We start from the raw sequence: 57671 nt of genomic DNA, 5'->3' as shown, positions 1-57671 counted from the left end.
TGGACGAGGTGCGTCCGGCCGGGATCGTCGTCGACCTGCCGGCCGGCACCACCGGCGTCGAGCGGGCCATGGACCTGGTGCTGCCGATACTGCGCGCGGCCTGCGGCTCGACCGGTTGCGGTCCGCTGCATGTGGCGTTCCTGGCGACCGGGCATGCCCGGCCCGAACTGGCCGCGGCGCTGGGCGCGCTGGCGCAGATCGCCGCCGTGGAGGACGGCCGGCTGCGCGCGGTGTCGGTACGGGTGACGGCGCCGCCCGCGTGGGCGCAGGATCCGTTCCAGGTGGCGCGCGCCGAACTCGCCCTGCCCCGGCCGGGGCTGGCGGAGGTCCGCTACACCCCGGCGGGCCGGGAGGTGCGGGTGCTGCGCGCCGACCATCGGCCCGGGGACGCCCGGACCCTGCTGCGCCGGGGCGGCCGCTATCTGGTCACGACGGACGCCGACGGACCGGGCGAGCAGCTCGCGCAGCGCCTGGTGCGCGAACTCGGCGCCCGCGTCACCCTGTTGAAGGCGGGCGAGGGCGAGACACGCGGCGTACTGCGGGTGTCCGGCCGCCCGAGCCGCTACGACGACGTCCGCACCGCGGTGCAGGCCGCGCTGCGGGCCCACGGCGGCCTGGACGGCGTACTGCACTGGGCGAGCGGCGGGGAGGTGCGCCCGCTGGCCCGGCTGTCCGCGGCGGTGGCGCGGGAGGCGGTGGCCGACGCGGTCGGCGGGGCCGTCCACCTGGACCGGGCGACCGCCGGGCTCCCGCTGGACTTCTTCGCGCTGGCCACCGCCGCCGACCCCTACCGGGCCGTGGTGGGCGCCGCCGTACCCGCCGCGATCGCCCGCGCCCTCACCTCCCTGACGGCCACCCGCACCCGCCTCGCGGCCGCCGGTGCGCGTGCCGGTGTCTCCCTCTCGGTGTGCCGGCCGGACCTGCACGCCTGTCTCGACACCCTGGGCGGCGGCCACGGACCGGCAGGGCACTCAGGAGCTTCACGGGCGGCGTGAGGGAAGGCGGGGCAGCTGTTCTGCCGGTGGACGTCACGCCGCGCCCCAGGACCCCTCCCGTAGCCACCACCACGCGCCGCATGACCCCCTCGCGGGCCACCTGAGCCCTCCTCGAACAGTCCCGGACACCTGGCACGGCCCGGCCGCCACCCCCTTTGGCGTGCACCTTCGCGGTGATCTTCCCAGGGGTATGACAAGGCTGCGCCGCGGACCGCACCCGCCATGACAGACAGGCGTCGCACACCGCCCCGCATGGCAGGGGTCAGCCATGAAAGTTCCGGCCGGGCGCACGGTTTTCCGCCGCGGCACTGCGGAACGTTGACGTCCGTCACGCCCGCTCACCAACCTCGCAGGCATTCCGGTCATGCGTACGGATTCCCCCGGATTCCCCGAGAGGAGCGTGAGCGCAATGAACGTACTGGTCGTCGAGGACGATGACGCCATGGCCGAGGCCCTCCAACAGATGCTCGGCCAGCACGGCTACGACACCCTTCGCACCGGCACCGGCACCGAGGCCCTGGCGAACCTGACCGGTACGACGCTCGTGCTGCTCGACCTGAGCCTGCCCGACCTGGCCGGGCACGAGGTGTGCCGGCGGATCCGGGAGAGCTCCTGTGTGCCGATCGTGGTGCTCAGCGGCAGCGACCACGAACTGGACCGGGTGACGGCCCTGTACGCGGGCGCCGACGATTTCGTGCCCAAGCCCTTCAGCCGGCACGAACTGCTCGCCCGGATCGAGGCGATCCTGCGGCGCAGCGCCTGCTGCCGCCCCCACCCGGGCCCGCCCGCCGACACCGCGCCCGCCGCCGCGCCGCGCCCGCGCCGTGCGGCGCCCGCCGAGGAACCGGCCGCCGGCCGGGACCGCAAGCTGCGCGCGGGACCACTGCGGCTGGACACGCGCACCCGCAAGGTCTTCCTCGACGACGAGGAGATCCGCGTCACCCGCAAGGAGTTCGACCTGCTCGCGATGCTTCTCGAGGAGCCGGGCACGGTCATGCAGCGTGAGGAGATCATGGCCCGGGTGTGGGACGAGAACTGGTTCGGCTCCACCCGCACCCTCGACGTCCACGTCGGTTCGCTGCGCGGCAAGCTCGGCAGCACCCTGTGGATCGAGACGGTCCGCGGCGTGGGCTACCGGCTGACGGTGCCCGAGGTCCTCGGCGTCGGGGCCGAGCGATGAGCACCCGCCCGTCCCCTCACGCGGTGACCGCCCACCCCGCCGGCAGCCCCTACGATCTCGCCGCGAGCGCCGCCCATCAACTGCGCGGCCCGCTGTCCTCGATCCGGCTGCGGCTTCAGCTGCTCGGCGAGGACCGGCCCGATGTGCCCCAACTCCCCTCCCTGCTCAAGGAGGTGGACCGGCTGTCGGCGCTGCTGAACCACGTCCTGGACTGGGGCGCGGGCCGGCACCGGCCGCCCGAGGCCGTCGAGGTCCTCGACGTCGCCGCGGCGCGCGTGGACGCGTGGAGCGTGCTCGCCGACCGGCGCGGCGTGCGCATGGACCTGGCAGGGACGGCCGTGACGGCCCGGCAGGTGCACGGAGCGCTGGATCACGCCCTGGACGTGCTGCTCGACAACGCGGTCCAGGCGGGTCCGCCCGGCAGCACGGTCACCTGTGCCGTGCGGGTGGCGGGGCCGGACGTGCGGGTCTCGGTCACGGACGAGGGGCCCGGCATGAGCGATGCGGAACTCGCCTGTGCGGGACGCCCGTCGTGGCGCGGTGCGGCAGGCGCCGGACGGGAGGGCAGCGGCCTGGGCCTGTCGATCGCCTCCGCCCTGCTGGACGCCTCGGGCGGCCGGCTCGACCTGGCCCGTGCGGCCTCGGGCGGCCTGGTCGCCACGGCCGTACTGCCTCTCCTGACGGACTGATCCGATGTCTTGGAGCCACCGCATGCCCATCGAGGTCCTCCTGGCCCACTCCGACCCGTCCACGCGGGCCCGGATCAGCGCGCTGCTCGCAGCGGAACCGGACATCGAGGTCGTGGGCGCCCATGGCGACGGCGTGCGGGCCCTTGCCGAGGCCGGGCGGCTGCTGCCCGGTGTCGTACTGACGGGCCTGCGTCTGTCCGGGCTGGACGGGGTCGAGCTGACCCGCCGGCTCGCCGGGCGGAACGCACCGCACGGTGTGCGGGTCGTCGTCCTCGCCGGGAGCGGACCCGTGCCCCGCGCGTTCGCGGCGCTCGCGGCCGGCGCGCGGGGGCTGCTCCACGACACCGACCGCGCCGAACTGCCGCGCGCGGTACGGCTCGTCGCCGGTGGCGGGGCACTGGTGTCGCCGCGGCTGACCGGACCGCTGATCGAGGCGTGCGTGCGCGGCGCCGCCGTACCCGCCGCGTCGGCCGTGCCCACGCTGGACGGGCTGACGCGGCGTGAACGCGAAGTGCTGTCCCTGGTCGGCACCGGTCTGTCCACCCAGGAGATCGCCGACCGGCTCGTCGTGGCCGAGACCACCGCCAAGACCCTCGTGCGACGCACCATGGTCAAACTGGGCGCCCGCAGCCGCACCCGGCTGGTCGCCATCGCCTACGAGAGCGGGATGATCCGCCCCCGCGCCCGGCGATAGACCCGTTCGCTGTCCGTTCGCTGCCCGTTCGCTGCCCGTCCTCAGCACGCCTTCAAGCCGGGTTCGAGGGTGCCGGGCGACCCTCAGACCATGGCCCGGCGAAAGCTGGGCGGCCGTGAAGGGGGAGGGATGTCGACGGACCCGTGGACATACCGCCCCGCGACCGAACTCATGGGCCGGGAGCTCGACCTGATCGCCGTGCGGGGCAGGCTCCAGGATCCGTCCGTGCCACTGGTCACCCTGGTCGGTGCGGGAGGGGTCGGCAAGAGCCGGCTGGCGGCCGAGGCGGCCGCCGGGCTCGCGGAACGGTTCCCCGGCGGGATCCACCCCGTCGACCTGCCCGCCTGCGTCGACCTGGAGTCCACCCTCAAGGGCATCGACAAGACGGTGCGCGACATCACCGAACCCACGCTGCTTCTCCTGGACGGCGTCGAGCATGTCGCGGCCGAGCTGGCGCCGGCGCTCGCCGCGCAGCTGGCCGCCACTCCCCTGCTCACCGTCCTCGCCACCGGCCAGGAGATCCTCGGGATCTACGGCGAGTGCGTCATCCCCGTCACCCCGCTGGCACCGCCCGGCCCGCTGCTGGAACCCGATGTCGCCGAGGTGCAGGACAACCCGGCCGTACGGCTGTTCACGCGCTGCGCCCGCGCCGCGAACCCGGCGTTCGCGCTGACCGGCGAGAACGTGGACCCGGTCGTGGAGATATGCGATCTGCTGGAGGGGGTGCCGCTGCTGCTGGAACTGGCCGCGCGCAGGGTGCGCCTGTATCCGCCGCACGAACTCGCCGCATGGCTGCGGCGAGGCGGCGACAGCCATCTGCCAGGACCGGTGGACGTGCCGCCACGCCAGCGCTCCGCCCTCGCGATCGCCGACTGGAGCTGCCGCGGCCTGAGTGCCGGGCAGCGCCGGCTGCTGGCCCAACTCGCCCTGTTCCAGGGCGGAACCACGCTCGCGACGGCCGAGAAGGTCTCCCCGCTGGGCGCCGCCGAAACGGCGGTCGCCCTGGAGACGATGCTCGACCGCGGTCTGCTCCAGCTGCGCGAACACCCGCAGGCCGACACCCGGCTGACGATGCCGCGCACCATCCGCGCCTACGGGCTCGCCCTGCTGGAGGAGGGGGGCGCCGAGCACGCGGCGGCAGCCCGGCGCACCCACGCACACCACCACCGCAAACTGCTGCCCGCCCTGGAGGGCCGCTTCCAGGGATCGGAACAGCGCCGCTGGCTCCACGTCGCGATCGCCGAGCACGACAACGTGCTGGCCGCCCTGCACCATCTGGAAGCCGACCCCTCGGCGCTTGCGGACCGGGCCGCCCTGGTCGGCGCCTGTCTGCAGCCCTGGCTCGTGCACGGTGAACTCAAAGAAGGGCTGCGCTGGTTCGACACCACCGGCCAGGCCATGCAGAACGGCGGTGCGCAGGCCCAGGACGACCAGTGGCTGTATCTGCGGGCCCGCCTGTACTCCGGGGCGGGCGTGCTCGCCGCGGCGCTCGGCGACCACGACGGGGCGGTGCACCGGCAGCGGCGGGCCCTCGCCCTGCACAAGCGGCTGCGCGACGCCCGGGCGAGCGCTCTCGCCTCGGCCCGGATGGGCCACGCGCTGTTCCGCTGCGGCGACCGCTCCGGGGGCCGGTCCCTGCTGACGGCGTCCCTCACCGTGCTCGACGCGCAGGGCGACACAGCCGGTTCCGCCGAGACGGCGACCTCCCTCGCCGAGGTACTGCTCGCGGGCGGCGAGACCAAACAGGCACGGCCCCTGCTGGAGCGGGCCGGCCGGATCCAGCGGCAACAGGGCGCCCTGCGCGACCTCGCCCGCACCGTCCACGCGGACGCGCGGCTCAGACTGCTCCAGGGCGACGACGCCGGGGCGCGGGCGGCCATCAGGGAGAGCATCAAGCTCTACGAGTCGATCGACGAACGCACCGAACTGCCCGCCGTCCTCGACACGTTCGCGCTGCTCGTCCTCGAACGGGCGGGCCGGCCCCACCGGGCCGTGCGGCTGCTGGCCGCGGCCGGCGCGCTGCGCTCACACACCGGCGTGAACGTCGACACCGAGTGCGCGGACCGGCTGCGCGACGCCGTCGACGCACTGCGCGGCCGGCTGGGCGAGGCGGCGTTCGCGACCGCCTGGGCCGAGGGCCGGCGGCTGCGCCCGGAGGCGATGGCCGCCGAGGCACTCGCCGCGGCCGAGACCGGCCGCGGCGAGGAACGCGCCGAACCCGGCGACGCCGCCGCGCTGACCCCGCGCCAGCTCCAGGTGGCGCTGCTGGTCGCCGACGGCCTGACCAACCGGCAGATCGCCCAGCAGCTCGACATCGCCGAGTGGACGGTGGTCAATCACGTCCGGCATGTGATGCGCAAGCTCGGCTGCGGCTCGCGGGTACAGGTCGCCTGGGCCGTCGGCCGGAGACAGTGATGGGCTCCTCCGGCTCGGCGCCCGCGCCGCCGCTGACGGGCCTGCTGGGGCCGTTGCGCCCGCCCGCCGATGTCGTCCGTACGTTCACGGACCGGGGCTGGTGGCGGGAGGAGACCCTGCTGCACGACCTGTACCGGGGAGCGGCCTCGCATCCGCACCGCACCGCGATCGTCTCCCACCGCACCCGGCTGTCGGCCGGGCGCCGGGTGACACGGCTGTCGTACGCCCAACTCGCCGCCGTCACCGACCGGTTCGCGTACGCGCTGGACGCGCTCGGGACCCGTCCGGCCGACCCGGTCGCCTTCCAGCTGCCCAACCGGTGGGAGACCTGCGCGCTGCTGCTCGCTTGCTGGCGCGTGGGCGCGGTGGCCGTACCGGTGATGCCCGGCTACGGAGCGCGTGATCTGCACGCCGTGCTGAGCGCGGCCGAGGCCCGGTTCGTCGTCGTGCCGGACGTGTGGGAGGGCACCGAGCCCGCCCGCGCGCTCGCCTCGCTCGCGCCGCGGCTGCCGTGGCTGCGCCACCGGGTGGTGCTGGGCAACGCGGTGTACGACGGCGCGGTGGATCTCGTACGGCACTTCGTGGACACTCCGCACGAGCGGTACGGCCCTCCGGGGCGGCTGCGGATGCCGCCGGCGGCGGCCGACCGGGTGGGGCTGGCGGTCACGTCGCTGGGGCTGCGCGCGGCGCACAGTATGGCGCTGCACTCGGCGAACACGCTGTACGCGAACCTGGCGCCGTCAGATGAACGGGATGCGGCGCCGGTGGCCTTCTCGGCGGTGCCGCTGGCCTCGCTGCCCTCGCTGCTGCACACGGTGATCAGGCCGCTCAGCCTGGGCGGGACGGTCGTGCTCCAGGACGTGTGGGATCCCGAGGCCGCTCTCGGGGTGATGGACGCGGCGCAGGTGTCCCAGACGTACGCGACGCCCGCGCAATGGGCGGAGCTCGTCGCGGCGCGCGAGCGCGGGCGGGGTGAAGCGGTCGCTCTCGACGGCGCCTTCACCTCCGACCCCGCGGGTACGCCGGCGGCGCTCGCCCGGCAGGTCAGCTCGGCGTTCGGGGCGTGGCCGGGCGCACTGCCCGCCGGGCGGGCGGGCGGGCGCGCCGCCTCGCCGCTCGCGGTATGGCGCCGCGAGAGCGCGGGCCTGACGCCGGCCTGGGAGCCCGCGGACGCGGACGCCGCGCACGTCGAGGAGATCGGCGGGGTGTTCCTCGTGCCGGTCACCGAGATCGAGGCGCTGCTTCGGGTCCATCCCCGGGTCGCCGAGGCAGCCGTCGTCGCCCGCTCCGACCCGCTGCACGGCGAACTGGCCTGCGCCGTCGTCGTCCCGGACGGCGATCCACCCGGCCTTCTCGACCTGCGTGAGCATCTCCGCGCCCGGGGGGTGCGGCCCGCGCATCTGCCGGCCGAACTCACCCTCCTGGGAGGCCTGCCGCGCACCGCGAGCGGCGAACCGGACCGCGGGCGCCTGCGGGACCTCCTGGCCCGCGAGGCGACGCGGGCGGCCTAGCGGGGGTCCGGAACGGGGCGACCGGCTGCTGAGCTGCGGCTCTTGATCACTGCTCTAGTGGGCGCTGCGATGGTGAGCGCCATGGATGAGTTGGTCGAGCGCGTCGACGAGCAGGACAAGGTGCTGGACGTCGTGGGCCGGTCCGCCGCGGTGCGGCACGGCTGGCTGCACCGGGTGGCGAGCATCGTGTGCCGGGATCCTGAGGGGCGGCTGCTGGTGCATCGCAGGCCGGACGGGGTGCCGCGTTATCCCGGGCAGTTCAACTGGATGCTGGGGGGCGCCGCGGGGGTGGGTGAGTCGTACGAGGCTGCCGCGGCGCGGGAGTTGTCGGAGGAGCTGGGGGTGCGGGCTGATCCGCGGCTGGTCTTCAAGTTCCGGTGTGCGGGGCCGTATCTCCTCGGGGTGCACGAGGTCGTGGTGACACCTCCGACGCGGCCCGATCCCGGCGAGATCGCCTGGCACGCCTGGCTGACGGAGGGGGAACTGGCCGAGTTCGTCAACCACGAGGCGTTCATACCGGACGCCCGTGCGGTGTTCCGGCGGTATCAGGAACGGCAGGGGCCGTCCCGGTGAGCTGACGCTCCATGGCCCCCGGTGTCCGGGGGCCATGGAGGATCACGGTCACGACTGTTCGGAGGCCAGGGCCGGAGCGGGGCGGGCCGGTGCGGTGTACGCGGCGCTCTGCTGCGGGCGCCTGTCGCGGGCGCTCAGCCCGAGTGCGGCCGCCACGCACACGCCGACCGGCAGGACGAGGGTGAGCAGGACCCTGCCCAGGGACCAGCCCGCGTCGACCATCAGGCCGCCGAGCAGACCGCTGGCCACGGGGCCCAGCTTGCCCGCGGTGTTGGCCCAGCTGACACCCGTGGCGCGGGCGGGCGCCGGGTAGGCCACCGCGGCGATCGCCTGGAGCACGGAGTTGGCCGCCGGAAGGCACAGCCCGAGGAGGAACATCAGGGCGATGAGCGCGGCGAAGTGGGTGGCCACCAGGGAGGCCACCGCGAAACCGGCCGCGGTCGCCGCCCACAGGGTCCACAGGACGCGGAAGCGGTCGTAGTGCTTGAGGACGAAGGACACCGAGAGCTGCCCGGTCAGGCCGCCCCAGCCGAACGCGGCGACGGCCACGGCCGCCTGTGCCGCCGTCAGGCCGGTCCGCTCGGCCAGCAGCGGCAGGTAGGTGATGAGTCCGGCGCCTATGGCCTGTCCGAGGAAGAAGCTCAGCCAGAGCAGGACGGTGGTGCGGGCGAGGCTCCGGGAGAGGACGACCTTCGCCGGGCGGCGCGTCTGGCGGCGGGCGGCGCTCGGTTCGCAGTCGACGTGGGACAGGTCCTGGTCCGGGGCGACGGCGGTCAGGGCGGCGCGGATGCGGTCCGGGGCGGCGCCGCGGGCGGCGAGGACGCCGACGGACTCGGGGACGTAGCGCAGGACCGCGGGGATCAGCAGCAGCGGGGCGAGTCCGCTGACCAGCAGCAGCGTGTGCCAGCCGACGGCGGGGACCAGGACCGAGGCGAGCACGCCGCCCAGGACGATGCCGCCCGTCACTCCGGAGAAGGCCAGCGCGACCGACTGGACCCGGCGTGCGGCCGGCGTCCAGTCCGCGACCAGCGCCATCACCGTCGGCAGGATGGCGCCGAGTCCCAGGCAGGCCACGAGCCGCAGCGCGGCGAAGGAGGCAACGTTCTGCGTGAGTCCCAGGCAGGCCGTGCCGAGGCCGAACACGGCGATGCCGGTGACGGCGACGCTCTTGCGCCCGTAGCGGTCGGCGAGCGGGCCCGCGGCCGCGCCACCGATGATCATCGACAGCACGCTCGCCGTGACGATGGCGGTGACGGTGCTCATGTCGACGTCCCAGTCCTCGCGGATCCGGGGGTAGACGAAGGAGACGACCGTGGAGTCGAGCCCGTCGGCGATCATCGTCAACAGTCCCAGTACGACGATGAGCCACTGCCTGCGGCTCATCCGGCTGCCGTCGACGAACTCCTGTGGGCTCAGGCGTGGTGGAACATCCGTGGCCATGAACGGCCCCTTTCATCGGTAAGACACGGGGAGGGCGCGGGGGGAGGGCCGCCACGGGGCGCAGGGGGGCGGCGGACGGAGCGGGTGGCGTGGGGGCGGGGCAGGAGGGGAGCTAGGCGGCCTTCTTGCCCGCCGTGCTCGCCAGGGTGTCGAGGGCCTCGTGGTCCCCGTGCCGGGCGACTTCGGTCGGGCGGCCGAGCACCCAGGTCAGCAGCGGGCCCGCCATCGCGGTCGTGACCACGGCCATGACCACCATGAGCGAGTACAACTCCTGGTTGAGGAAGCCCAGTTGGAGGCCCACGTTCAGGACGATGAGCTCGGTCAGACCGCGGGTGTTCATCAGGGTGGCGAGCGCGACGGACTGCCGGGGCGACATCTTGTTGAGGCGGGCGGCGACGAACGCGCCGGTGAACTTGCCGCCGATGGCGACCAGGAGGATCAGCGTCAGGGCGCCCAGCCCGGCCGCATCGACCCCCGACAGGTCGACCTTCAAGCCGGCGACCAGGAAGAACACCGGCAGCAGCAGCTGGCCGTTCAGCTGCCCGAGGCGGTCGTGCACCTCGGCGCGCAGCCGCTCGCTGCCCTCGCGCGGCAGGACCAGGCCGAAGAGGAACGCGCCGAAGATGTAGTGCAGGCCGACCCACTCGGTGGCGGCGGCGGACAGCAGCAGGCCGGCCAGGACGAACGCGAGCACGGTCGGGGTGAGCCGCAGTTCGGGCCGGCGGTCCGCGTAACGGCGCAGCAGCGGCCGTACCCCGTACAACATGCCCACCAGGTAGGGGATGGCGAGCAGGATGCGCCACTGGTCCGGACCGGCCGAGCCGCTGATGGCCACCACGGTGGCCAGCAGGGTCCAGGCGAGGACGTCGTCGATGGAGGCGCAGGCGAGGGCCACCACGCCGAGCGGGGTGCGGTTCATCTTGCGGTCGGTGAGGATGCGGGCCAGCACCGGGAACGCGGTGATCGACATGGCGATGCCCATGAAGAGCGTGAACGCCGTCTGGTCGCCGGTGCCGTAGTCGTCCACCAGGTACAGCGCGAGGAGCGAGCCGAGGCCGAAGGGCAGGAGGATGGAGCTGAACGAGACGGTGGCGGCCAGGCTGCCGCTGCCCCGGATCAGCGTCGCGTCCCATTCCAGGCCGACGATGAACATGAAGACGGCGACTCCGACCGCGGCCAGCGCGGCGAGCAGTGGCCTGATGTCGGTGGGGAAGAGGGCGTCGGATATCGCCCCGTGGAAGAGGGTGGGCCCCAGCGCGATGCCGGCGAGGACCTCGCCAATCACCGCGGGCTGGCCGAGCCGCCGGGCCAGCACGCCGAGCAGGCGTGCCAGAACCACCATGGCTGCGAGGCCTACGAGAAGTGATGTGGTCTGATGCGTATCCATGACATCCGTCTCCGTGGGCGACGGCCCGCCCCGCGCCCCCCGGTGCGGGACACGGGGCGCGGGGCGGGCCGTCGGCAGGCGGCATGAGGAACGGACCCGCAGCGGAGTGTCAGCGGCGCTGCGGTGCCGAGGCCCCGGTAGGGGCCAACAGCATCTTTCAGCCGCGCGCTCGAGGGAGGGCAGCGTCTCCTTCGAGCGCTTCCCTATCGGGTCCTGACCGGTTCTGACGGATGCCCTGATCCTGGCCCGAGCGCTTCTGTGGGGATGTCAGGTCGTGTACGTGGAGCCGTGCGACCGTCTCAGCCGGCGACCGTCCAGGTGTCGGCCCCGGCGAGCAGGGCCGCGACGTCGCCCTTGCCGTACTGTTCGACGGCCGCGTCGAGCTGGTCGGCCATGAGCGTGTCGTAGACCGGCCGGTCCACCGACCGGAAGACGCCGATCGGGGTGTGGTGGAGGGTGTCCGGGTCGGCGAGGCGGGAGAGGGCGAAGGCGGTGGTCGGGGACGCGGAGTGGGCGTCGTGGACCAGGATGTCGGCCTCGTTCTCGGCGGTCACTGTCACCACGTTCAGATCACCGGTCACATGGTCCCGTACGACGCCCTTGGCGCCGTCGGTGCCGAAACGGATCGGCTGCCCGTGCTCCAGCCGGATCACGGCCTCCTCGGCCTGCTGCTTGTCCTTCAGGACCTCGAAGGCGCCGTCGTTGAAGATGTTGCAGTTCTGGTAGATCTCGACGAGCGCCGTCCCCGGATGCGCCGCGGCCTGCCGCAGCACCTCCGTCAGGTGCTTGCGGTCGGAGTCGACCGTGCGCGCCACGAACGAGGCCTCCGCACCGATGGCCAGGGACACCGGGTTGAACGGCGCGTCCAGCGACCCCGCCGGCGTCGACTTCGTGATCTTCCCGACCTCCGACGTCGGCGAGTACTGCCCCTTCGTCAGACCGTAGATCCGGTTGTTGAACAGCAGGATCTTGAGGTTCACGTTGCGGCGCAGGGCGTGGATGAGGTGGTTGCCGCCGATCGACAGCGCGTCGCCGTCGCCGGTCACCACCCACACGCTCAAGTCCCGCCTGGAGGTGGCCAGTCCGGTCGCGATCGCGGGCGCGCGGCCGTGGATCGAGTGCATGCCGTACGTGTCCATGTAGTACGGGAAGCGGGAGGAGCAGCCGATGCCGGAGACGAAGACGATGTTCTCCTTGGCCAGGCCCAGTTCCGGCATGAAGCCCTGGACCGCGGCGAGGATCGCGTAGTCACCGCAGCCGGGGCACCAGCGCACTTCCTGATCCGACTTGAAGTCCTTGGCGGTGAGGCGGAGTTCAGTGGTCATCGATGATCGCCTCCAGCACGTGGGCGAGCTGCTCTTCCTTGAACGGCATGCCGTTCACCTGGGTGAAGGGCCGGATGTCGGCCAGGTAGCGGGCGCGCAGCAGCGTCGAGAGCTGGCCGAGGTTCATCTCCGGCACCACGACCTTGTCGTAGCGCTCGAGGACCGCGGCGAGGTTCTTCGGGAAGGGGTTGAGGTGGCGCAGATGGGCTTGGGCGACGGTCTTCCCCGCGGCGCGCAGCCGGCGTACGGCGGCGGTGATCGGTCCGTAGGTCGAGCCCCAGCCCAGGACGAGGGTGCGCGCCCGGTGCGGGTCGTCGACCTCGACATCCGGTACGTCGATGCCGTCGATCTTGGCCTGCCGGGTGCGGACCATGAAGTCGTGGTTGGCGGGGTCGTAGGAGATGTTGCCGGTGCCGTCCTGCTTCTCGATGCCGCCGATGCGGTGTTCCAGGCCGGGCGTGCCGGGGATCGCCCACGGGCGGGCCAGCGTCTGCGGGTCACGCTTGTACGGCCAGAAGACCTCGCTGCCGTCCTCCAGCGTGTGGTTCGGGCCCTGCGCGAACGGCACCCTCAGGTCCGGGAGTTCGGCCGGCTCCGGGATGCGCCACGGCTCGCTGCCGTTGGCCAGGTAGCCGTCGGACAGGAGGAAGACGGGTGTGCGGTAGGCCAGCGCGATACGGGCAGCCTCCACCGCCGCGTCGAAGCAGTCCGTCGGGGTGGCCGGCGCCACGACCGGCACCGGGGCCTCGCCGTTGCGGCCGAACATCGCCTGGAGCAGGTCCGCCTGCTCCGTCTTGGTCGGCAGGCCCGTGGACGGCCCGCCCCGCTGGATGTCCACGATCAGCAGCGGCAGCTCCAGCGACACCGCCAGGCCGATGGTCTCCGACTTCAGGGCGACACCCGGACCGCTGGTCGTCGTCACCGCGAGGCTGCCGCCGAAGGCCGCGCCCAGTGCCGCGCCGATGCCCGCGATCTCGTCCTCCGCCTGGAAGGTGCGGACGCCGAAGTTCTTGTGCTTGCTCAGCTCGTGCAGGATGTCGGACGCCGGGGTGATCGGATACGAACCCAGATACAGCGGCAGGTCCGCCTGACGGGACGCCGCGATCAGTCCGTAGGACAGGGCCAGGTTCCCGGAGATGTTGCGGTAGGTCCCGGTCGGGAACGTCTTCGCCGCCGGCGCCACCTCGTAGGAGACCGCGAAGTCCTCCGTCGTCTCCCCGAAGTTCCAGCCCGCGCGGAAGGCCGCGATATTGGCCGCCGCGATCTCGGGCTTCTTCGCGAACTTCGCCCTGAGGAACTTCTCCGTGCCCTCGGTGGGCCGGTGGTACATCCACGACAGCAGGCCCAGCGCGAACATGTTCTTGCTGCGCTCGGCCTCCTTGCGGGACAGCCCGAACTCCTTCAGCGCCTCCACCGTCAGGGTGGTCAGCGGCACGGGGTGCACCCGGTAGCCGTCGAGTGAACCGTCCTCCAGCGGGGAGGTGGCGTAGCCGACCTTCTGCATCGCCCGTTTGCTGAACTCGTCCGTATTGACGATGACTTCGGCGCCGCGCGGTGCGTCGGCGATGTTCGCCTTGAGGGCGGCCGGGTTCATCGCGACCAGGACGTCCGGCGCGTCGCCCGGGGTCAGGATGTCGTGGTCGGCGAAGTGCAGCTGGAAGGACGAGACACCCGGCAGCGTCCCGGCGGGCGCCCGGATCTCGGCGGGGAAGTTCGGCAGCGTCGACAGATCGTTGCCGAACGCGGCTGTCTCCGAGGTGAAACGGTCGCCCGTGAGCTGCATACCGTCCCCCGAGTCCCCGGCGAAACGGATGACCACTCGGTGCAGTCGACGGACGTCCTCGGTGGTGGCCCTGGGTTCCGGCGGCGCAGTGGTTTCCACAGACATACGTGTCAGCTCCTGCCTGGGTGGATCATGGCTATAGGCCGGAGGCTAACGAGGCGCAATAGAGGGGTACTTGTGCCGGAGTACGGGAAATCGCTCGAGAAACGGCTGAGCAATTTCGGCGATGACACCGCCTGATCGACACCTGCACGCTGATCCGTGAGCGCGCTTTGCGACAGCGATGGATTCCTGTGCGCACGCGACGCGCGAATTTCGGATCTGGGGAAGGTCTCGCATGTCGTCCACTCTGCAAGGGATAACCGACGATTTCGACGTCATCATCATCGGCGGCGGGCCCGCCGGTTCGACCGCCGCGGGGCTTCTCGCCGAGCGCGGCCGTCGTGTTCTCGTCCTCGACCGGGAGCGGTTCCCCCGCTATCACATCGGGGAATCGCTCATTCCCGGATTCATGCTTCCCATGGAGGAACTCGGCCTGACCGAGCGCATGGAGGAGAAGGGCTTCGAGCGCAAGTACGGCGGCACGGTGGTCTGGGGCAACAACGAGATCCCGTGGAACTTCGCGTTCGCCACCGGTGGAAAGATCCCGTACGCCTACCACACGCGCCGCGCCGACCTGGACACGATGATTATGGACCGGGCCCGCGAGCTGGGTGCCACCGTCGTGGAAGAGGCGACGGTGAAGGACACCATCGAGGAGGACGGCCGCGTCGTCGGCGTCCGCTACGCCGTGCGCGGCGTCGAGGGCATCGTCGAGACCCGCGGCTCCCTGATCATCGACGCCTCCGGGCAGGCCCGGGTGATCGGCCGCAAGTACTCCGAGGTCAACTGGCACGAGCAGTTGCAGAACGTCGCGGTGTGGACCTACTTCGACGGCTGCCACCGGCTGCCCGGCGACGAGTGGAGCAACATCCTCATCGAGGGCATCAAGGACGGCTGGTTCTGGGGAATCCCGCTCGACAAGGGCGTCTTCAGCGTCGGTTATGTGACGCCTTCGGCCACCGCGAAGGCGAGCGACAAGTCCCTGGAGGACCTCTTCGCCTCCCAGCTGGCGAACACCTCCAAGCTGAAGGACCTCCTCAAGGACGCCCACCAGACCTCGGGCTTCCGCAGCGCACGCGACTGGTCCTACACCAACGAGCGCTTCTACGGGAACGGCTGGGTGCTGGTCGGCGACGCCGCCGCCTTCGTGGACCCGCTGTTCTCGCCCGGTGTCGCGCTCGCGACCATGGCGGCCAGCTCCCTGGCGAAGGTCGTCGACCAGATCATCGAGCACCCGCAGATCGAGGAGAAGGCGCTCGACCGGTACGCCACCGCGTACCAGGAGTTCTTCAACGGGATCCGCATCTTCGTGGAGAAGTTCTACGACCGCTCGAAGACCAAGGGCTTCTACTTCGACCTGGCTCAGGAGATCACCGACCCGGAGAAGAAGAACGACGCCCACGTGGACTTCGTCCAGCTGATCTCCGGACTCGCCCGCAACGACGCCCTGTTCAACCCCGACCTCGACGACCTGATCGCCGACGTCTCGACTCCCGCCGCCGACTGAGGTCCAGGCGCCCGCGTTCGTCCCGACCGGCGTACGGCCGTTGCTCACGGTGCCGGCGTCGGTCGGAATAGAGGGGTACCTGTGCCGGATTCCAGGAAAACGCTCGAGAACCGGCTGAGCAATTTAGGCGATGACACCGCCTGATCGGCACCTGCACGCTGATCCGTGAGCGCGCTTTGCGACAGCGGGGGATTCCTGTCCGCACGTGACGCGCGAATGTCGGATCTGCGGAAGGTAGCGCATGTCGCCCAGCCTGTTCGGTATCTCTGACGACTTTGACGTCGTCGTCATCGGCGGCGGGCCCGCCGGTGCGACCACCGCGGCGCTGCTCGCCCAGCGCGGGCGCCGCGTCCTCGTCCTCGACCGGGAGCGGTTCCCCCGTTACCACGTCGGGGAGTCGCTCATTCCCGGATTCATGATCCCCATGGAGGAGCTCGGTCTGACCGAGCGCATGGAGGCGCGTGGATTCGAGCGGAAGTACGGCGGCACTCTGGTCTGGGGCAACAACCAGGTGCCGTGGAACTTCGAGTTCAGCACGGGTGGGCGTATTCCGTACGCGTTCCACACGCGCCGCGCCGACCTGGACACGATGATTCTGGACCGGGCCCGCGAGCTGGGTGCCACCGTCGTGGAAGAGGCGACGGTGAAGGACACCATCGAGGAGGACGGCCGCGTCGTCGGCGTCAAGTTCGCCGTGCGCGGTCTCGACGGCGTCCAGCAGGCCAACGCGTCCCTGGTGATCGACGCCTCCGGGCAGGCCCGGGTCATCGGCCGCAAGTACTCCGAGGTCAACTGGCACGACAAGCTGCAGAACGTGGCCGTGTGGACCTACTTCGACGGCTGCCACCGGCTGCCCGGCGACGAGTGGAGCAACATCCTCATCGAAGGCGTCAAGGACGGCTGGTTCTGGGGAATCCCGCTCGACAAGGGCGTCTTCAGCGTCGGTTATGTGACGCGTTCGGCCACCGCGAAGGCGTCCGACAAGGCTCTCGAGGAGCTCTTCGAGTCCGAGGTGGCGCAGACCAGCAAGCTGAAGGAACTCCTCAAGGACGCTCACCAGACCGCCGGATTCCGTTCGGCGCGCGACTGGTCGTACACCAATGAGCGCTTCTACGGGAACGGCTGGGTGCTGGTCGGCGACGCCGCCGCCTTCGTGGACCCGCTGTTCTCCACCGGTGTCGCACTCGCGACCATGGCCGGCAGCGCGCTGTCGAAGGTCGTCGACTCGATCGTCGAGCACCCGCAGATCGAGGAGAAGGCGCTCGACCGGTACGCCACCGCGTACAGCGACTTCTTCAACGACATCCGCATTTTCGTGGAGCAGTTCTACGACCGGTCGAAGACGAAGGGTTTCTACTTCAACCTGGCGCAGGAACTCACCGACCCCGACAAGCAGAACGACGCCCAGGTCGACTTCGTGAAGCTGGTCTCCGGTCTCACCGGGAACCACGCCCTGTTCAACCTGAACTTCGACGACCTGATCGCGGACAACGCCGAGTCGGCCGCCGGCGAGTGACAGCGGGTGCGCGGCAGCCGCGGTGTTCCGGCACCGCGGCTGCCGCGCACCCTTTTTCCTGTCCTGTCTCACGTCCTGCTCTAGGTACGGGTCAGCCAGCGGATCGAGTGGATCCGCCCGTCGAGGAAGTCGAGCGCGAGGGAGCTGAGGGCCCTGCCCTCACGGTCACGGAAGACCGCGCCGGGACTGCGGCTGATCTCCTGCTGCTCCAGCGTGACTCCGATCCGCAGCAGCGCCGGGACGATCGCGGCGAGGGTCCTGGCCACCAGTTCCGCTCCCTCGATGCGCCTCGGCCAGGGCACGGGCTCGCACATCAGGGACACGGCACCGGCCAGGCGGCGACAGGCCGCCTCCGAGCACCCCACCGCCGAGGCGATCTCCGACACGTCACAGCCGAAGATCTCGCTCAGCACGAACACCGCGCGTTCCAGCGGGGACAGCTGCTCCAGCAGCGCCACGGCCGCCGTCGGCCCCCCGGGCCGCGGCCGGACGAGCCGACGCATCGCGATCCGGGCGACCTCGGCCATCAGATACTTCTCGGGCGAGGCGGGCGCCACGGTTTCGGCCGCATAACGCAGCCAGGTCTCCTGCACCGCCTGCTCGGCCTCGGCCTCGGCCTCGCTGCCCAGGATGCGATGGGCGATCGAGAAGAGGGAGGTCCGTGCCTTTTCGAATTCCTCGCTCCGGCTCACGGGTGCCCTCCCTTGTACCGCGTCCGTTGGGGTACCACTGCCTGGGCTCTGCCGGGACGCGGTGGCCTAGGGAGTGTCAGGACGTGGACCTCCGCACCTGGTTGGCCTCACGGTTGACGGCCCAGGCGTCGGCGACCGGTCCGAGGTGGGTCAGCTTGTCCGGGTTGCTGACCGAGCGGATCGTCTGGATCTGCCCGTCGAGCACATCGAGCGCCCAGGTGTTGAGCACCTTGCCGTCGCGGTCGCGGAAGATCGCGCCGGGCTGGCCGTTGACCTGGTGCGGCTCGACCGTCGCGTCGACCCGCATCAGCATGGCGATGAACGACGACAGCAGCCGGGACGCGTTGTCGACACCGGAGACGGGGCGGGCGAACTGCGGGACCTTGCCGCCGCTGTCGCCGACCAGCTGCACGTCCGAGGCGAGCAGTTCACGCAGTCCCGCCACGTCTCCGCCCTTGAGGGCGTCGAAGAACCGCTCGGCGAGTTCCTGCCGCTCCTGGCGGTCGGCCTCGAAGCGGGGGCGGCCCTCGTCCATGTGCCGGCGGGCGCGTACCGCGAGCTGTCGGCAGGCGGCCTCGGAGCGGCCCACCGCCGAGGCGATCTCCGGGAAGCCGAAGGTGAACACCTCGCGCAGGACGAAGACAGCGCGTTCGAGCGGGGACAGCCGCTCCAGCAGGAGCAGGGCGGCCATGGAGATCGAGTCGGCGAGTTCCGCGGAGCGTGCCGGGTCCTCGTAGGGGTCGGTCAGCAGGGGTTCGGGGAACCAGTTGCCGACGTACTCCTCGCGCCGTACGCGTGCCGAGCGCAGGACGTCGATCGACAGGCGGGTGACCGTGGCCGACAGGAACGCCTTGACGGACACGGGACGGGTGGGACTGGTCTCGTAGCGCAGCCAGGTCTCCTGGACCGCGTCCTCGGCCTCGCTGACGCTGCCCAGGAGGCGGTAGGCGATCGAGAACAGCAGGGGGCGCAGCGCCTCGAACTCTTCGGTCCGGGTGGGGGCGGTGTCGCCGTCATGGGCGGGGCGTTCGATGGCACGGGCCGGGGTGCCGTCGGGGCCGCCGACCGTCTTGTGCGGGGGCCGGACCGTCTGCGCCGTTCCGCGCGCCGTCGTCTCCTCTTGCGGATTCAGCGGATCCTCCTCGGTCGTGCCCTCCAGCGCCTTCATAACCTAGGACGAGCCGGCCCGCTCAGGTGTGACACGGGCACGAGGCGTGATGGGGCAGTGCCGGAGGAGTGGGGGAAGCAGGGGAGTGGTCGGAGAGGGATCGGGAGGTGGGGGTGGTCAGGGATGGGGGGACAGGGGTGGCCGGTGAGCAGAGCAGGCGGCCAAGGAAAGCGGGGGGCGGCGGGACGGGGGAATGAACCACCGCTCCCCGCTGGTCTGGGCGGCCTGCACCGGGGGGCCGGGCAGGCCGGGGTCAGGAGTGTGCCGGCTTGGTCTGTTCGGCAGGCTGCTGGCCGGGGGCCGCGGGTACGGGCAGCGGGCCGGAGCGCATCAGCAGGCCGACGAGGACGGCGCCGAAGGCGAAGATGGCGGCGCACCACCAGAACACCGTGATGTAGCCCTCGATCGCGGCGAGGCCGATCTGGTCGGCCGTCGGCCGGCCCTGCGCGTGGTCCTCCAGCCAGTTGGCGCCGGCGGTGGCGGCGATGGTGTTGAGCAGCGCGGTACCGACGGCGCCGCCGATCTGCTGGCCGGTGTTGATGCACGCCGAGGCGATGCCCGCCTCGTGCGGGGCCACACCGGAGGTGCCGGTGCGGGCGGCCGCGGAGTAGACCAGGCCCATGCCGAACCCGATGGCGAGGAGCGGGCCGAGCAGGTCCGCCGCGTACGTGGAGTCCGTGTCGATCATGGTGAGCCAGGCCATGCCGACCGCGTTGAGCACCATGCCGATGGTGATCAGCGGCTTGGGTCCGTGCTTCGGCAGCAGCTTCACAGCGCCGACGCTGGCCGCGACGGTGGTGAACACGATCATCGGCAGCAGTGCGACACCCGAGCTGATGGCCGAGTAGCCCAGGTTGTGCTGCATGAAGTAGATGAGGAACAGCATGACGCCGAACAGGCCCATGCCGACGAACAGCACCGTCAGGTAGGCGCCGCCGCGGTTGCGGTCGAGCACGATGCGGGGCGGCAGCAGCGGGTTCTGGGCGCGTGCCTGCCAGCCGGCGAAGGCGGCCAGCAGCACGGCACCAGCGAGGAGGAGACCCCATGTGGTGGGGGCGCTCCAGCTGTCCTCGGCGGCGTTGGAGAAGCCGTAGACCACGCAGAACATGCCCGCGGAGGCGAGCAGCACGCCGGGGATGTCCATGCGGGCGCCCGTCCTGGGCTGCTTGGTCATCCACATCTGGCCGCCGACGAGGGCGGCACCACCGATGAGCAGGTTGATGTACATGCACCAGCGCCAGTCGAGGGCGCTGGTGAGCGCACCGCCGACGATCAGGCCGAGGGCGGCGCCGCTGGAGGCGACGGCGCTGAAGATGCCGAAGGCCTTGCCCTTCTCCTGGGGGTCGGTGAACGTGGTGGCCACCAGGGCCAGGACGGCCGGAGCCAGCATCGCGGCGAAGGCGCCCTGGAAGGCGCGGGCCGTCACCAGCATGCCGAAGCTGTTCGCGGCACCGCCGACGGCGGAGGCGACGACGAAGCCGGCCACGCCGCCCAGGAAGCTCTCCTTGCGGCCGATCAGGTCGGACAACCGCCCGCAGAACAGCAGCAGGCTGCCGAAGGGCAGCGCGTAGGCGGTGACGATCCACTGCCGGTCGGCGTCGCTGAAGCCGAGGTCGGACTGCGCCGACGGCAGCGCGAGGTTCATCACTGTCAGGTCGAGGCCCACCATGGTGTAGGCGGTGCAGATGACCGCGAGGACCAGCCACCGCCGGGGGTCGGCCGCGGGTGCACTCGGCCCGGGCGCGGGGGCTGCCTTGGGTGTTGCCATGAACTTCTCCCATCGAAAGAACTCGAGCCGTCACCCTTGGGACGATCTCGGCGGCCGTTCTGTGACATCGCGGCCGCACGGATTTCGGCGGCGGGCCCCGAAGGGGGAGGAGGCCCGCCGCCGTGGTCGGGATCAGTCCTCGACGTCACCGTTGATGTGGCGCTGCACGAATTCGTAGGCGCGGTCGCCGAACTGGGTGCCGAACTCCAGGGACCGCTCGGCGGTCTTCCTGAAGTGCAGGCCGGCCCATACCCGGCTGCGGGCGCAGTCCTTCTCGAAGTCGGACCAGGTGGCGTAGTGCAGTTCGACGTCCTTGGCGGGGACGGCCCCGGGCTCGGTCACCGAGGAGCCGGCGGCGGCCTTGACGGTCCAGTTCAGGACGTCGTCGCCGAAGAAGCGGCGGGCCGCCTGGGCCTCGGCGGCGATGACGGTGGTGGTGCCGCACGGGTAGTCGGGGTGGTTCGACACGGGCAGGTAGCTGGTCCACTCGTCGGCGGGCAGGTCGCTGACGGTGCCCTTGCCCGCTCCGCCCCAGGCGGTGACGGGGCGGCTGCCGTAGGTGTGCCGGACGGCGCTGAAGGGTCGTACGGCGTCGTACTCGCGCTTGTGGTGCCAGGCGGCGATCAAGCTGTCGAACTTGGCGACGGAGCTGGTGAACAGCAGGTGGATCCAGCCGTCCAGGTCCAGGTCGGCGTTGTGGGCGAGGGCCGCGTACTTCGTGGACTGCAGGACGCCCTGGTAGGCGTTGTCGAAGAACTCCGCCTTCACCTTGTGCTCGTCGGTCAGTCCGGCCGACGCCTGGAGGATCTCGTCCACCGCGTGCCGGTAGGCGCGGTCGGTGTGGTCGGTGTGGCCGGGCCGGGCGAGCTTGAGGCGGCCCGCGTCGCGGAAGGTGTGGGCGCTGACCCGGCCCAGGTGCGGGGTGAGGAACTGCTGGGCGGCGAAGACGCCCTGGTCGCCGGGGCCGCCGCCGGCGCGGCGGCGGTGCGTGGTGAGCGCGGGCTGCCAGCGCGAGGGGTCGGACAGCTCGTAGGCGGTGTTGACCGGCTCGTAGCCGGTGTAGTCGGCGTAGGGCTGTCCGTGGTACTTACGGCCCTGGTCGCCGAGGAAGTTCATGCCGTCGCGCATCCGGGACTCGAGCACGGCCTTGGCGGCGGTGTTGCCGATGCCGACAGCGGTGGTGGTGTCGGTGGAGTCGTCGTCGGCGTTCAGGCCGACCATGGCGAGGACCTGCCGCATGATCGGGGCCCGCTCCGGATACAGGGCCTTCACGGCCATGTTCGCGGCGTGCAGGGCGGCGATGTTCTTGTTGCGGTTGGTGGCCGCCTCGGACGCGGGGCGGCGGGCGATGCGGGAGTGCACGCCGATGGCGGTGGGGTGGTAGGGCGCGAGCGCGTCGAACCACGCCGTCTGCATGATGTCTTCGATCCAGATGATGAGCGGGATGTCCGTGGGGGCGATGCTCTGGGTGGCCCCGGAGGAGTCGCCGGCCGCGCCGAGCAGGTCCCGGTAGAAGTTGCCGTTGTCGAGGTCGAAGCCGGGCTGTGCCGCGGTCGCCGTGGCGGCCGGCTCGGCGGCCGGCGTCGCCGTCTGTGCCGTCTCGGTCTTCCCGTCGGCGGCCGCGGCCTTGCCGGTGCCGCCCACGGTGGCCAGCGCCGCGGTCGAGGCGGTGCCGACCAGCAGCGACCTGCGCTTCGAGGAGAAATCGGAGACAGGGGAACGTCCGGACGTCGTCATGGTGGTGTTCCTTAGGTCGTCACAAGGGAATGTCCGTCCACGGGGAGGGCCGGATCACTCCTCGGAGCCCCAGGCCCCGCCTGCCCACGTGCCCCCTGCCTCGTGTCCAGCGACGACCACGCTAGGAACCGCACCTCTGCGTGTCCACCAACTCCCCTTGTCCTCAAGGGGAGTTCAAGGAGCGCGAGGGTGATCCTGGACGACGTCCGGATGACTCAGGCCACCTGCCGTGCGGCGTCATCGACGGCGAGGGGGTCGATTCCCATCTCCTCGGCGAGCCGCATGGCCTCCTCGATGAGCGTCTCGACGATCTGTGACTCGGGCACCGTCTTGACGACCTCGCCGCGGACGAAGATCTGGCCCTTGCCGTTGCCGGACGCCACGCCCAGGTCCGCCTCGCGGGCCTCGCCGGGTCCGTTGACGACGCAGCCCATGACCGCCACCCGCAGCGGAGCGGGGAAGCCCTCCAGGGCGGCGTTGACCTCGTCGGCCAGCTTGTACACGTCCACCTGGGCGCGCCCGCACGACGGGCAGGAGACGATCTCCAGGCCGCGCTCGCGCAGGCCGAGGGACTCAAGGATCTTGATGCCGACCTTGACCTCCTCCACCGGGGCGGCGGACAGCGAGACCCGCAGGGTGTCGCCGATACCCTCGGCGAGCAGCGCCCCGAAGGCCACGGCGGACTTGATGGTGCCCTGGAAGGTGGGGCCGGCCTCGGTGACCCCCAGGTGCAGGGGGTAGTCACAGGCGGCGGCGAGCTGCCGGTAGGCCTCGATCATGACGACCGGGTCGTTGTGCTTGACGGAGATCTTGACGTCGCCGAAGCCGTGCTCCTCGAACAGCGAGGCCTCCCACAGCGCGGACTCCACCAGCGCCTCGGGGGTGGCCTTGCCGTACTTGGCGAGCAGCCGTTTGTCGAGGGAGCCGGCGTTGACGCCGATACGGATGGGGATGGCGGCGTCGGAGGCGGCCTTGGCGATGTCGCCGATGCGGTCGTCGAACTTCTTGATGTTGCCCGGGTTGACGCGTACCGCCGCGCAGCCGGCGTCGATCGCCGCGAAGACGTACTTGGGCTGGAAGTGGATGTCGGCGATGACCGGGATCTGCGACTTGCGGGCGATCAGGGGCAGGGCGTCGGCGTCGTCCTGGGAAGGCACGGCGACGCGGACGATCTGGCAGCCGGCTGCGGTGAGTTGGGCTATCTGCTGGAGGGTGGCGTTCACGTCCGATGTCACGGTGGTGGTCATCGACTGCACCGACACGGGGTGGTCCCCGCCGACTCCGACCGCCCCCACCTTGATCGGGCGGGAGCGGCGCCGTGGTGCAATCGGCCGCCGGGGGAACTGCGGCACGCCCAGATCTACGTTCGGCACGGGAGCGTCTCCTTTCATCGCGGGGGGCGCTTGAAGGTCATGCGTGCAGGGGCAGGGAGCGCAGACCGCTGTCGACGGCGGCGCTGTGGAACAGGTGGGTGAGGGTGCGGGCGAGGCCCTGGGCGGTGAGTCCGAGGTCGGCGAGGATCTCGGGCCGGCCGGCGTGCTGGAGGAACTCCGGCGGAATGCCGAACGTCCGCACCGGTGTGTCGACGTCCGCGTCACGCAGCATCCGTGCGACCGCGTCGCCGACGGCGCCGACCCGGCCGTTGTCCTCGACGACCGCCACCAGACGGTGCCGGCGGGCGGCGTCGACGAGGGCGGGGTCCAAGGGCTTGGCCCACCGGGGGTCGACGACCGTGACGCCGAGGCCCTGGGCGGCGATGAGCCGTCCGGCGTCCACGCACGTCCCGGCCAGGGAGCCGACACCGATCAGCAGGACGTCCTCGACGCCGTAGGGGGACTGCTCCAGGCCCGGGCAGCGGGAGAGTACATCCATGCCGCCGAGTCTGCCGACGGCCTCCAGGTCCGCGGTCGCTCCGCCCTTGGGGTAGCGGATGACGCTGGGCCCGTCTCCGACGTCCACGGCCTCCCGCAGCAGCTCGCGCAGGCGGGCGCCGTCGCGAGGGGCGGCGATGCGCAGGCCGGGCACCGGGTACAGCATCGACATGTCCCACATGCCGTTGTGGCTGGCGCCGTCACTGCCGGTGACGCCGGCCCGGTCGAGGGCGAAGGTGACCGGCAGGCGGTGCAGCGCGACGTCCATCAGGACCTGGTCGAAGGCGCGGTTGAGGAAGGTGGCGTACACCGCGACCACCGGGTGCAGTCCGCCCAGTGCGAGGCCGGCCGCGCAGGTCACCGCGTGCTGTTCGGCGATGCCGACGTCGAAGACGCGCTCGGGGTAGGCCTCGGCGAACTCGGCGAGGCCGGTCGGGTGCAGCATGGCGGCGGTCAGGGCGACGACATCGGAGCGCTCGGTGCCGATCTTCACCAGCTCGTCGCCGAACACGTCGGTCCAGGAGGTGGTGGGGGCCGCCAGCGAGGTGCCGGTCAGCGGGTCGAAGGCGCCGGGGCCGTGGAAGCAGTCCTCGGCGTGGTTCTCCGCGGGCGCGTAGCCGTACCCCTTCTTGGTGATGCAGTGCACCACCACCGGGCGTCCGAGTCCGCGTGCGGTGCCGAGGGCCGCCTCCAGAGCGGCCACGTCGTGTCCGTCGACCGGGCCGAGGTAGGCGAGGCCCAGGCCCTCGAACATCGCCCGCGGCGCCGGGGCCGGGCTGCCGTCGGGCGCGGCCGGGTCCGTCTCGCCGCGCAGGGAGGCCAGATGGCTGGCGAAGCCGCCGATGGTGGGCGAGTAGGAGCGGCCGTTGTCGTTGAGGACGATCACCATCGGCTGGTCCTGGCGGCCGGCGATGTTGTTCAGGGCCTCCCAGGCCATGCCTCCGGTCAGTGCGCCGTCGCCGATGACGGCGACGACCTGGCCGTCGTCGCCGCGCAGCCGGTTGGCTTTGGCCAGTCCGTCGGCGTAGGAGAGCGCGGTGGAGGCGTGGGAGTTCTCGATGACATCGTGCTCGGACTCGGCCCGGCTCGGGTATCCGGACAGCCCGCCGCGCTGGCGCAGCTTGTCGAAGCCGGCACGGCGTCCGGTGAGCAGCTTGTGGACATAGGTCTGGTGGCCGGTGTCGAACAGCAGCCGGTCCTTCGGCGATTCGAACACCCGGTGCAGGGCCAGGGTCAGTTCGACGACCCCGAGGTTCGGGCCGATATGGCCTCCCGTCCTGGAGACCGTGGCCACCAGGAAGTCACGGATCTCGGCCGCGATGCCGGGCAGCTGGGAGGGTTCCAGCCTCCGCACGTCTTGTGGACATGTGATCTTCTCAAGAAGGCCCATGAACGGCTCCTCAGCGTTGAGTCCGAATCGATAGGAATGACCGGTGGGGAAGGCCAGTGGGCTGGCCGGATGGCGGGACCGGGAAACGCGGCTACTCGCCGGAGTCGGACACGGTGGCGTGCATATGGCTGGTCAGCCGGGGCCGCCACTGGTAGTAGGACTGGATCTTGTAGTACTCCCCTCCGTCCTTCGGGGAGAGGGCGGCGTAGATGGCCTTGGGGTCGTCATGGCCGTAGGGCACGGTCTTCAGGAAGTGCTCGATCTCGGGCTCGACCTGCGCGAGGACGGTCGTGGGATCGACGGCGATCGCCGCGTAGCAGAACCGCTGGATCTTCGGGGAGTCCCAGCTGAGGGTGGCGTAGAAGCCGAAGGACCGCTGGGCGAAGTGGAGCAGCTGCTCGCTGGGCTGCGGCATGTCGAGGTCGCGCAGCATCGCGTGGACGTTGTCCGGCTTCAGCAGTTCCTCGACCTCGCCGAAGTACAGGTTCATCGTGCGGTGCACGTAGTCGATCCCGACGAGGGTGACGTTCTTGTCGAGGCCGTAGCGGGCGAAGAAGTCGAGGTTCTCGGCGACGGCGCGCGGCGCGGAGGGCAGTTCGGCGATCTCCTTCAGACTCTGCATGTCGTTCGTGGGGAAACACGACCACGTCTTCTGGAAGCCGCCGACGATCCCGAAGTCGATGCCGTAGCTGTCGATGGGGAAGCGCTCGGCGACCTCCGCGAGGAGGGTGCCGGAGGGGTGGTCGGTCTGCTCGGCCAGGCCCTCGGAGCGCAGCAGGGCATAGGGGTCGACGTCGCCCGGCAACATCATCAGGTGCAGGTTGAGCTCGCCCGCGTGGCGCTTGTCGGTCGCCGCGCGGAAGAGGATCGCCGCCTTGGCGAGGTTGTCCTGAAACGTGGTCACGATCGGCCAGACCGTGTCGCGGGCGAAGGTCACCTCCAGCAGTCCGGCGGTTTCCTCGATGGCCGAATAGAGCTTCTCCGCGGCGAGCGCGGGCGAGTCTGCGGCGGCGGGTGCGGCTGACATTCAATCTCCTGGGATCTGAGGAATCGACGGTGGGTGGCCCGGGCCGGACAGGTCCTGGGACGCGTCCAGATGGCGCTGGATCGTCGGGGCGAAGGTCTCGACGAGTGCGTCCACGGACACCGACGCGATCGGCTCCATCCGCATCACATAGCGCAGCATGATCAGGCCCACGACCTGGGCGACCACCGCGTTCAGCCGCAGCCGCGGCGCCTGGACCACCTCCCCCACCCGGTCGACGAACAGGGCGGTGAAGTGGTCCCGCAGCTGGGCCGCGCCCTCCTCACCGGTGGTGGCGGAGCTGATGCGCCGCAGCAGCTGCGGCCTCAGGGCGGGGTTCTCCCAGGCCGTCAGGGACATCCGCAGGAGGCGTTCGCCGAGCTGCTCGCGCGGCCCCGCGATCGCCTGTTGGAAGAGTGCGTTCGCCTGGACCGCCAGGTCGGTGGGACCGGTGTTCGTCTGGGCCGCCGGGTTCGTGGGACCGGTGTTCGTCCCTTCCGTGGTTAGGGACACGGAGGTCGCCTACCGCTGTGTCTGCGGGGCCGCGGCGAGCAGCTTCTGCTGGAGCGCGGAGAGCTGGTAGTAGGAGCAGATCTCCAAGTACTCCTCGCCGCGCACCCACTTGACCGCGAACAGGTTGACCTGCTCGCCCTCGTACACGCGGGGGGTCCGGCTGGCGAACTTCTCGATGTGCGGGCCCATCCGGCCGGGGATGGCCGCCGGGTCCAGGCCGCGCACCGGCGGCGGGGCGAAGGCGACCCGCAGGATGTCCGGGCTGTCCCAGCCCAGGGTGATGTTGACCCGCAGCGAACGGTGGGCGAACTCCAGCACCCGCTGCTCCGGCTGCGGCATGCCGATCTCGCGCAGGAACGCGCCGATGGCGGCCGGCTCGGGGCGGCCGTCGGGGCCGAAGTGGAAGTACAGGCTGACGGTCCGGTGCCGGTAGTCGAGGCCGACCATCGCCACCTGGTCCAGGCCGTGGCGGGCGAAGACGTCCGCGTTCGCGGCGACGGAGTCGGGCATGGACGGTACGGCGACCAGGTCCGGCACCTTCTGCATGGTGTCGGGGAAGTGCGCGTACAGCTTCTTGAAGCCGCCGACGATGCCCGCGTCGACGAAGTGCTCGGTGATGGGCCAGCGTTCACGGATGTCCGCGAGCACCGAGCCGACGGGGTGGTCGGTGGCGGTGGTGAGCCCCTTCGCGAGCGCGTGGGCGTAGGGGTCGGCGAGCGTCGAGGGCACGGTGAAGCTGTAGTCGAGCTCTCCGACATGGCTCACGCCGGCCTGCACACCGAACACGATCATGGCTTCGGGGAGTTCGTCCCCGAAGGCGTCGAGGACGGGCAGGACCTTCTCACGTGCGCAGACCGCACCGACCAGCCGGGCCGATTCCTCAAGAGCCGAATAGACCTTCTCTATTTCGGCAGTCCTGGACATTCGATCGTCCTCCAGAGTCGAACAGTGGCAAACTTCCACGCTTGTCGTACGGGGGTGGCGGCGCCGTCGCCGGTTCAGGCCGCGGGGTAGCCGCCGAAGCGCCGGTCGCGCCCGCGCAGGTCCTCGAGGGCGGCGGTGAAGTCGGCTCGCGTCATGTCGGGGAAGAGCACCGGGGAGAAGTAGAGCTCCGCGTAGGGCGACGTGAGCGGGAAGAAGGACGACATACGGGTGGCGCCGCCGGTGCGGATGAGGTGGTCGACCGGCTTGGGCACATACGCGTTCGCGGCGAGGATCTCCTCGGTCAGCTCCGGGATCTTCCCGTTGAGACGGTTGAAGATGCCGATGACCTCGCGGGTGAGGGACATCCCCAGGATGTAGTGCAGGGTGAACCCGGACTCCTTGTTCGACTTGTCCCGCAGGACCTCCAGCTCGGTGAGGTAGCGGTCGGAGACCAGGTCGAGCGAGCCGGAGAAGTCGAACTCGGCGGTGTCGTGGACGCGCCGCACCAGGTCGGTGAACGCCTCCATGAACGTGGTCACCGCCGCCTCGGGGCGGCTGTGGTTGGCGGCGGAGGAGGCGGTGACGTAGAGCGTGTCGATGCCTTCCTCCTTGGCCCAGCCCATCACTTCGATCAGCTTCTCCGACATCGCCGCGTAGCCGTCGTCGAGGGAAACGCCGTACTTCTGGGACCAACGGCGCATACCGTCGGGCAGCAGCATCAGGGTGGTCACCGTGCTCTCCTTTCGTTGCCTGTGGGACGTGCCTGGGCGGCCGACGGGCCTTACGCGATCTTCGTCGCGGTCAGCAGGGCCTGTACGGGGATGACGTCCGGCGGGATGTCGGCGGGGTCCCGGACGAGGGTCCTCGTCACCTTGAACCCGGCCTGCTCCAGCAGGCTCTGATAGACCGACACCTTCTGCGGACCGCCCTGGCCCATGGCGGCGCCGATGAAGAAGGCGGGGAAGAAGTCGACGTTGTAGTTGTCGGTGTCCGTGACGTCCTCGGGATACACCGGCACCAGGACGTGGATCTCACCGCCGGGCCGCAGCGAGGCGCTGATGCCGTTGAGGATCCGCAGCACGTCGTCCTTGTCGAACATGTCCAGGAAGTGCTTGACCATGACGACGTCGAACCCCTCGGGGATCGTGTCGAAGACATTGCCGCCGATGAAGGACAGGTGCTCCTCCAGGCCTGCGGCCCGGAAGTTCTCCAGCGCCTCGGCCTCCTTCTCCGGCAGGTCGAACGTGGTCACCTTCAGGCCCTCGGACGCCTTGTGCCGGTAGGTGTGGATCGCCCCCTGGCCGGTGTTGCCGGCCACGTCGAGCACCTGGGCGCCGGCCGGGACGTCGATGTTGCCGAAGAACCAGGGGTCGATGGTGGCGCTGACGGTGTTCATCGGCTTCAGCCAGGCGTCGTGCAGGTCCTGGTTGCCGGTCGCCGCGTCGTACAGGGTGCCCTCGGCGTCGTAGAGCTCCTTCAGGCCCACGACCGTGCCGGTGCGCGTGGACTCGGTGAGGTAGTAGAGCTGCCGCAGCGTCGTCACCTTGACCAGGTGCATGACCCCACGGGCGCGCGCGAGGTCGGCTTCGGGGACATCGGCGAGGGCGCCCAGACGGTAGCGGGCGGTCTCCTCGTCGTAGGCGACGAATCCCTCCTTCACCGGCAGGAACAGCAGCTGCTCCACGGCGTCGGGCTTGGCACCGACGGCTTCGCCGAGCTCGGCGGCGGTCAGGTCCGGGGTCTGGCGGAGCCGGTCGACGATGCCGAGCTCGAACACGGACAGCAGGGTCATGAAGCGCGTCGGCCCGACTATGTACTCGCGCAGGCGGCGAAGCGTGGTGTCTGACGTCATTGCAGTGCTCCTTTTCGGTCGTGGGCGGTTGTCGTCCTCGTCATGTCCGCCGTTCCTCCTGCTCCTCGAACCGGCGGGCCAGCGCCAGCCGCTGCACCTTCAGCGTGGCCGTCCGCGGCAGTTCGGCCTGCGGGATCTGGACCGGGTCGGCCAGCTGCGGGAAGCCGGCGACGGCCGCACGCCAGCGCTCCAGGTCCACCGGCCGGTCGTCGACGGTGCAGATCACCGGCACCGCCTCGGAGTTCGGGCCCTTGACGACGACCAGCTCGCTCAGCTCGGCGAGCTTGCCGAGGACGACGTCCTCGATCTCCAGGGAGCTCTTGACGCCGGGAATCATGTCGACCTCCCGGTCGAGCATGTGCAGACAGCCGAACCTCGTGCGGTAGCCGACGTCGCCGGTGCCCCACCATTCACCGTCGCGGTTGGTGTCGTAGCGCTCCTGCTCGCCGTAGTACGTCTTGGCGATGCCCGGCCAGGCCACCTCGATCCGGCCGGGGTTCTGCTCGGTGGGCGTCCCGCCGTCCCGGCTGACCACGCGGATCCGCGCGGCACCGAGCGGCATGGGCCAGCCGACGCAGCGGCCGTTGGCCTTGTGCGCGGAGTTGCGGAAGTAGGCGCGGCCGACGGCCGGGCCGACCTCGCTCTGCCCGTAGATCTGGAAGAACAGCGCGCCGCGCCGGTCGGACGCCTTGAGCAGCTTGCTCATGGTGCCGGGGTGGATGGCGTCGAAGGTGGAGCTGAAGACCTTCACCGACGAGAACGGGGCACGCGGGTCGTCGGCCAGGTGCTCCCACTCCATGAGGGAGTTGGGCAGCGCCTCGATGAGGACCGGGCGGTGCTCCAGGAACTGCTCGGCGACCTCGGCGGGGTCGGTCTCCCGCAGCAGCAGCACCGGGTACTCCCGCAGCAGCGCCAGCGACATCGCCGCGACCATCCGCGAGTGCACGAACGGCACATGGATGGCGACCGTCTCCTGCTTGCGCAGCGCCTTCAGCAGCCGCCACTGCGGCACCAGGCGGACGCCCTGAGTGCGGGCGGTGTGCACGACGAGCTTGGGAATGCCCGTCGTACCGGAGGTGTGGGTGATGACGGCGGCCTCGTCGATCGGCCGCACCACCGGCTTGACCCGGGGCGAGCCCGCGAGTCCGGTGAGCGAGACGGCGCCGGGTCGGTCGAAGGCGGAGGTGATGACCCGCCGGGTGAGGTCCTCGAGCGGCACCTCGGCGAGTTCGTCGAGCTTGGTGCCGTCGGTGAGCAGCGTCGGCTGCCCGACACGCTCCAGCAGCACGGCGACCGTCCTGGCGTCCAGCGCGGGCGAGAGGTTGACGACGACGGCGCCGATACGGGAGATCGCGGCGGCGAGCATCCAGTGGTCGGCGTTGGCGGTCTTGTAGATGACGACCCGCTCGTCGGGCCGGACACCGGCCGCCCACAGCCGGGCCGCCAGGTCGTCGACGTGGTCGGCGTACTGGGCGACCGTCAGACGCCGGCCCGCCTCGGGCAGGACATCCAGGTCGTGGTCGAGGGTGATCGGCGTGCGCGGGTTCACGGCGGCGGCCATCTCCGGCAGCAGGCCGATGTGCAGACCGCGCTTCTGTATCGATTTGTAGGCTGTGGAGCCCTTCATGGGACTGTCTCCTTCAGGGGCACGCTCTCGCTGGGATCGGCGGCCACTGCGCCGGGGCCGCCGGGACCGTGCGGGTGGGCCTCGGCGGCCGGCGCCGGTGGGGCCCTCGGTGGTGCCGTGCGCTAGGCCGCGCGCCGGCCGGCGGGGCGGGCGTGGGTGCGCAGGGCGGTGCGCAGGACGCGCGCGACCCGCTCGACCTGGTCCATGGTCAGTTCGGCGTGCATGGGTATGCCGAGGTTGCGCTGGAAGAGGTCCGCGGAGACCGGGCACACCTGCTTGGACTCGAACGCGGGCTGCACATGGCTGGCCCAGGTGCCGTGCAGACAGCCGATGCCCTGCGCGCGCAGATCGGTGGCGACGGCCGCACGGTCCACGCTCGCGTCCAGCGTCACCAGGTACGACTGCCACGAGTGGGTGCGGTCGGACGGTACGTACGGCACCGTCAGCAGCTCCTCGTCGGCGAAGAGCTCGGCGTACCGGGCGGCGACCGTGTTGCGGCGCTCCATCAGCTCCTCGACCCGGCCCAGCTGCACCCGGAGGATGGCCGCGGCGATGTCGGAGAGCTTGAAGTTGTAGCCGATCTCGGTGAACTCCGGGATCGGCAGGCCGATGACCTTCCCCATGTCGAAGATGCTGCCGATGCCGAACGACGACAGCTGCCGCGCCTTCGCGCCGATGGCCGGGTCGGTGGCGATCAGGGCCCCGCCCTCACCGCTGGTGGCGCCCTTGCGTCCGTGGAAGGAGAGACAGGCCACCTCGGCCAGCGAGCCCGCCTCCCGCCCCTGGTAGGTGGCGCCCACCCCGCACGCGGCGTCCTCGACGAGGAACAGCCCGTGCCGGTCGGCGATCGCCTGGAGTTCGGTGTAGTCGGCCGGCAGACCGACGACGTCCACGGCGATGATGCCCACGGTCCGCGGCGTGACCAGGGCGGCCACCGCCTGCGGGTCCACGGTCCCGGTGTCGGCGCGCACATCGGCGAAGACCGGGGTCCCGCCGACGTAGCGCACCGCGTGGGCGGGCGCCGGGAAGGTGTAGTCGGCGACGATGACCTCGTCGCCCGGCTTGACGCCGAACGCGAGCATCGCCAGGTGCAGGGCCGCGCCGCAGTTGCTCACCGCGACCGCGTCGCCGGCCCCGTAGCGCTCCTTCAACTCGGCCTCGAGGGCCTTGCCCTTCGGTCCCTGGCCGGCCGGCCAGCCCGAGGCGAACACCTCGGCGACAGCGGCCAGTTCGCGCTCACCCAGGCTCGCGTGAACCAGGGGAATGCTGTCGATGGTCGTCATCTCCGTTATGCCTTACGCGCTGTGGCCGACTGGGCGTCGGCGCGGGTGGATGGGTCGTAGCGCAGTGGTGTGATCTGGCTGACGTCGTAACGCCGGCGCATGTCCTCGATGGCCTCCTGGTCGATGGCTCCGCCGGCCGACCAGATCTCGGCGATCTCCTCGAAATAGAGCTCGTGGACGGGTGACGGCAGGCACTGGAAGAGCATCCGCGCCGGTTTGTCCGAGGCGTTGCGGAAGGCGTGCGGGGTGCCGGGCGGTACGAACATGAAGGCGCCCTCGGTCGCCCGGACGACCTCGTCCCCGTCGGGCGACCGCCACTCGTGCCAGTTCTCCGCGGTGCGCTCCACCGGCTCGAAGGCCAGGAGTTCCAGCTCGCCCTCCAGGACGTAGAAGAACTCCTGGGCGTCGCCGTGGACATGGGCCCCGACGTCGAAGCCGGGGGGCACGACCACCTCGAAGACCGAGATGGACGAGCCGTGCGCCTCGGTGGCCTTGAAGGTCACTTCCTGCGCCTTGGTGATGAGCTTTCGCCCCTGGCCGGGCGGGAGTATGAGGCCGGTCATGCGTGGATTCCTTTCCGCCGCGCTCAGCCCAGCCCGCCGGGCGTGTCCTCGGCCCAGCGGCCGAGCGCCATCTCGGCGGTGATACCGGGGCCGAAGCCGGCGATCAGGCCGGTGGCGTCGGTGACCGGGGTGTCCTCCTCGAAGAGGCGACGGGCCGCGTCGAACACGACCGCGCTGGCGATGTTCCCGTACTCGGTCAGGGTCGCCCAGCTGTGCCGGAACACCTGCCGGTCGACATCGAGGAACTTGGCGAGGTCGTCCAGGATCCGCGGACCGCCGGCGTGCACGATGTAGAAGTCGAGGCTGCCGACGTCCCAGCTGTGGTCCTTGGCGAACTCCCGCAGCACCGGGGCCAGCGGCTCCATCGTGCCGGGCACCCGGCGGTCCAGCTGGAAGTGGAAGCCGGTGTCCTTGACCGCGTACGAGATCCAGTCCTCGGTGTGCGGGATGAGGTAGGAGGCGTTGCGCTCCAGCTCGATGCCGACACCGCCGTTGCCGCGCACCACGGCGGCCGCGACCGCGTCGCCGAAGAGCCCGTCGGACAGCAGCGAGCCGATGTCGTCCGCGTCGGGCTGGTAGCACAGCGAGCACAGCTCGCAGGAGACGATCAGGACGTTGCTGCCGGGGTGGGCCAGGCAGAAGTCGTGGGCACGGTTGACCGCCGCGCCGCCCGCCGCGCAGCCCAGCTGCGCAATGGGTATCTGCCGGGTGTCCGACCTGAAGCCCAGCTTGTTGATCAGCCATGCGGTCAGCGACGGCATCATGAAGCCGGTGCACGACACGTAGATGATCGCGTCGATGTCCCGCGCCGCCACGTCGGCGTTCTTCAGAGCCTCTTCGATGACCGGCGGGGTCCACCTCTTGGACTCGGCCTCATAGATGCGGTTGCGTTCCGTCAGGCCCGGGTGCCGAAGTGTTTTCTCGATGGGCTGGACGATATGCCGCTTCAGCACTCCGGTGTTCCGAATCAGCCGGAGCGCCAAGGGAAGCTGCGGCTTTCCCGCATGGGCTTTCTCGGCGAACTCGAGAGTCTCTTCCATCGTGATGATGTGTTCCGGCGCGCTCACCGCGGGCTTGCATAGCCTTGCCATATCTGGGCTCTACTTTCTCTAGAGTCTGCCTTCAGTACGGGAAGAGTCTTTTGCGCAGCGGTCAGGCCGCCAGCGGCTGCCGGTCGATGCCCGGCAGGGCGGAGAGGACCGGCGGACACGTCCAGTCCGGCGGGGACAGGGTGATGTCAAGACGGTGCGCGGTGTCGACCCCCACCTGCATCGGACCCACGGTGGCCATCAGCAGGCCGAGTTCCGGGTCGGCGGCGCTGTGAGGTGGGCTGCCCTGGGCCACCGCGTGGATGTACCAGGTGCCCTCGGGAACGCGGGCCAGCGTGAAGCGGCCCGGCGCGGACGCGTTGCTCCAGGACACGGGAGCACCCTGGAGTATGGGGCTGTCGAAGGCGCCGACGTAGATGGGCGAGAGCGCGGCCTCGGCGGTGCGCAGCGCCCCCGTCACGGAACCGGTGCACCGGTCGGCCGACGCCGGCACGGACGCGGCCGGCGCCGCTCCGGTCGCCGCGGGCTCCCCCGGGTCGTCGCGGGCTGCCAGCGACAGCTTCCGGTACTGCGTGGGCGAGAGACCTACCGACTCGGTGAACCGGCGGGTGAAACTCCCTGTGCTGCTGTATCCGACCTGCGCCGAGACATCGGCGACATTGAGCGAGGTGCTCAGCAGCAGTCGCTTGGCCTCCTGGAGCCGTACCGCACTCAGGAACCGTCCCGGGGTGACACCCGTGACCCGGCTGAACACACGCAAGAAATGGAACTTGCTGACCATCGCGCTTCGCGCGAGCTCGTCGAGGCTCAGCGGCTCCCAGTAGCGTTCGCGGATCGTGGTGACGGCATGCTGCACTAGGTGCTCCATGAAGGGCTCCTGACGGCGATCATCTGGCCGGTAGGTCGCTGATCGGTGGCAGGGGTGAGCGTCACCCTGATCCGGTGTGGTGGTGGACGTCCCCGTCGATGCTCGGTGCCGATGGACCGCTGCGACCGGGCGGCTGTCCGAAGAGCCGTCACACCCGGTCTTGCCCGCGCGAGTTGGAGAACTCGGAACTCAACCAACCGTCGTGGAACGGTCTTTGGGCAGGGGAGGTGTGCCGAAATAGTGACACGGTTGCCAACTCCGCGCCAAGGCCGCCCCAAAGTTACCTGACCCACTCAAGGAAGAACCGAGCGAGGCACTGCCGAAACAGCAGTCGAATTCCCCTCGAATTCCACCGCGGTCATCGGATCGATGCCACTCGACTCCACCAGATCAAAGACCTGCCGACAGGTCGGCGAAAAACCGGCGCCACCCGTTGTCTGCCGATTCTGTAGGGCCTTGCTGCGAGCATCGGCAGAGCCATACAACAACAGGATGCGGAGGGCGCATGTCTCAGCACGCCGAGGAGGCCGTCGCCGGCAGCAAGCGGTTGCAAGGAGCGCTGTCCGCAGCGAAGAACAGACGCGGCGCACCCTCCGGGGACAAGGCACTGCGCCGGACCGGGGTCCTCGTCACCTTCGTCCTCGGCGCCCTCGCAGCGGTGCCGCCGATGTCGATGGACATGTATCTGCCGGCCCTCCCGGAGGTCACCCGCACCCTGGGCTCGACCGCCACGGCCGTCCAACTGACCCTCACCGCTTGTCTCGTCGGCATGGCACTCGGGCAGCTCGTGGTCGGCCCGATGAGCGACCGGTGGGGGCGGCGCAGGCCGCTGCTGGCCGGGCTGGTCGTCTACATAGTCGCCGCCACGATCTGCGCCTTCGCACCCAGTGCCGAGGTGCTCATCTCCTTCCGGCTGTTGCAGGGCCTGGCCGGATCGGCCGGGATCGTCATCGCCCGGGCCGTCGTCCGCGACCTCTACGACGGCCTGGCCATGGCCCGGTTCTTCTCCACGCTGCTGCTGATATCCAGCATCGCCCCGATCATCGCGCCCGTCATCGGCGGACAGGTCCTGCGCCTCACCGACTGGCGGGGCATCTTCCTCGTCCTCGCCGCGATCGGCGTCGCGCTCACCCTGCTCGTCTGGCGCCGGCTGCCGGAGACCCTGCCGTCCGAGAAGCGGCAGAGCGGCGGAGTGCGCCACGCCCTGTGGATCATGCGCGGGCTGTTCGCCGACCGGGTCTTCTCCGGGTACCTCCTGGTGAACGGCTTCGCCTACGGAGCGCTGTTCTCGTACATCGCCGCGTCGCCGTTCGTGATCCAGGAGGTCTACGGGGCGTCCCCGCAGACCTTCTCGCTGCTCTTCGGCCTCAACTCGTTCGGCCTGATGATCGTCGGCCAGATCAACGGCAGGATCCTCGTCGGCCGGGTCAGCCTGGACAAGGCGCTCGGCTCCGGACTGGCGATGCTCGTGCTCGCCGGGGTGGGGCTGCTGCTGGTGACGGGGGGCGCCTTCGGCGACCTCCGTACGGTTCCGCTCGCGGCCTGTCTGTTCGTCATGATCTCCGCGCTGGGCCTGATCCTGCCCAACACCAACGCGCTCGCCCTGATGCGCACCCCGCACGCCGCAGGTTCCGCTTCCGCGCTGGTCGGCACGTCCTGCTTCGTCATGGGGGCGATCGCCTCATCGATCGTCGGGTTCGCGGGGAAGACGACGGCGGTACCGATGGCCGTGGTCCAACTGGGCAGCGCCCTGGCCGCGATGGTCTGCTTCCTGTCCGTGTGCCGCCCCTGGCGGAGCAAGGCCACGGAGAAGGCAGAGCGCTGAGCACCCACCACAGCTCAACCGCAGGTCCGCCCTGGCGGATCCAAGTGATCGTCGCAACACCGCTGATCGGCTTGCTGTCAGGAGCTTGGTGAGACGCTCGGCTGGGGTGTCCCGGTCGAGCGTTTTGCGTGGGCGGTCGTTGAGCTCGCCGGGTCACAGAAGCAGACCGGCATGTCGATGGCCAGGGTGACCGAGCCGTGACCCGCCATTCAGGTGCCCTGGCCCCAGGTCAGGGAACGTCTGAGCTGAGATGGCAGCGTGTGGCCGGTGCGGCCGGCACCTGGTGGAAGTGTTCTGCTCGGTGTGCGCCGCCGGGCAGGTGAAGGAGCATCAGATAGCGGGTCGAGCGTTCCACCAGCGTGCCGTTGAGGCTTTCGGCGGGCTCGTCCCGTGCGCAGAGCCCGAACGAGTTCCCTTCGGAGTGTTCCGCGGCCGGCTGCGTGCAGACGGTCAGGCCGAGTGAGATAGCGGCATGGGACCTCGGGAGCCGGCGTCGGACGGGCCGGCGGGCGAAATCGAAGCTTGGCAACACCGCCGTTGCGCCCCACGACCCGTTCGTTCGTCGATGTCCACCAACCGGCGGGCTTCTGCATTGCCATGGCTCTGGTCCGCGAGCCGGAAGCATTCCTCCCGCTCGCGGACCAGCCTCCTACGACCGCCCAAAGCCTTGGTCCGGTTCCTGCTGACCGGGGTTCAACTGTGGTGTGTCCCTGCGGAAGTCAGCCCGCCGTGTTCCGTTCCGGCGGCGGCAGGATCAGGGTGGGTTCGAGGACGACGCGAGCGACGGGTTCCTCGACAGGCCGGGCCAACTCAGCGCGCACACCCCGCTGTTGACGCCACCCGGCCTGGGCGGCGACGACAGCGACGTACGGGATGACGACCCCGCCGACCAGCGCGCAGACGGCGACGGCGGGCCAGCGGTTCCAGGTGACGGCCATCAGGACCACACAGGCGCTGCGCACCAGCATGGCCGCAACGTAGCGGCGCTGGCGGCCGCGCAGGTCCTGCGTCAGGCCGGTGCGTGCCCGGGTGATGGACTCGGCCCGGGGGCCGTCCCGGTGCCATGAAGTGCGGTTCATCGGGCCTCCGTGGATGCTCGGCCGGTCAGGGCGCCGAGCGGGGTGACGGCCGGCGGTGGAACGACGGCGGCGCGGGTGACCGTCTCTTGATCACCCGCGCCGCCGTATCCGGCCCGGTCCTTCCGCGTCGCGCCGCCGGGTCAGCGCACTTCCTGGTCCGGCTCCCGTTCCTCGACGGCAGCGGTTCCCGGATGCCCGTTGGACGCCGCGTGCCCGTTGGACGCCGCGTGCCCGTTGGGCGAGTGGTGCTCCAGGGCGTGCCGCAGTTCCTCCGGTGTCGGCTGCGCGAGCTGGCCGCCGTACAGCCAGCGGCTGAGCCGGTGGCGCAGCATGTCCTTGCGGGACTGCGGGTTGGGCACACCGTTGTGTTCCGCCGCGGGGGCAGGCAGCACCTCGTTGATCTCCCTGGACAGGAGGGTGTACGCGTGATCGGGGTCGAGGGGTGCGTGCACCTCGACGAACTCGCCGTGCGGCAGCCTCTTGATCCGGCCGGTCTCGCGGCCGTGCAGGAGCTTGTCGCGCTCCCGCAGCAGCAGGCCGAGGCAGATCCGCTTGGTCACGACGTACGTCAGCACCGGGACGGCGAAGACTCCGATCCGCACCGCCCAGGTGATGTGGTTCAGGGACAGATGGAAGCGTTCGGCCAGGACGTCGTTGGCGCCACCGAAGAACAGCACCAGGTAGAGCGAGACGAAGGCGATGCCGAACGCGGTGCGAGTGGGGTGGTCGCGGGGCCGGTCGAGAAGGTGGTGTTCGCGGGTGTCGCCGGTGACCCAGGCTTCCAGGAACGGCCAGAGCGCGATCACCGCCATCATGACGGTGGGCAGGATGACGGCCGGTATCAGGACACCCATGTTGACGGTGTAGCCACCCGGGATGACGAACTCCCAGGCGGGCATGGCTCGCAGGGCACCTTCCAGGAAACCCATGTACCAGTCGGGCTGGGAGCCCTGGGAGATCTGGTCGGCGCGGTAGGGCCCGAAGTTCCACACCGGGTTGATCTGGGCGACGGCCGCGAGCAGTGTGAGCACGCCGAAGACGAGGAAGAAGAACCCTCCGGCCTTGGCCGCGTAGACCGGCATCAGGGGCTGGCCGACGACGTTGTTCTCGGTGCGGCCGGGACCCCGGAACTGGGTGTGCTTGTGGTAGAAGACGTAGATCAGGTGGACGGTGACCAGGGCCAGGATGATGCCCGGTATCAGCAGGATGTGGAAGCTGTAGAACCGGGGGATGATGTCGTGCCCCGGATACTCGCCGCCGAACAGGAACAGCGTCACATAGGTGCCGACCACCGGAATGGCCATCGTGATGCCCTCGGCGATGCGCAGGCCGGTGCCGGAGAGCAGGTCGTCGGGGAGTGAGTACCCGACGAAGCCCTCCAGGGTGACCACGACGAGCAGCACGAAGCCGATCAGCCAGTTCACCTCACGCGGCTTGCGGAACGACCCGGTGAGGAAGTGCCGCAGCGTGTGGACGCAGAGCGCGGCGATCATGATCAGCGCCGACCAGTGGTGCAGCTGGCGGATGAGCAGACCGCCGCGCACATCGAAGCTGATCTCGATGGTGGAGGCGTAGGCCTGGGACATCGGGATGCCCTGCAGCGGGACGTGCGATCCGTTGTAGACGGTCTCGGTCATGCTCGGGTCGAAGAACATGGTGAGCCACAGGCCGGTGAGGATCAGCACGATGAAGCTGTAGAGCGCTATCTCACCGAACATGAACGTCCAGTGGTCCGGGAAGACCTTTCGGATCATGAACCTGAAGTGGTAGATCCCGAGCCGCCCGTCCGCCCAGTCGGCGATGCGCTCGCCCCTCGGCGGTGTGGTGCGCACACTCTGTGGCGCCCTCTCGGTCGTGCTCATACCCGCGCGCCCTCCCCTCGCCGCTCGGCCGTCACAGGCACACCCGAGCCGACCGGTGAGCGGTCGGTGGTGGGGGCGGCCTGCCGCGGCGCAAGCAGGCCCGTGCCCTGGAGCGGGTGAAACGCTATCCACGCGTCAGCAAACAGAACAACCGCGCTCAAGCGATACTCAAGTCCCAACTCAAGTGTTTCTCGAGTGGGTTGTGGCACCTCGGAACGCAAGTGGGCTTCTCTGACGGCTGGTTGATCCACTCCTGTCATGGATCCGAGCGTATGGCCGTGCTATTTCGGCCGCGACGGCGTACAACACGCCAGCTGGCCGAAAAACGGGGCGGTCACGGTCGCTCGGCCGAAAGGCGGAACGGTCACGGTCGCTGCCGGTCGCCGGCCGGTGCCGCGGCAGGCCCCTGGGCCGAGGTACCGGTGGGCCGCGGCCGGGTGGAGCTGATGGAGACCCCGATGACGGGCACGGTCGGTGTGCCCGGACGGCGCCGGCGGGCGTCGGGACCGTGCGTGACGCTGGGCGGTGTCGCGGCCGCGGCGGCGGGAGCGCGCCGGGGACGGAGTGCGGCCCGCAGCGCGCGCGGCCGCAGTGCGGCGGGCGGGGCGAGGCTCTGGTGCAGGTGCAGCAGCAGGTTCGCCGCGTGCTGGTCGGTGCTCGCCGCGGCCGCTATCCGGGACGCATAGCGCCGGCCGAGCCGGGCGCGCAGTCCGGGAGAAGGGTCCTGGTCCGGGTCCGCCGGGCACAGCGTCCGGGTACTCAACTGCCAGGCGGGGGCGAGCCGGTGGGCAAGGGCCCTGCGCAGACGGTGGCTGATGCCGACCGCGGTGCCGTGGGCGGCGAGCATGTGGTCGAGGACGAGAGCGGACTGCACGGCGAGCGTCATGCCGTGGCCGTGCGCCGGGTCGAGGGCGGCGAAGGCGTCACCCACGACCAGGAACTGGTCGGGCCAGCGGCGCAGCTTCTCGTAGTGGCGCCAGCGGCTGTCGGTACGGCTGCGGCAGTAGACGGGGCCGAGCGGTGTGGCGGTCTCGATGAGGTCGCGCAGCAGCGGGTGGCGCAGGGTGCCGGCGGCGCGCAGCAGTGCTTCGTGGTCGGTGGGCGGCGGGGTGCCGTCGCCGGTGGCGATCGACACCGACCAGCGGCCGCCTTCGACGGGGTTGAGCATGCCGTACCCCGGGTCGCCGGGCCCGGCCAGGAGCAACAGGCTCTTGAAGTCGGCGACATGGCCGACGGGTGGCGCGTACAGGGTGGTGGCGTACGTGGTGCGGGCGTCGGCCGCGGTTTCCCTGGGCGGCTCGTAGCCGAGTTCGGCGAGCCATTCGGGGGCGCGGGAGCCTCGTCCGGAGGCGTCCACCACGAACTCGGCGGACAGCAGGCGCCGGGGGGTCCAGCCCTCGGGTGCCTTCCGGTCCCGGCCGCGCGCCCAAACGCCGGTGACGGTGTCCTGCGGGCCGGGCTGCAGGGCGACGACCTCGTGCTCCGGCAGGAAGGTCACCTTGGGGTCGGCGCGCAGCCGGTCGCGTATCGCCGCGTCGAGGAGGTCGCGGCCCGCGCTGAGCATCGACAGGCCGGTGTCGAAGCGGGGCAGCCAGCCGGACGGGCCGAGCAGCAGCATGTCCTCGGGGATGCGAACGTGGACCGCTCCGGCACGGGTGAGGTCCTGGCGGATGCCGGGGAACAGTTCCTCCAGGCCCTGATGGGCCGCGGTCATGAGGCTGTGGGTGTGCCGCGCCTGGGGCACACCGCGGCGGCGGCCCGGTCCGCGGGGCAGCCAGTCGCGCTCGATCACGGTGACCCGGTCCATGAAGTTGGCCAGAGCCCGCGCCGCGGTGAGTCCGGCGATGCTCGAACCGATCACGACGGCGTGGCCATGGCCGCCGCCCCCGTCGACAACACGTGCGTCCAGACTCAACTCGGCCGCCCTCCCTTGCGTTGTGTTTGCATCATGCGGGGGCGGGCCGGTCGGTGGCAGCGGCTTGAGCGGGGCTCCATGTGGTCACGAGGACGGCTCTAGCGAGAATCGAGTGGACGGGGTATGGGGAGCGGCGGGACCAGGGGAATCGGGTCCCGCGAGGAGCCCGCATGCCCGCCCGCGAGGACACACGCCGACGAGCCGGCACGTACGACCACGACACCGTCGTACGCACCAGCCGTCACCGTCACTGTCCCGTGCCCGCCCCGCAGCCCGTCACCGCCCCGAGGCCCTCGCCCGCCCCGGTGCCGCAGTGGTGAGTGCCCGGTCCACCAGCGGGCCGGCGACACCCGTGTAACCGGCCGGGTCGAGCAGTGCGGCCGCCTCCTCGCGGTCCAACACGCCTTCCAGTTGCGGGAGTCTGGCCAGTACCTCGGCCAGCGGCAGGCCGGTCCGGGTGGCGAGCAGAGAGGCCTGGGTCACCAGTTCCCTGGCGGCCGTCTTGCCGACGCGCGGCGCCAGGACGGCCGAAACCCGCTCGGAGACGAGCTGCCCGCCGGTCGCCCCGAGGTTGGCGCGCATCCGCTCCGGGTGGACGGTGAGCCCCCGGGCGAGTTCGACGGCCGTGTGCGCGGCACCGCCGGTGAGCCGTAAGGCTTCACGCAGCGGCTGCCACTCCGCGTGCCACACCCCGGCCGACCGCTCGTCCTCGGCGGGCAGACACTGCATCAATACGGTGGCCAGCGCGGGCACTTGAAGAGCGGCGGAGCGGATCAGGGTGGCGAGCACGGGGTTGCGCTTGTGCGGCATCGCCGACGAGGTGCCCCGTCCGGCGACCGCGGGCTCGGCCACCTCACCGATCTCGGTACGGGTGAGCACCAGCACATCCGCTGCGATCTTGCCGAGGGCGCCGGTGGTGTGCGCGAGTGCGGCCCCCAGGTCGGCAACGGGGGTGCGCAGGGCGTGCCAGGGCAGTACGGGGGCGGTCAGGCCCGTCTCCTCGGCGAACGCGGCGCCGAGTTCGCCGAGTACGGTCGCGGGGTCCGCGCCCTGGCCCGCGTACTGCAGATAGCCGGCCAGGGTTCCGGCCGCGCCGCCGAGCGACACCGGGAGCCCGCCGTCGGCGACCCGTTCGAGGCGCTCGACGGCGTCCAGAACCAGTTGCCGCCACCCGGCCACCTTGAGCCCGAAGGTCGTGGGCACGGCGTGCAGGGCGAGGGTGCGGCCCGCTGTCACGGTGTCCCGATGCGCGGCCGCGAGACCGGCCAGCGACTCGGCCACGTCCCGCAGATCGGCGCCGATCAGGCGCAGCGCGCGCTGCGCCACCAGCATGGCGGCGGTGTCGAAGACGTCCTGGCTGGTCGAGCCGCGGTGCACATACTCGGCGGCCTGCGGGGAGCGTTCCGCGACCACCGCGGTCAGCGCCTTGACCAGGCCGACGATCGGGTTCGCGGTCTCCCGCGCGGCCAGCGCCAGTTCACGTACGTCGAGCAGGTCCGCGCGGGCGGCGGCCGTGATGGCCTCGGCCGCCTGGACGGGCACGGTGCCGCAGCGGGCCTGGGCGCGGGCCAGGCCCGCCTCCGCGTCGAGCATCGCCTGCAGCCAGGCGCTGTCGCCGACGGCGGCCTCGACGGGGGTGCCCGCCCGCACCGGCGAGAGCAGCCCGGCGTCGAGGTGGCCCGTCAGGGCGCCCGTCTTCGGTGATTCGTCTGCGTAGGTCATGTGCCCGCCCCCACGCTTGAGGCTGCTGCCGTGCGGTCCGACTGCCGTGATGGAGAAGGCATTTGGGGCAGGGCGAGGACCGCCGCCGCGATCGCGTCGGAGTCCTCGAGGGTGACCGAGCCGACGCCGGGCCTGATGCCCGCGGCGGTCACCCAGTGCACGGACTCGGTGGGCACCCCGTAGGCGAAGCGCCGCGGATGCGGCACTCCCTGGACGTCGATCACGTGGTAGGGCCGCTCGGACACGGCGAGGCCGCCGGTCTCGTAGTCCGCGCCGCCCGTGCCGTCCCCGCCGGGAATCCGGTACGGATGGCACTGCCCGGTGCTCAGCAGCTGGTTCATCAGCGGGTCCGCGGTGCGCCTGAGGTCGATCTCGGGCAGGCGGGCCTCGATGAGGACGGTGGCCCGCACCCGCACGCCCGGTATCTCGCTCGACGTACCGGTGAAACAGGGACCGTGCGGATCGTTCGCGTCGGCGGTGACGCGCATGCCGGGGCCGGTCACATCGAGGATGCCCGCGTCGATGAGCGCGGCCATCTCCTCGATGCGGGACGCCGGGGGGCCGATGGACAGATAGGCGTTGAGCGGTGTGTACCAGCGGTCGAGGTCGTCGCGGTGGGACGTCGCGGTCAGTCCGGCGTGGTCGACGGCGAGCCGCAGTTCGTTGCGCAGGTCCCGCAGGACGTCGAGGGCGGCCTTGACCGGTCCGCTGACGTTGCCCTGGCGGGCCAGCCGGACGTCGTCGTCAAGGTGCCCGCGCAGCCAGCGGCGGAAGTCGGCCTGGTCGCCGAAGACACGGTTGCCGTAAGGACGCGCGATGCGCTTCCAGTCCCAGTGCTCGGCGGCGTCGATCCCGGTCGCGTCGAGGAGGACGCTCTCGTCGTGTCCCGGTTCGGCTTCCAGGTAGGCCTCGACGAACTCCTCGATGACGTCCGGGAGTTCACCGCGGGCCGCGAGCAGGGCGGCGTAGTAGACGCTGCACACCTCCTTGGAGATGAGCGGCCACAGGTCGGCGGCGAAGTCGATGGCTCCGCGGTGCGGGGCCCGGGCGCGCAGCGCCGCGATGTATCCGGCGGTCAGGAGCCGGGGGTAGTAGCGGCCGTGGGCGCCCTTCTCGTTCTCGCCGCGCGCCTGGTAGGGCACGCCGCGCCGGGAGCCCGCGTACAGGCGCGGTTCGCGGCCGGAAGGCTCGTAGACGAGGCGGCCGTCGACGCAGGTGAAGACGCCGCCTCTGCCGTGGGTGAACAGGGCCAGGTAGTCGAAGAAGTTGAGCCCGAGTCCGCGCAGCAGCACATGCTCGCCGGGCCGGATGTCCGACAGGTCCACGTCTGCCGGGTTGGAGGGGACCACATAGGTCAGCCCGTTCAGCTCGGCGTACTCGGTCAACTCCCTTTCGGTGTCAGTGAGTCGGGCCGGTACATGGCCCTGCGCGAGGACGACCGCGGACAGGCCGGCCAGCCGAGTGCCGTCATCGAGTACGACGGTCTGCTCCCCTGCCTGCCCCTCTTCCTCGAGGGCGACGGCGCGTACGGGGTGCGTGCGCACCGTCACATGCGCGGCGGCGTTGGCGACGACCTGCTGGAACGCCCACGTCAGATAGCAGCCGTAGAGGGCGCGGGTCGGGTAGGTGTCGGGGCCCAGATGGCGTGCTTCGGCAAGGATCCCGTCGTCGTACCCGGCCTCCGGGACGGTCTCGAGCGTCTCCGAGACCAGCGCCTTGGCCCACTCGTACAGGCTCGGCCCCTCGTCCAGCGGTCCGTCGATGCGGACGCTGGCGTCGGTGTAGACCGTGACCTGGGAGGACACGGTGTTCATCAGTAGGTGCCGGGACTGCGTCGGGCGCCACACCCGTCCCGAACCCGGCGGATCCGGGTCGACGACGTGCACGGTGACACTGTCCCAGCGGGGCGACTTCCGTTCCTGCGCGCAGAGCCGTTCCAGTACGGAAAGGCCCCGCGGTCCCGCGCCGACGAGGCAGACCTCCAAGTGCGGGTCCAAGGGGACCTGGTCCCCCGGGGCAAACTGAACGGCCGCCGTCACCGGCGGCCCTGCGGTGAGTCCGGCGCGTACTGCGCGTTGGCCTCGGTGCGTACCGTCCACAGCGCCTCCTTCCTCGGCAACCGTCGGGGCAGGCGCTCAACCAAGCGTCGGATCCTGGTGGAAGTCGGCTTGAGAAGCCGGGATACCGCGGGCAGCCGCACGGCCGGGTGCCCGTACAGCCGTATGCGTTCGGGGCTGTACCGGGACTCGAGAACCGGTCGTTAGATTCGGCGACAGGCGTATCCCCGGGAATTTGACTTACCGCCGCATCACGTTGCGGGGGTGATCCCGGAGAAACTTCTGGACATCACCGGGGGAACAGAAATCACATGACTACTGAATCTGTCGAGTCACCTCGTGCAGGAGATTCAATGAGGGTTCACCCCTGCCCCAGAAATCACCCCCAGGAGATCTCCGCCGCCGTCGGATTCACCCTGTGCGTCCTCTGTATCAAGCAGGTGGAGAACAATCTGCGTATCATCCCCGCACTCCACCAGGAGAGCCTGCACCACGTGTCACCGGCGCCCAGGCGAACCAACCCGACGAAGGTCTCGGGAAGCCGTAAGCGGGATCACCTTGATATCGCCGTGCTCGATGTTCGGCACAACATCCTCGTCATTCTTGAATCCTGGTCGGGGATCGTCGTGGAGAAGCTCGGCCGCATCGCCCCGCATCGCTCTGTCCCGCAACTGGCGCGGTTTCTGACGGCGAACCTGGAATGGATCACCGCGCAGCCCCCGGCCGGCGACTTCGCGGACGAGATCGAAACCATCGCCACGGAGCTGCGCCACACCATCGACCCCGACCCCGATGGACTCAACAGGCTCACCAGGCAGTGTGTCGTGGACGGCTGCGCGGGAACGATCACAGCCGCGCCGCACAAGGCCGAGAACACCGGCCGGAGCAACATCAGGTGCTCGTCCGGACACGCATGGGAGCTGCGTGAATGGCTCACCCTGCGACACCTCATAGAGCGGCAACGAAAGAGTGTCGGCGCATGACCAAACCACCACGCCACCGGCTCGTCCCGACGAATGTGGCCGCCCTCGCCGTGGGCGTCACCGAAGCGACCATTCGAAAGTGGGTGAGCCGAGGGAAGATAACCCGCTATGGCGCACCCAACCGCCGCTCGGAGTTCGACATCGAGGAACTCACGGAGATCGCTCTGCGGCGCGGCAATTGATACCGGCCTCCCTGACACGCTGCCAGAATCGGCCCCGCGCCCAAAAAGGGCTCGGGGCCTTCTTGCGCTCGGGGTCCCACCCGTGTCACTATTTGTGCACGTCTCCCCTGCCCAAAAACCGTTGCGGGGAAGGGACTTCAGCCCCGCATCCACGGTCCGCACGGACGCGAGACGCAGTCGACGCCGGATGCGGTAACCGTCCGGAAACCCCTGGCTCATTGACTCCCCGGCCATGATCAAACTGCCGGGGATTTCTGTGTCTGATTTCCCGCTCAATCATTCCTGGAAATCCGGATGACGCGATCTCATTGCAAACACGACAAGGGGAGCTGAGTGCGTTGACTCTACCGATCTCAGCGGCAGGAACATCAGAAAGCCACTGGGTTCGCTCAGTCGGTACCGGCCGCGCCCACGCCAAGTCCATTTTGCTGGGGGAGCATGCAGTCGTGTACGGCGCGCCGGCCCTCGCTCTTCCGGTTCCGCAGCTGGCGGTCACGGCAAGCGCCGGATGGTCCTCCCGCAGCCCTCGTGAACCGGGCGGCGTGTCCTACACGTTGACCGGTTCCGCCGCGCGGCGGCTGGCGATGCGGGGCCCCGCGGGCCTGCACCAACTGGCCACCGAGTTCCGGGCGGCCCTGGGCATCACGGGCGGCCCGCACATCGACGTGATCATCGACGGCGCGATCCCGCCCGGCCGGGGCCTCGGCTCCAGCGCGGCCGTCGCACGCGCGGTCGTCCTCGCCCTCGCCGATCTCTTCGGCCGCGAGGTCGGCGAACGGATGACGTTCGACCTGGTGCAAACGGCCGAGAACGTGACGCACGGCCGGTCCAGCGGCGTCGACGCCATGACCGTCGGCGCCTCCGGCCCGCTGCTCTTCCAGGCGGGCGGGGCCAAGGAGTTGAGCGTCGGCTGCGACAGTCTGCTCATCATCGCGGACAGCGGCGTCATCGGCAGCACCAAGGAAGCGGGCGACCTGCTCCGCGCGGGATTCCAGCGCCATGCCGGAGCACAGGAGCGATTCGTACGCCGGGCCTCGGAGCTGACCGAGGTGGCCAGGCTCGCCCTCGCCGACGGCAAGCCGGAGGAACTCGGCTCGCGGCTGACGGACTACCACGCCCTGCTGCGCGCGGCCGGCCTGAGCACCGACCGGATCGAGGCGATGGTCGCGGCCGCACTCGCGGCGGGCAGCCTCGGAGCCAAGATCACCGGAGGCGGTCTGGGCGGCTGCGTACTCGCGCTGACCCAGCCGGAACGGGCCCGGGAGGTCACCCGGCAGCTGCACGAAGCCGGCGCCGTACAGACGTGGGTCGTGCCGCTGAGGAGGTCAGTCCGCCATGTCTGAACAGCACACCACCCTCATCCGGCCCCAGGACCGGGCCGGTGCGGAACGCGCCACCGCCGTCGCACACCCCAACATCGCCCTGATCAAGTACTGGGGCAAGAGCGATGAACGGCTCTTCCTCCCACGCACCGACAGCCTGTCCATGACCCTGGACATCTTCCCCACGACCACGCACGTCCGGCTCGACGCCCAGGCCGGGCACGACGCGGTGACGCTCAACGGCGTGCCCGCGACCGGCGAGGCGCTGCGCCGCATCGTCGCCTTCCTCGACCTGGTCCGGGACCGGGCCGGATGCCCGCAACGAGCCGTCGTGGACACCGAGAACACCGTCCCCACCGGGGCCGGCCTGGCGTCCTCCGCCAGCGGGTTCGCCGCCCTCGCCGCCGCAGCAGCCGCCGCGTACGGCCTTGATCTCGACGCCACCGCGCTGTCCCGTCTGGCCCGGCGCGGCTCCGGGTCGGCGTCCCGGTCGATCTTCAGCGGCTTCGCCATGTGGCACGCGGGCCGAACCACCGGCACGGCCACGGACGCGGACCTCAGCTCCTACGCCGAGCCCGTGCCCACCGCGGAACTCGACCCCGCGTTGGTCATCGCGGTCGTCAACGCCGGACCCAAGGACGTGTCCAGCCGTACGGCCATGCGCCGCACCGTCGACACCTCGCCGCTCTACGAACCGTGGGCCGCCTCCAGCCGGGACGACCTGGCCGACATGCGGGTGGCACTCAAGCGCGGCGACCTCGAAGCCGTCGGCGAGATCGCGGAGCGCAACGCGCTCGGCATGCACGCCACCATGCTGGCGGCGCGCCCCGCGGTGCGCTACCTGTCGCCGGCCACGCTCACCGTGCTCGACAGCGTGCTCCAGCTCAGGCGGGACGGCATACCGGCCTACGCGACCATGGACGCCGGACCGAACGTCAAGGTGCTGTGCCGACGCGCCGACGCGGACCGGGTGGCCGGCGTCGTCCGCAGCGCCGCCGCACGGGTCTCGGTGCACATCGCCGGACCGGGGCCGGGCGCCCGCCTGCTGTGCGGGGGCGGACGATGACCTCCCGGCGAACGGTGGTCCGGCGCGCGCCGGGCAAGCTGTTCGTCGCGGGCGAGTACGCGGTCGTGGAGCCCGGCAACACGGCGATCCTGGTCGCGGTCGACCGGTACATCACCGCCACCGTGTCCGGCGCCGACGATCCCGGCGTGCTGATCTCCTCCGACCTCGGTCCGCGAGCGGTACACCGGCCGTGGCAGGACGGCCGACTGGCCGGCGGCGACGGAGAAGCGCCCCACGTGGTGGCCGCGATCGAGGCCGTGAGCGACCTGCTCGCCGAACGCGGCATGTCCGTCCCCCCGTTGAGCGTGTCGATCACCAGCACGCTGCACGACAACGGCAGGAAGTACGGCCTGGGTTCGAGCGGCGCCGTGACCGTGGCAACGATCGCCGCCGTGGCGACGTACTGCGGACTGGACCTGTCGCCCGAGGCCCGCTTCCGGCTGGCCCTGCTCGCGACGGCCCGTATCGACCCCAAGGGCTCCGGCGGTGATCTCGCCGCGAGCACCTGGGGCGGCTGGATCGCGTACCAGGCCCCCGACCGGGCCTTCGTACTCGACCTGGCCCGCCGCCACGGCATCGAGGAGACACTGCGCACCCCCTGGCCGGGCTTCGCGGTACGCCGATTGCCGCCGCCGAACGGCCTCTGCCTGGAGGTCGGCTGGACCGGCAACCCGGCCTCCACCACGTCCCTGGTGTCCGGCCTGCACCGGCGGACCTGGCGGGGCAGCGCCTCGCAACAGAAGTTCCTGGAGACCACCACCGACTTCGTACACGCCTCGATCGCGGCGCTCGAGACCGGCGACGGCGAGAGCCTGCTGCACCACATCCGGCGGGCCCGCCAAGAACTGGCCCGCCTGGACGACGAGGTCGGCCTCGGCATCTTCACGCCCGAGCTGACGGCGCTGTGCGACACGGCCGAGGCCGCCGGCGGCGCCGCCAAACCCTCGGGGGCGGGGGGCGGCGACTGCGGGATCGCCCTGCTCGACGCCGAAGCCCCGCACGACATCGCGCACGTACGGCAACGGTGGGCCGCGGCCGGGGTGCTGCCCTTGCCCGTCCGTCCCGCCCTGGAAGGGATCGAAGAATGAGTAGCGCTCAGCGCAAGGACGACCACGTCCGGCTCGCCATGGAGCAGCAGCACGCGCACAGCGGACGCAACCAGTTCGACGAGGTGTCGTTCGTCCACCACGCCCTGGCCGGCATCGACCGCCCGGACGTGTCCCTGACCACGACGTTCGCCGGCCTCACCTGGCAGGCACCGCTCTACATCAACGCAATGACCGGCGGTAGCGCCAAGACCGGCGTCATCAACCGGGACCTGGCCATCGCGGCCCGCGAGACCGGGGTGGCCATCGCGTCGGGCTCCATGCACGCCTACTTCAAGGACCCGTCGTGCGCGGACACCTTCCGGGTGCTGCGCGAGGAGAACCCGGACGGGTTCGTCCTGGCGAACGTCAACGCGACGGCGTCGGTCGACAACGCCCGCCGCGCCATCGACCTGATCCAGGCGAACGCCCTGCAGATCCACCTCAACACGGCGCAGGAGACGCCCATGCCGGAGGGCGACCGGTCCTTCGGATCCTGGGCGGCGCAGATCGAGCGGATCGCGACCAGCGTCGACGTCCCCGTGATCGTCAAGGAGGTCGGCAACGGGCTGAGCCGCCAGACGATCCTCGCCCTGCCGAACCTGGGCGTGCAGGTGGCCGACGTCAGCGGCCGGGGCGGCACGGACTTCGCCCGCATCGAGAACGGCCGACGCGAACTCGCCGACTACGCCTACCTGCACGACTGGGGGCAGTCCACCGCCGCCTGCCTGCTGGACGCGCAGGACATCGGCTTCCCCCTCCTGGCCTCCGGCGGCGTCCGCACCCCGCTCGACGTCGCCCGCGCCCTGGCCCTCGGCGCCGGTGCCGTCGGCTCGTCCGGCGGATTCCTGCGCACCCTGCTCGACGGCGACGTGACGGCGCTGATCACCAAGATCTCGACATGGCTCGATCAGCTGGCGGCCCTGCAGACCATGCTCGGCGCCCGCACCCCCGCCGATCTGACCCGCTGCGACCTGCTGATCCACGGCGAACTGCGGTCCTTCTGCGCCGACCGGGGCATCGACACCCGGCGGCTCGCCCAGCGCTCCAGCTCCATCGACGCCCTCCACGAGATGACGGGAAGCACACGATGACCGACGCACACGCCATCGCCGGGGTCCCGATGAGGTGGGTGGGACCCCTTCGTATCTCCGGGAACGTCGCCACCACCGAGACCCAGGTACCGCTCGCCACCTACGAGTCGCCGCTGTGGCCCTCCGTGGGCCGGGGGGCGAAGGTGTCCATGCTGGCCGAGCAGGGCATCGTCGCCACTCTCGTCGACGAGCGGATGACGCGTTCGGTGCTCGTCGAGGCCACGGACGCGCAGACCGCGTACACGGCCGCGCGGATCATCGAGGCGCGGATCGACGAGCTGCGCGAGGTCGTGCGCGGCTGCAGCAGGTTCGCCCAGCTCATCGGCGTCCGGCACGAGATCACGGCCAACCTGCTGTTCATCCGGTTCGAGTTCAGCACCGGCGACGCCTCCGGGCACAACATGGCCACGCTCGCCTCCGACGCACTCCTCAAGCACCTGCTGCAGACCGTCCCGGGCATCTCCTACGGATCGATCTCGGGGAACTACTGCACGGACAAGAAGGCGACCGCGATCAACGGCATCCTCGGCCGCGGCAAGAACGTCGTCACAGAACTTCTCGTGCCGCGGGACGTGGTGACCGACGTGCTGCACACGACGGCCGCCAAGGTCGTCGAGCTGAACATTCGCAAGAACCTGCTCGGCACCCTGCTCGCCGGCGGTATCCGCTCGGCGAACGCCCACTTCGCGAACATGCTGCTCGGGTTCTATCTGGCGACCGGCCAGGACGCGGCCAACATCGTCGAAGGCTCCCAGGGCGTCACGATGGCCGAGGACCGGGACGGCGACCTCTACTTCTCCTGCACACTGCCGAACCTGATCGTGGGCACGGTCGGCAACGGCAAGGGCCTCGCCTTCGTGGAGACCAATCTGACCCGGCTGGGCTGCCGGGCCGACCGTGCACCCGGGGAGAACGCGCGCCGCCTCGCCGTCATCGCCGCGGCGACGGTGCTGTGCGGCGAACTCTCGCTGCTCGCGGCACAGACCAACCCGGGCGAACTCATGCGTGCGCACGTCCAGCTGGAACGCGACAACAACACCGCAAAGGTTGGTGCATAGGGCATGTCCATCAACATCGGAATTCACGATCTGTCGTTCGCGACAACCGAGTTCGTCCTGCCGCACACGGAGCTCGCCGCGTACAACGGCACCGAAATCGGCAAATACCACCTGGGCATCGGCCAGGAGTCGATGAGCGTTCCCGCCGCGGACGAGGACATCGTCACCCTGGGCGCCGCGGCCGCGGCGCCGATCATCGCCCGACACGGCAGCGACCGCATACGGACCGTGGTGTTCGCGACGGAGTCGTCGATCGACCAGGCCAAGTCCGCCGGTGTGTACGTCCATTCCCTGCTCGGGCTGCCGTCGGCCACCCGGGTCGTCGAGTTGAAGCAGGCCTGTTACGGGGCAACCGCGGCCCTGCAGTTCGCCATCGGCCTGGTGCAGCGCGACCCCGCCCAGCAGGTCCTCGTGGTCGCCAGCGACGTCTCCAAGTACGAGCTGGACAGCCCCGGCGAGGCGACGCAGGGCGCGGCGGCCGTCGCCATGCTGGTCGGCCTGGATCCCGCCCTGGTGCGCATCGAGGACCCGTCCGGCCTGTTCACCGCCGACGTCATGGACTTCTGGCGGCCCAACTACCGTGACGCGGCGCTGGTCGACGGCCAGGACTCCATCAACGCCTACCTGCAGGCGGTCGAGGGCACCTGGAAGGACTACACCGAGCAGGGCGGCCGCTCCCTCGATGAGTTCGCCGCGTTCTGCTACCACCAGCCGTTCACGAAGATGGCCTACAAGGCGCACCGCCACCTGCTGAACTACTGCGGGTACGACACCGACAAGGACGACGTCGCGCGCGCCATCGGCCAGACCACGGCGTACAACACCGTGATCGGCAACAGCTACACCGCGTCCGTGTACCTGGGCCTCGCCGCGCTGCTCGACCAGGCGGAAGACCTGACCGGCCGGCACATCGGCTTCCTCAGCTACGGCTCCGGAAGCGTCGCCGAGTTCTTCGCCGGGACCGTCGTAGGCGGCTACCGGGAGCAGCTGCGGACCGAGGCGAACCACGCGGCGACCGACCGGCGCAAGCCCGTCTCCTACGCCGAATACCGCGCCCTGCACGAGCGGTCGTTCCCCACCGACGGCGGCGACCACCCCACCCCCGCGCAGACCACGGGGCCCTACCGGCTGGCCGGGCTGAGCGGCCACAAGCGCATCTACCAGTCACGCTAGACCGCCTTGCGGGCCCGCAGGTGACGTGGACAGCCCTTCGGGGCTGCCCACGCGCCGGGCCACCACGGCCGTGCACCCGGCGGCCTCTTCGCGCAGCCATTCACCAACCATGTGAGGGAGGGCAGCCGCATGAAAGACGCCGCGATCCTGGGTACGGGCAGCCCCATCAGGGATGTCCGGATCATCGGCACGGGCTCCTATGTGCCGGACCGGATCGTCTCGAACGACGAGGTCGGCGCTCCGGCCGGCGTCGACGACGCCTGGATCACCCGTAAGACCGCCATCCGGGAGCGCCGCTGGGCCGCCTCCGACCAAGCCACCTCGGACCTGGCCACGGCCGCGGCACAGGCCGCGATGAAGTCGGCCGGCATCTCCGCCGAGCAACTGTCCGTGATCGCGGTCGCCACGTCCACGCCGGACCACCCGCAGCCACCGACGGCGGCCTACGTCCAGCGCAATCTCGGGGCGTCCGGCACCGCGGCGTTCGACGTCAACGCGGTCTGCTCCGGCACGGTGTTCGCGCTCTCCGCGGTCGGCAGCACGCTCCTGCGGCGGGGCGGCTACGCGCTGGTCATCGGCGCGGACGTGTACTCGCGCATCCTGAACCCGGCCGACTTCAGGACGGTCATGCTGTTCGGGGACGGCGCCGGCGCGATGGTTCTCGGCCCGACCACGCGGGGCCCGCTCATCCGGCACGTCGCACTGCACTCGTTCGGCGACCTCACAGATCTGATCGAAGTGCCTGCGGGCGGCAGCCGGCTGCCCGTCGACCAGGCCGGCCTCGATGCCGGGCTGCAGTACTTCACGATGCAGGGGCGAGAGGTACGGCGCTTCGTCGTGGAGGAACTGCCGCAGCTGGTCAAGGGGTTCCTCCACGAGGCCGGTGTCGATCCCACGGACATCAGCCACTTCATCCCGCACCAGGCCAACGGCGTCATGCTCGACGAGGTCTTCGCGGAACTGGCCCTGCCCCGCGCCACCATGCACCGGACGGTGACGCACTACGGCAACACGGGAGCCGCCTCCATCCCGATCACCCTGGACGCGGCCGTCCGCGAGGGAGCCTTCCGCCCGGGCGAGCTGATCCTGCTGGCCGGGTTCGGCGGCGGTATGGCCGCGAGCTTCGCCCTGGTCGAGTGGTGACCCTGATCCAGTGGTGAAGAGGCCGTACGGGCCCGCCGCGCGCTCTGTCCGCGCGGCAGGCCCGTACGGCCTCCCTCCCGCATCAGCCCAGCCCCGTTCACCGAGCCCGCCGAGAGACGCTCACCGAGAAGGGTGCCCCCATGTCCCTCGTACTGGACGCCGCCGCCCAGAACCTCCTGTTCCGCGAGGCCCGTACCGCCAACACGTTCACCGACGAGCCGGTGACCGAGGAACAGATCGAAGCGATCTACGACCTGGTCAAGTACGGCCCGACCGCCTCCAACCAGAGCCCGCTGCGCATCACCCTGGTCCGCTCCCCCGAGGCCCGCGAGCGCCTCGTACCGCATATGGCCGAAGGCAACCGCGCCAAGACCGCCATCGCCCCACTGGTCGCGATCCTCGCCACGAACAACGAGTTCCACGCGGAACTGCCGAGGCTCTTCCCGCACTTCCCGCAGGCCAAGGACGTCCTCTACGCCGAACGCCCGGTCCGTGAGAGGTCCGCCCTGCTCAACGGCGCCCTCCAGGCCGCGTACTTCATCGTCGGCATCCGCGCCGCGGGCCTCGCCGCTGGCCCGATGACCGGCTTCGATCCCGAGGGCGTCCGCAAGGTATTCCTCGACGACGACCACACCCCGCTGATGATCGTCAACGTCGGCAGGCCAGGCCCCGACGCCTGGCGTCCTCGTCTGCCGCGCCTGAACATCGACGAGGTCATCACCACTGTCTGAGCCGCACAGGCTCAGCCGCGGTCGCGGGCACGCCGTTCGTAGGCCGGCCACAGTTCACGGGCGAGCAGCCGTTCCTGCACGGACAGCGGAACGTCCTCGCACAGTCGCTCGGGATGCGCGGCCGGCGGCCCACCGACCCCCGGAGGAAGCGCCAGGAACCTCCCTTGGGCGTAGCGCGCGAAGCGGGCCCGGGAGCGGGGGGTGGGCGCGGTCTCGGCGTCCAGTACCTCGCGGCCGACATAGATGGACCCGAAGGCCGCAAGGGACCGCCAGACCGGCCGCAGGCAGTAGTCCACCAGAAGCCGCCACACGCCACTCAGCAACCGGTTCATGTCCGCACCTCCCCACCTCCGCTCGCTGTTGCTACAGAGATTGCCAAGGTTCACTTGTGGATCGGTTGAGGCGGCATGGCGCACGGCAGGTCTGTTCCGGGCCGCGGACGCCGACGGACGCCGACCGTGCCGACGTTCAGTCGATGCCTCGTACGACGTGCGGTTCCCAGTTGTCGTCCTCGTCGATGCCGGCGAGCCGGAGCGGCGGGGCGAGGGCCGGAACGTCGTGAGGCAGCCTGCTGTCCTCCTCCTGGATGTCGTACACCTGGTCCTCCTGTTCGGTCGGCTCGGTGGCGGCAACGGCCGGGCTGGTACGGCCCCTCGGCCTCGCCGATCAGCGCTGGCCTGCTGCGAGGCCATGCCGGGCACTCCTTGAGCTCAGGACGTTGCGGTGGATCTCGAGCGTCGCCGTCGAGCGGTTCAGCGTGATGTAGTGCAGTCCGGGGGCGCCTTCGGCGAGGAGCCGCTCGGCCATCTCGGTGGCGTACTCGACGCCGATGCGGTGACCGTCCGCGGGGTTGTCGCGCCCGGCGTCGAGGCGGTGTGCCAGTTCCTCGGGGAAGGCGGCGCCGCTGAGCTCCGCGAAGCGGGCGATCTGGCGCACGTCGGTGGCCGGCATGATCTCCGGGATGATCGGGATGTCGCAGCCCGCGGCCGCCACCCGGTCGCGCAGCCGCAGATAGTCCTCGACGCGGAAGAACATCTGAGTGACCGCGTAGTCGGCGCCGGCCCTGCACTTGGCGACGAAGTGCCGAATCTCGCTGTCCCAGTCCGGGGAACGCGGATGACGCTCCGGAAACGCCGCCACGCCGACGCCGAACTCCCCGGACTCCTTGACCAGACACACCAGTTCATGGGCGTGGGTGAAGCCTTCGGGGTGCGGGATCCAGGGGGCGTTCGGGTCGCCGGGCGGATCGCCGCGCAGGGCGAGGACGTCCCGGACGCCGGCATCGGCGTACTGGCCGATGATGCGACGCAGCTCCGCCACCGAGTGGCCGACCGCGGTCAGATGGGCCACGGGCCGCAGAGTCGTCTCGGCCGCGATTCGCTTCGTCACCTCGACGGTCCGGTCCCTCGATGAGCCGCCGGCCCCGTAGGTGACCGAGACGAAGGCGGGTGCCAACGGCTCGATCCGGCGGATCGCCTTCCACAGGGAGCGGGCTCCGGCGTCGGTCTTCGGCGGAAAGAACTCGAAGGAGAAGGACGGGAGCCCCCGGTCGAGGACATCGCGCAGCGCGGTCATGTACGTCCTCCGGCATTGAAGTAGCCGGCCTCGGGGTGGTGCAGGACGATCGCGTCGGTCGACTGCTCGGGGTGCAGCTGGAACTCCTCGGACAGCTGGACGCCGATGCGTTCGGGCTGGAGCAGGTCGGCGATCTTCGCGCGGTCCTCCAGGTCGGGACAGGCCGGATACCCGAGCGAGTAGCGACAGCCCTGGTACTCGGTACGGAACATGCCGTCCAGCGAGCCCGAGTCGCCTCCTGCGATACCGAGTTCACCGCGCACGCGCGCGTGCCAGTACTCGGCGAGCGCCTCGGCCAACTGGACGGACAGGCCGTGCAGTTCGAGGTAGTCGCGGTAGGCGTTGGCTTCGAA

49 protein-coding genes and 1 pseudogene (1 of these 50 running past the window's edge) are annotated in these 57671 nt (G+C 70.6%); 20 read left to right on the top strand and 30 right to left on the bottom strand.

Annotation, left to right across the window (positions count from 1 at the left end; genetic code table 11):
* The 7 genes from ACWD3I_RS39750 to ACWD3I_RS39720 form a co-directional block, all read left to right on the top strand.
* Positions 1-995, top strand: partial view of a KR domain-containing protein gene (locus tag ACWD3I_RS39750; RefSeq protein ID WP_365395303.1) — the 3' portion only. It extends 253 nt beyond the left edge of the window; only the last 995 of its 1248 coding nucleotides appear in the window; the start codon falls outside the window, past its left edge; its stop codon occupies positions 993-995.
* 409 nt (positions 996-1404) lie between these two features.
* The gene (locus ACWD3I_RS39745) at positions 1405-2175 is read left to right on the top strand and encodes a response regulator transcription factor (protein ID WP_365395306.1); all 771 of its coding nucleotides are present in this window, start codon (positions 1405-1407) and stop codon (positions 2173-2175) included.
* 23 nt (positions 2176-2198) lie between these two features.
* Positions 2199-2864: a sensor histidine kinase gene (locus ACWD3I_RS39740; RefSeq protein WP_365395309.1), complete on the top strand. Its 666-nt coding sequence runs from the start codon at positions 2199-2201 to the stop codon at positions 2862-2864.
* Between the two features lie 22 nt (positions 2865-2886).
* Positions 2887-3558, top strand: a complete 672-nt coding sequence (locus ACWD3I_RS39735; RefSeq protein ID WP_365395312.1) for a response regulator transcription factor — start codon at positions 2887-2889, stop codon at positions 3556-3558.
* A 129-nt stretch (positions 3559-3687) separates the two neighbouring features.
* Positions 3688-5973 carry an ATP-binding protein gene (locus ACWD3I_RS39730; RefSeq protein ID WP_365395315.1) on the top strand — a complete coding sequence of 762 codons (2286 nt, stop codon included), beginning with the start codon at positions 3688-3690 and terminating at the stop codon, positions 5971-5973.
* Entirely contained in the window at positions 5973-7484 is a 1512-nt protein-coding gene (locus ACWD3I_RS39725) for an AMP-binding protein (protein WP_365395318.1), read from the top strand. Before ACWD3I_RS39730 ends, ACWD3I_RS39725 begins: the two co-directional genes overlap by 1 nt.
* An 81-nt stretch (positions 7485-7565) precedes the next feature.
* Positions 7566-8057: an NUDIX hydrolase gene (locus tag ACWD3I_RS39720; protein ID WP_365395321.1), complete on the top strand. Its 492-nt coding sequence runs from the start codon at positions 7566-7568 to the stop codon at positions 8055-8057.
* A 48-nt stretch (positions 8058-8105) separates the two neighbouring features.
* On the opposite strand, the gene ACWD3I_RS39715 is transcribed toward ACWD3I_RS39720, so the two are convergent.
* The 4 genes from ACWD3I_RS39715 to ACWD3I_RS39700 form a co-directional block, all read right to left on the bottom strand.
* Entirely contained in the window at positions 8106-9497 is a 1392-nt protein-coding gene (locus ACWD3I_RS39715) for an MFS transporter (RefSeq protein ID WP_365395324.1), read from the bottom strand.
* 112 nt (positions 9498-9609) lie between these two features.
* Positions 9610-10884, bottom strand: a complete 1275-nt coding sequence (locus ACWD3I_RS39710; RefSeq protein ID WP_365395327.1) for a cation:proton antiporter — start codon at positions 10882-10884, stop codon at positions 9610-9612.
* Between the two features lie 299 nt (positions 10885-11183).
* Positions 11184-12209: a 2-oxoacid:ferredoxin oxidoreductase subunit beta gene (locus tag ACWD3I_RS39705; RefSeq protein ID WP_365395330.1), complete on the bottom strand. Its 1026-nt coding sequence runs from the start codon at positions 12207-12209 to the stop codon at positions 11184-11186.
* Positions 12199-14097 (bottom strand): 2-oxoacid:acceptor oxidoreductase subunit alpha, encoded by a 1899-nt coding sequence (locus ACWD3I_RS39700; RefSeq protein WP_365395333.1) that lies wholly within the window; start codon positions 14095-14097, stop codon positions 12199-12201. Before ACWD3I_RS39700 ends, ACWD3I_RS39705 begins: the two co-directional genes overlap by 11 nt.
* Positions 14098-14329: 232 nt before the next feature.
* On the opposite strand from ACWD3I_RS39700, the gene ACWD3I_RS39695 reads away from it, so the two are divergent.
* Together ACWD3I_RS39695 and ACWD3I_RS39690 are read left to right on the top strand one after the other, a co-directional pair.
* A complete protein-coding gene (locus ACWD3I_RS39695) occupies positions 14330-15601 on the top strand; it encodes an NAD(P)/FAD-dependent oxidoreductase (RefSeq protein WP_365395336.1) in 1272 nt (423 codons plus the stop codon).
* 241 nt (positions 15602-15842) lie between these two features.
* A complete protein-coding gene (locus ACWD3I_RS39690) occupies positions 15843-17117 on the top strand; it encodes an NAD(P)/FAD-dependent oxidoreductase (RefSeq protein WP_365395339.1) in 1275 nt (424 codons plus the stop codon).
* A gap of 80 nt (positions 17118-17197) precedes the next feature.
* Here ACWD3I_RS39690 and ACWD3I_RS39685 read toward each other — a convergent pair whose 3' ends face one another.
* From ACWD3I_RS39685 to ACWD3I_RS39610, 16 genes are all read right to left on the bottom strand, one after another.
* Complete coding sequence (locus tag ACWD3I_RS39685; RefSeq protein ID WP_365395342.1) at positions 17198-17809, bottom strand: sigma factor-like helix-turn-helix DNA-binding protein; 612 nt, start codon at positions 17807-17809, stop codon at positions 17198-17200.
* Positions 17810-17885: 76 nt separating this feature from the next.
* A complete protein-coding gene (locus ACWD3I_RS39680) occupies positions 17886-18977 on the bottom strand; it encodes an RNA polymerase sigma-70 factor (RefSeq protein ID WP_365395345.1) in 1092 nt (363 codons plus the stop codon).
* A gap of 253 nt (positions 18978-19230) precedes the next feature.
* Entirely contained in the window at positions 19231-20745 is a 1515-nt protein-coding gene (locus tag ACWD3I_RS39675; RefSeq protein ID WP_365395348.1) for an MFS transporter, read from the bottom strand.
* A 132-nt stretch (positions 20746-20877) separates the two neighbouring features.
* Positions 20878-22482, bottom strand: coding sequence for a DUF6851 domain-containing protein (locus ACWD3I_RS39670; protein ID WP_365395351.1), 1605 nt, complete (start codon positions 22480-22482; stop codon positions 20878-20880).
* Positions 22483-22697: 215 nt separating this feature from the next.
* Complete coding sequence (gene ispG / locus ACWD3I_RS39665) at positions 22698-23855, bottom strand: flavodoxin-dependent (E)-4-hydroxy-3-methylbut-2-enyl-diphosphate synthase (protein WP_365395354.1); 1158 nt, start codon at positions 23853-23855, stop codon at positions 22698-22700.
* Positions 23856-23892: 37 nt separating this feature from the next.
* A complete protein-coding gene (locus ACWD3I_RS39660; RefSeq protein ID WP_365395357.1) occupies positions 23893-25743 on the bottom strand; it encodes a 1-deoxy-D-xylulose-5-phosphate synthase in 1851 nt (616 codons plus the stop codon).
* 91 nt (positions 25744-25834) lie between these two features.
* Complete coding sequence (locus ACWD3I_RS39655; protein WP_365395360.1) at positions 25835-26770, bottom strand: aromatic prenyltransferase; 936 nt, start codon at positions 26768-26770, stop codon at positions 25835-25837.
* Positions 26771-27280, bottom strand: coding sequence for a TetR/AcrR family transcriptional regulator (locus ACWD3I_RS39650; protein ID WP_365395363.1), 510 nt, complete (start codon positions 27278-27280; stop codon positions 26771-26773).
* Positions 27281-27289: 9 nt separating this feature from the next.
* Positions 27290-28204, bottom strand: coding sequence for an aromatic prenyltransferase (locus tag ACWD3I_RS39645; protein WP_351689247.1), 915 nt, complete (start codon positions 28202-28204; stop codon positions 27290-27292).
* A gap of 74 nt (positions 28205-28278) precedes the next feature.
* Complete coding sequence (locus ACWD3I_RS39640) at positions 28279-28935, bottom strand: undecaprenyl diphosphate synthase family protein (protein ID WP_365395366.1); 657 nt, start codon at positions 28933-28935, stop codon at positions 28279-28281.
* Between the two features lie 50 nt (positions 28936-28985).
* Complete coding sequence (locus ACWD3I_RS39635) at positions 28986-30056, bottom strand: methyltransferase (RefSeq protein WP_365395369.1); 1071 nt, start codon at positions 30054-30056, stop codon at positions 28986-28988.
* Positions 30057-30096: 40 nt separating this feature from the next.
* Positions 30097-31683, bottom strand: a complete 1587-nt coding sequence (locus tag ACWD3I_RS39630) for a class I adenylate-forming enzyme family protein (protein ID WP_365395372.1) — start codon at positions 31681-31683, stop codon at positions 30097-30099.
* 122 nt (positions 31684-31805) lie between these two features.
* A complete protein-coding gene (locus ACWD3I_RS39625; RefSeq protein WP_365395449.1) occupies positions 31806-32957 on the bottom strand; it encodes a DegT/DnrJ/EryC1/StrS family aminotransferase in 1152 nt (383 codons plus the stop codon).
* A gap of 14 nt (positions 32958-32971) precedes the next feature.
* Positions 32972-33529, bottom strand: coding sequence for a cupin domain-containing protein (locus ACWD3I_RS39620; RefSeq protein WP_365395374.1), 558 nt, complete (start codon positions 33527-33529; stop codon positions 32972-32974).
* A gap of 23 nt (positions 33530-33552) precedes the next feature.
* Positions 33553-34569: a type III polyketide synthase gene (locus ACWD3I_RS39615; protein WP_365395377.1), complete on the bottom strand. Its 1017-nt coding sequence runs from the start codon at positions 34567-34569 to the stop codon at positions 33553-33555.
* Between the two features lie 112 nt (positions 34570-34681).
* Positions 34682-35446 (bottom strand): helix-turn-helix domain-containing protein, encoded by a 765-nt coding sequence (locus tag ACWD3I_RS39610; protein ID WP_365395380.1) that lies wholly within the window; start codon positions 35444-35446, stop codon positions 34682-34684.
* A 505-nt stretch (positions 35447-35951) separates the two neighbouring features.
* Here ACWD3I_RS39610 and ACWD3I_RS39605 point away from each other — a divergent pair.
* Positions 35952-37271, top strand: a complete 1320-nt coding sequence (locus ACWD3I_RS39605) for a multidrug effflux MFS transporter (RefSeq protein WP_365395383.1) — start codon at positions 35952-35954, stop codon at positions 37269-37271.
* 72 nt (positions 37272-37343) lie between these two features.
* Here the strand turns inward: ACWD3I_RS39605 and ACWD3I_RS39600 are convergent.
* The 6 genes and pseudogenes from ACWD3I_RS39600 to ACWD3I_RS39575 all read right to left on the bottom strand — a co-directional run.
* Positions 37344-37717 (bottom strand): annotated as a pseudogene (locus ACWD3I_RS39600) (IS30 family transposase); the annotation flags it as partial.
* Positions 37718-37990: 273 nt separating this feature from the next.
* Positions 37991-38350 carry a DUF3099 domain-containing protein gene (locus ACWD3I_RS39595; RefSeq protein WP_365395386.1) on the bottom strand — a complete coding sequence of 120 codons (360 nt, stop codon included), beginning with the start codon at positions 38348-38350 and terminating at the stop codon, positions 37991-37993.
* A 140-nt stretch (positions 38351-38490) separates the two neighbouring features.
* The gene (gene qcrB, locus ACWD3I_RS39590) at positions 38491-40212 is read right to left on the bottom strand and encodes a cytochrome bc1 complex cytochrome b subunit (RefSeq protein WP_365395389.1); all 1722 of its coding nucleotides are present in this window, start codon (positions 40210-40212) and stop codon (positions 38491-38493) included.
* Between the two features lie 364 nt (positions 40213-40576).
* Positions 40577-42127: an NAD(P)/FAD-dependent oxidoreductase gene (locus ACWD3I_RS39585; protein WP_365395392.1), complete on the bottom strand. Its 1551-nt coding sequence runs from the start codon at positions 42125-42127 to the stop codon at positions 40577-40579.
* Between the two features lie 276 nt (positions 42128-42403).
* Positions 42404-43849 carry a 3-carboxy-cis,cis-muconate cycloisomerase gene (gene pcaB / locus ACWD3I_RS39580; protein ID WP_365395395.1) on the bottom strand — a complete coding sequence of 482 codons (1446 nt, stop codon included), beginning with the start codon at positions 43847-43849 and terminating at the stop codon, positions 42404-42406.
* A complete protein-coding gene (locus ACWD3I_RS39575; RefSeq protein WP_365395398.1) occupies positions 43846-45846 on the bottom strand; it encodes an FAD/NAD(P)-binding protein in 2001 nt (666 codons plus the stop codon). The genes pcaB and ACWD3I_RS39575 overlap by 4 nt, the downstream gene beginning before the upstream one ends.
* Before the next feature lie 413 nt (positions 45847-46259).
* Between ACWD3I_RS39575 and ACWD3I_RS39570 the strand changes: the two genes are divergently transcribed.
* From ACWD3I_RS39570 to ACWD3I_RS39525, 10 genes are all read left to right on the top strand, one after another.
* A complete protein-coding gene (locus tag ACWD3I_RS39570; RefSeq protein ID WP_365395401.1) occupies positions 46260-46889 on the top strand; it encodes a hypothetical protein in 630 nt (209 codons plus the stop codon).
* Positions 46886-47071 carry a hypothetical protein gene (locus tag ACWD3I_RS39565; protein WP_365395404.1) on the top strand — a complete coding sequence of 62 codons (186 nt, stop codon included), beginning with the start codon at positions 46886-46888 and terminating at the stop codon, positions 47069-47071. Before ACWD3I_RS39570 ends, ACWD3I_RS39565 begins: the two co-directional genes overlap by 4 nt.
* 308 nt (positions 47072-47379) lie before the next feature.
* The gene (mvk, locus tag ACWD3I_RS39560) at positions 47380-48414 is read left to right on the top strand and encodes a mevalonate kinase (RefSeq protein WP_451084313.1); all 1035 of its coding nucleotides are present in this window, start codon (positions 47380-47382) and stop codon (positions 48412-48414) included.
* Positions 48407-49459: a diphosphomevalonate decarboxylase gene (gene mvaD, locus ACWD3I_RS39555; RefSeq protein WP_365395410.1), complete on the top strand. Its 1053-nt coding sequence runs from the start codon at positions 48407-48409 to the stop codon at positions 49457-49459. The genes mvk and mvaD overlap by 8 nt, the downstream gene beginning before the upstream one ends.
* Positions 49456-50547, top strand: a complete 1092-nt coding sequence (locus tag ACWD3I_RS39550) for a phosphomevalonate kinase (RefSeq protein WP_365395413.1) — start codon at positions 49456-49458, stop codon at positions 50545-50547. The genes mvaD and ACWD3I_RS39550 overlap by 4 nt, the downstream gene beginning before the upstream one ends.
* Entirely contained in the window at positions 50544-51638 is a 1095-nt protein-coding gene (fni, locus tag ACWD3I_RS39545; protein ID WP_365395416.1) for a type 2 isopentenyl-diphosphate Delta-isomerase, read from the top strand. Before ACWD3I_RS39550 ends, fni begins: the two co-directional genes overlap by 4 nt.
* Positions 51635-52696 (top strand): hydroxymethylglutaryl-CoA reductase, encoded by a 1062-nt coding sequence (locus tag ACWD3I_RS39540; protein WP_365395419.1) that lies wholly within the window; start codon positions 51635-51637, stop codon positions 52694-52696. The genes fni and ACWD3I_RS39540 overlap by 4 nt, the downstream gene beginning before the upstream one ends.
* A gap of 3 nt (positions 52697-52699) precedes the next feature.
* Positions 52700-53869: a hydroxymethylglutaryl-CoA synthase gene (locus ACWD3I_RS39535; protein ID WP_365395422.1), complete on the top strand. Its 1170-nt coding sequence runs from the start codon at positions 52700-52702 to the stop codon at positions 53867-53869.
* A 129-nt stretch (positions 53870-53998) separates the two neighbouring features.
* The gene (locus tag ACWD3I_RS39530) at positions 53999-55012 is read left to right on the top strand and encodes a 3-oxoacyl-ACP synthase III family protein (RefSeq protein WP_365395425.1); all 1014 of its coding nucleotides are present in this window, start codon (positions 53999-54001) and stop codon (positions 55010-55012) included.
* Between the two features lie 140 nt (positions 55013-55152).
* Positions 55153-55743: a malonic semialdehyde reductase gene (locus ACWD3I_RS39525; protein WP_365395429.1), complete on the top strand. Its 591-nt coding sequence runs from the start codon at positions 55153-55155 to the stop codon at positions 55741-55743.
* Between the two features lie 11 nt (positions 55744-55754).
* Here ACWD3I_RS39525 and ACWD3I_RS39520 read toward each other — a convergent pair whose 3' ends face one another.
* From ACWD3I_RS39520 to ACWD3I_RS39505, 4 genes are all read right to left on the bottom strand, one after another.
* The gene (locus tag ACWD3I_RS39520; RefSeq protein WP_365395432.1) at positions 55755-56075 is read right to left on the bottom strand and encodes a DUF6059 family protein; all 321 of its coding nucleotides are present in this window, start codon (positions 56073-56075) and stop codon (positions 55755-55757) included.
* A 136-nt stretch (positions 56076-56211) separates the two neighbouring features.
* Positions 56212-56340, bottom strand: coding sequence for a hypothetical protein (locus ACWD3I_RS39515; RefSeq protein WP_365395435.1), 129 nt, complete (start codon positions 56338-56340; stop codon positions 56212-56214).
* 69 nt (positions 56341-56409) lie between these two features.
* A complete protein-coding gene (metF, locus tag ACWD3I_RS39510) occupies positions 56410-57318 on the bottom strand; it encodes a methylenetetrahydrofolate reductase [NAD(P)H] (RefSeq protein WP_365395437.1) in 909 nt (302 codons plus the stop codon).
* Positions 57315-57671: vitamin B12 dependent-methionine synthase activation domain-containing protein (locus ACWD3I_RS39505; protein WP_451084312.1), on the bottom strand; the 357-nt coding region annotated here is incomplete at its 5' end. The genes metF and ACWD3I_RS39505, both read right to left, overlap by 4 nt.

The sequence above is a fragment of the Streptomyces sp. NPDC002817 genome (assembly GCF_053592055.1).
This window is presented reverse-complemented; position numbering and strand designations above follow the sequence as displayed.

Excerpts from the sequence above, each read along its gene's own strand:
- fni (WP_365395416.1), top strand. The coding sequence starts at position 50,544 with ATGAGTAGCGCTCAGCGCAAGGACGACCACGTCCGGCTCGCCATGGAG.
- ACWD3I_RS39730 (WP_365395315.1), top strand. The coding sequence starts at position 3,688 with ATGTCGACGGACCCGTGGACATACCGCCCCGCGACCGAACTCATGGGC.
- ACWD3I_RS39700 (WP_365395333.1), bottom strand. The coding sequence starts at position 14,097 with ATGTCTGTGGAAACCACTGCGCCGCCGGAACCCAGGGCCACCACCGAG.
- ACWD3I_RS39605 (WP_365395383.1), top strand. The coding sequence starts at position 35,952 with ATGTCTCAGCACGCCGAGGAGGCCGTCGCCGGCAGCAAGCGGTTGCAA.
- ACWD3I_RS39735 (WP_365395312.1), top strand. The coding sequence starts at position 2,887 with ATGCCCATCGAGGTCCTCCTGGCCCACTCCGACCCGTCCACGCGGGCC.
- ACWD3I_RS39595 (WP_365395386.1), bottom strand. The coding sequence starts at position 38,350 with ATGAACCGCACTTCATGGCACCGGGACGGCCCCCGGGCCGAGTCCATC.
- ACWD3I_RS39715 (WP_365395324.1), bottom strand. The coding sequence starts at position 9,497 with ATGGCCACGGATGTTCCACCACGCCTGAGCCCACAGGAGTTCGTCGAC.
- qcrB (WP_365395389.1), bottom strand. The coding sequence starts at position 40,212 with ATGAGCACGACCGAGAGGGCGCCACAGAGTGTGCGCACCACACCGCCG.
- ACWD3I_RS39645 (WP_351689247.1), bottom strand. The coding sequence starts at position 28,204 with ATGTCCAGGACTGCCGAAATAGAGAAGGTCTATTCGGCTCTTGAGGAA.
- ACWD3I_RS39535 (WP_365395422.1), top strand. The coding sequence starts at position 52,700 with ATGTCCATCAACATCGGAATTCACGATCTGTCGTTCGCGACAACCGAG.
- ACWD3I_RS39705 (WP_365395330.1), bottom strand. The coding sequence starts at position 12,209 with ATGACCACTGAACTCCGCCTCACCGCCAAGGACTTCAAGTCGGATCAG.
- ACWD3I_RS39680 (WP_365395345.1), bottom strand. The coding sequence starts at position 18,977 with ATGAAGGCGCTGGAGGGCACGACCGAGGAGGATCCGCTGAATCCGCAA.
- ACWD3I_RS39620 (WP_365395374.1), bottom strand. The coding sequence starts at position 33,529 with ATGACCGGCCTCATACTCCCGCCCGGCCAGGGGCGAAAGCTCATCACC.
- ACWD3I_RS39690 (WP_365395339.1), top strand. The coding sequence starts at position 15,843 with ATGTCGCCCAGCCTGTTCGGTATCTCTGACGACTTTGACGTCGTCGTC.
- ACWD3I_RS39670 (WP_365395351.1), bottom strand. The coding sequence starts at position 22,482 with ATGACGACGTCCGGACGTTCCCCTGTCTCCGATTTCTCCTCGAAGCGC.
- mvaD (WP_365395410.1), top strand. The coding sequence starts at position 48,407 with ATGTCTGAACAGCACACCACCCTCATCCGGCCCCAGGACCGGGCCGGT.
- ACWD3I_RS39550 (WP_365395413.1), top strand. The coding sequence starts at position 49,456 with ATGACCTCCCGGCGAACGGTGGTCCGGCGCGCGCCGGGCAAGCTGTTC.
- ACWD3I_RS39695 (WP_365395336.1), top strand. The coding sequence starts at position 14,330 with ATGTCGTCCACTCTGCAAGGGATAACCGACGATTTCGACGTCATCATC.
- ACWD3I_RS39725 (WP_365395318.1), top strand. The coding sequence starts at position 5,973 with ATGGGCTCCTCCGGCTCGGCGCCCGCGCCGCCGCTGACGGGCCTGCTG.
- ACWD3I_RS39615 (WP_365395377.1), bottom strand. The coding sequence starts at position 34,569 with ATGGAAGAGACTCTCGAGTTCGCCGAGAAAGCCCATGCGGGAAAGCCG.
- ACWD3I_RS39710 (WP_365395327.1), bottom strand. The coding sequence starts at position 10,884 with ATGGATACGCATCAGACCACATCACTTCTCGTAGGCCTCGCAGCCATG.
- ACWD3I_RS39565 (WP_365395404.1), top strand. The coding sequence starts at position 46,886 with ATGACCAAACCACCACGCCACCGGCTCGTCCCGACGAATGTGGCCGCC.
- ACWD3I_RS39570 (WP_365395401.1), top strand. The coding sequence starts at position 46,260 with ATGAGGGTTCACCCCTGCCCCAGAAATCACCCCCAGGAGATCTCCGCC.
- pcaB (WP_365395395.1), bottom strand. The coding sequence starts at position 43,849 with ATGACCTACGCAGACGAATCACCGAAGACGGGCGCCCTGACGGGCCAC.
- ACWD3I_RS39610 (WP_365395380.1), bottom strand. The coding sequence starts at position 35,446 with ATGGAGCACCTAGTGCAGCATGCCGTCACCACGATCCGCGAACGCTAC.
- ACWD3I_RS39635 (WP_365395369.1), bottom strand. The coding sequence starts at position 30,056 with ATGACGTCAGACACCACGCTTCGCCGCCTGCGCGAGTACATAGTCGGG.
- ACWD3I_RS39655 (WP_365395360.1), bottom strand. The coding sequence starts at position 26,770 with ATGTCAGCCGCACCCGCCGCCGCAGACTCGCCCGCGCTCGCCGCGGAG.
- ACWD3I_RS39745 (WP_365395306.1), top strand. The coding sequence starts at position 1,405 with ATGAACGTACTGGTCGTCGAGGACGATGACGCCATGGCCGAGGCCCTC.
- ACWD3I_RS39630 (WP_365395372.1), bottom strand. The coding sequence starts at position 31,683 with ATGAAGGGCTCCACAGCCTACAAATCGATACAGAAGCGCGGTCTGCAC.
- ACWD3I_RS39660 (WP_365395357.1), bottom strand. The coding sequence starts at position 25,743 with ATGGGCCTTCTTGAGAAGATCACATGTCCACAAGACGTGCGGAGGCTG.
- ACWD3I_RS39525 (WP_365395429.1), top strand. The coding sequence starts at position 55,153 with ATGTCCCTCGTACTGGACGCCGCCGCCCAGAACCTCCTGTTCCGCGAG.
- ACWD3I_RS39530 (WP_365395425.1), top strand. The coding sequence starts at position 53,999 with ATGAAAGACGCCGCGATCCTGGGTACGGGCAGCCCCATCAGGGATGTC.
- ACWD3I_RS39540 (WP_365395419.1), top strand. The coding sequence starts at position 51,635 with ATGACCGACGCACACGCCATCGCCGGGGTCCCGATGAGGTGGGTGGGA.
- ACWD3I_RS39675 (WP_365395348.1), bottom strand. The coding sequence starts at position 20,745 with ATGGCAACACCCAAGGCAGCCCCCGCGCCCGGGCCGAGTGCACCCGCG.
- metF (WP_365395437.1), bottom strand. The coding sequence starts at position 57,318 with ATGACCGCGCTGCGCGATGTCCTCGACCGGGGGCTCCCGTCCTTCTCC.
- ACWD3I_RS39520 (WP_365395432.1), bottom strand. The coding sequence starts at position 56,075 with ATGAACCGGTTGCTGAGTGGCGTGTGGCGGCTTCTGGTGGACTACTGC.
- ACWD3I_RS39720 (WP_365395321.1), top strand. The coding sequence starts at position 7,566 with ATGGATGAGTTGGTCGAGCGCGTCGACGAGCAGGACAAGGTGCTGGAC.